Below are 56,976 nucleotides of genomic sequence, written 5' to 3'. Positions count from 1 at the left end.
GCGGACGAATTACCGTGCGTTCAATCAGCATGCCAATTAAAGCGCTGACCAGAAAGGCTGCCGGAATCGCCACGATCAGGTACCAGTCCAGATAACTGCCAAAATGGCTTTTAAACAGGCTTTGCACCACATAGGTGGTATACGCGCCAATCATGATCAGCTCGCCATGCGCCATATTGATGACTCCGAGCAGACCATAGGTGATGGCCAGACCTAACGCCGCCAGCAGCAAAATACTGGCGGTACTGAGCCCTGAAAATAGATGCCCGGCCCATTCACTGGCCTGTAAGCGGGTCTGAATGGCGCTTTTGGCCTCCAGCAACACGGCTTTCAGTTCCGGATTCAGATTCGGCTGTTGCAGCTCCTGCTCCACCATGGCCAGTACATCCGGGCGGTTGGAATCGGCCAGTACCTGGGCGGCCTGAATTTTCACCAGCACATCTGGCTGCTGATAATCCAGCCGTGCTTTGAGCTGGGCCAGACGCGCCTTCACCTTATTATTCTGTTCCTGTAAATACAGGCGATTGATCTGCGCCAGCTGTAATTCAGACAGATTGCTTTCATAAATATCGACAGCTTCAAGGCGCTCAGCCGCATCTTCTGACTGCATTTTTGAATGCGCCAGCGCAAAGGTCAGCGCTTTCTGCAAGGTATTCACCAGCGTGACCTGCGCCAGATCACTTGGCCAGTCGCTAACCGGCTCCAGCGCCGGATAACGCAGCAAACGCTCATCCGATTCCAGAATATAGGTTTGGCCATTGGCGCCGCTATAGAGCTGCTGCTGTTCAACATATTGTGCAAGCTGATCCAGCTGTTCGAGGCTGCCGGACCACTGGTTCAGTAAGGCACGGCGGCTGGCGAAATCACCTTGCACAAATTGCTGGATGGCATCGGCCTGTGTCACAGCAACGGCCGTCTGTGTTTGCGGCTGTGGCTGTTCAGCCTGAGCCAGCTGTATCGATAAAACCTGGGCAAAAATCAGAAAAATAGCGGCGATATTCACGCGAATATTCATTTTATATCCCCCTATTGTGTGTCCTCTTTTTTATAAAAAGGCAGAGAAATCGAAAAAAAACCTGCTGCCGAAGCAGCAGGCGTGATGTCAAACTTACTTCGGAAGATAAGGACTCCAAGGTTCTGCCTGCAGGGTTTGCGGGGTTTTATAGACAATATCAAACTGGCCATCGGCACGGATTTGCCCGATCATGACCGGCTTATGCAAGTGATGGTTTGACGCATCCATTTTTAAGGTATAACCAGACGGTGCTTTAAATTCCTGACCAGCCATCGCTTCACGGACTTGATCCACCTCGGTAGTGCCGGCTTTTTCTACCGCCTGCTTCCACATATTGATGCCGACATAGGTCGCCTCCATCGGGTCATTGGTCACCAGCTTGTTGGCATTCGGCAGTTTATAATCGACTGCGTACTGCTTCATTTTATTGGTGAACTCGGTATTGACCGGATTTTTTACCGACATAAAGTAGTTCCATGACGCCAAGTGGCCAACCAGTGGCTTGGTATCAATACCGCGTAATTCTTCTTCACCCACCGAGAACGCCATCACCGGAATATCAGAGGCTTTGATGCCCTGATTGCCCAGTTCACGGTAGAACGGCACATTGGAATCACCATTAATGGTGGAGATGACCGCCGTCTTTTTCCCGGCCGAGAATTTTTTAATATTGCTGACAATGGTCTGATAGTTACTGTGCCCAAACGGGGTGTACTCTTCCATAATGTCAGCATCGGAGATGCCTTTTGATTTCAGGAAAGCGCGCAGAATCTGGTTAGTGGTCCGTGGATAGACATAATCCGTTCCTAGCAGCACAAAACGCTCGGCCTGACCGCCCTCTTCACTCATCAGATATTCCACTGCCGGAATCGCCTGCTGGTTAGGTGCTGCGCCGGTATAGAAAATATTTTTCGACTGTTCCTGACCCTCATATTGCACCGGATAGAACAGCAGACCATTCAGCTCTTCCACCACCGGCAGTACCGATTTACGCGATACTGAAGTCCATGCACCAAAAATGACCGCGACCTTATCCTGAGTAATCAGCTGGCGCGCCTGTTCCGCAAATAGTGGCCAATCAGAGGCCGGATCAACCACCACCGGCTCCAGCTTTTTGCCCAGCACCCCGCCATTGGCATTAATTTCATTGATTGCCATTAGCGCGGTATCTTTTAGCGAAGTTTCTGAAATGGCCATGGTGCCGGACAGGGAATGCAGGATGCCGACTTTAATGGTCTCGCCGGTACTGGCTGCTGGCTGAGCCGTGCTGGCACTGTCGCTACTTTCGGTCGATTTTGAGCAGCCGCTGAACACCACAACCCCGGCCATGCTGGCCACTAATATACTTTTTGAAAACAGATTACGCTGGAACTTCATGAATTTCTCCACACTTATGCAGCACCTGAATACGGTGCCTGTTGTTCTATGACTGCAGCGGATAATTCAATTTCTATGCCAAACGCAAAACTGGCAGGCAGATTTAGACGAGACAAGCAAGATTTAAACCATAAAAATTAGCCACTTAGTTCAATATAAAAAAATGAAAGAACGCCCTTCAGCTACGCTGCACTGACCTGCACCACGCACATGCAAGCAAGGTGTGCTCTAGAGTTTTTAGAGATATTGAAAGATAAGGATATGCAAAAGTGAACAAAAAAAGGGCAACCCTATACAGCCGTATTGCCTCATTTTGGAGAAAAAATCAGCGACATAAAAAAACCTGCACCAAGACGGGCAGGTTTTCTAAAATGATGAAATTTTAGGGTTTTAAACCACCAGATCGGCCAGATTGCCTTTTTCCTCTAGCCACTGCTTCCGGTCTGCGGAGCGTTTTTTGGCCAGCAGTTTATCCAGCAAACCGGCGGTGACATGAATATCATCCAGATCCAGTTGCACCAGACGGCGTGTATCCGGGTCCATGGTAGTTTCACGCAGCTGGCTGGCATTCATTTCACCCAAGCCTTTAAAGCGGGTGATTTGCGGATTTTTGCTTTTGCATTTATTTAAAATACTATTGAGCTCATCTTCATCCAGTGCGTAATGTACATCTTTATTGTCATCAATCCGGAATAATGGCGGCATGGCCACAAATAAATGCCCTTCTTCTACCAAAGCCGGGAAATGTTTGACAAAAAGCGCACAGAGCAAGGTGGCAATATGCAGACCATCGGAGTCGGCATCGGCCAGAATACAGATTTTGCCATAACGCAGTTCAGACAAGTCATCTGAACCTGGATCAACCCCAATCGCAATGGCAATATCATGCACTTCCTGAGAGCCCAGCACCTCATCAGAAGACACTTCCCAGGTATTTAAAATTTTACCGCGAATCGGCATGATGGCCTGGAAATTCTTGTCACGTGCCTGCTTGGCCGAACCGCCCGCAGAATCCCCTTCGACAATAAACAGTTCCGATTCTTCACGGGTCAGACCGACACAGTCGGCCAGCTTGCCTGGCAGAGCCGGACCCGACACAATCTTTTTACGCTCGACTTTTTTGGCTGCTTTTAAACGGCGACCGGCCTTGGAGATGGCCATTTCTGCCAGTTGCAGCGCTATATCTGAATTCTGATGCAGCCATAAGGCAAAGGCATCTTTGGCAATATTCTGCACAATTCCGGACGCTTCACGGCTCGACAGACGCTCTTTGGTCTGACCGGAGAATTGTGGCTCCTGGAATTTTAGCGACAGGATATAGTTCACGCCATCCCAGACATCTTCGGCCGAGAGTTTCAAGTTACGCGGCAACAGGTTACGCAGCTCACAGAACTCGCGCATGGCATCGGTGATACCGGAACGCAAACCATTGACATGGGTACCGCCCTGCGCGGTCGGAATCAGGTTGACGTAAGATTCCTGAATGCTTTCACCGCCTTCAACATTCCAGCAAATCGCAAACTCTGCGCTGGCGCGTTCTGCATTGCCCGAAGAGACAAAGGCCGGCGCCGGAATAATCTCGCGGTCTTCCAGTTCATCCATTAAATAATCGACCAGGCCATTTTCAAACTGCCAGGTGATTTTTTCATCATTAATCTGGTCGATATAATTGATTTGCAGGCCAGCCGCCAAAACCGCTTTGGCTTTTAAATTATGTTTTAAGGCTTTTAAGGCAAATTTTGGTGAATCGAAATATTTGGCTTCCGGCCAGAAACGCACCAAGGTGCCTGACGCACGTTTTGGCGCTTTACCTTCCAGCACTTCTAGTGGTCCAGTGGCTTCGCCCTGCTCAAAAGCCATTTTGTAGAGATTGCCCTGACGCTGTACATCGACTTCTACCCGGGTCGACAAGGCATTCACCACAGAAATCCCGACCCCGTGCAGACCACCGGAAAACTGGTAGTTATCGGTACTGAACTTGCCACCGGCATGCAGCTTGGTCAGAATAATTTCAATTCCGCTCTGGCCATATTCCGGGTGAATATCCACCGGCATCCCGCGGCCATTGTCTTCTACTGCCAGCGAGCCATCTTTATACACGGTCACGCTAACTTTGGTGGCGTGTCCGGCCAGTGCCTCATCGACAGCATTATCAATCACTTCCTGCGCCAAATGGTTCGGACGCGAGGTGTCGGTATACATACCCGGACGGCGACGGACCGGATCGAGACCAGATAAAACTTCAAGAGATTGAGCCGTATATTGAGACACGTTGTACTGTTTCCTTATTTTAGGGAATCCGATAAAAACTGCAGCAGCATAGGTATTTTTAGCGCAAAGTTGTCCATCCCATGATTGCCGCGGGTTTCGGTCATGATCAGAGAGCTATGCTGGGCCTGGCTATAATAACGCTGTGCGTCACGATAATCCAAAACTTCATCGCCTTGCTGCAATAACACTAAAATTTTGTCTGCCTTTTCAACAAAAGGCACTGCCATCTGTTCCAGTTGCTGTAAATGTAGCCGCTCCAGCGTCCAGTGTTCATGCACTTTCAGCGGAATCTGCGCATCGCCAAACAGTTCCTGAAACAACTGCCATGGTCGCATAGCCGGATTAATCAGCACAGCCGGAACCGCATAGCGTGCGACCAGTTGTGTCGCATAGAAGCCGCCCAGACTGCTGCCGACCAGCGCCACCTGATCCAGCTGCTCAATCAGTGCAGATAAGTGCTGCATCACCTCGCATGGCGGCGCATTCAGATCGGGCAGATGCACCTGAATGTCACTCCGCTGTGCCAGCGCTTGCCGCAACAGCTGGCCTTTGGCAGAAAAGGGATTGCTCCTGAAACCATGCAAATAAATTAAATTCATTGTGCTAATCGGATGTTATCCATGTTCATTGTTGTATTTACTTTTTTGAGACTTTGATCACATTCATGTTTTAATTTGTATGTCACAAATAATTGTTAGACAAAAAAATTAAAACTGGGGCGTCATCCTCGCTATTGTAAAAGTTGTTCGGGATGAATGATATAAAATTAAGCTTAGAAATTTATACCGTGAAGCCAACGAAAAAGAAAGTAGCCGCGACACTATTGTTAGGGGGCAGTAGCACATGCCAAGTTTAACGCCATTGCATGAAACTTATTGTAAATGGGACACCACACCGCCCAGCCAGGCCGATTTACTGGAAGGTCTGGCGCAGCTTTTAAGTATGCCGGTGCATCAGGTGGTCAAAGAGCTGGTGCAGACCATTCAGCGTGAGGTCTTGCTGAGCCTGTTTGGCATGAGTGAACAGCACTCCCGAAAATTCCAGAATATGTCGCCCATTCGCAAGCTGTACAGCCTGTCCTTTGATACCTTGCAAAACTATAGCAACTACCTGCTGGCGCCCAGCCTGCGTCAGGTGATTGACCGTTTTCCACGTTTACATGACAAGCCGCTGACACCGTATATGCATGTGCTGGTTGGTATTTTAAATGGTGTACTGGGTGATTATTTGCTGAATCAGCAAAATCCGCTGGCATTGCCAATGACTATTTATGACCACTACGGCAGTGTGCAAAAAGGCGAGCTGACCGGACAGGTGATTCTGTTTGTGCATGGCCTGTGTATGAACCATCTGGACTGGTCACATCAGCAATATGGTGGTATTGGCGAAAAACTGCTGGCACAGCGCCAGCGCAACACCATGCTGTATTTAAATTACAACACCGGACGGCGTATTTCCGCCAATGGTCATAGTCTGGCCAATACCCTGGAAGATCTGATTCAGCGTAATCCGAATATCACCAGCATCAGCCTGATTGGACATAGCATGGGCGGACTGGTGTCACGCAGTGCCCTGTTTTATGGCAAACAGGATTTGCATGAGTGGATTCACATGGTCGATAACCTGGTCTGTCTGGGTTCGCCGCATCATGGTGCAGCGCTGGAGCGTTTCGGCTTTCACTTACAGGATAAACTGGGGCGTTTCCCGTTTATGAAAATTGTCGGGCATGTGGTGAATATCCGCAGTAACGGTATTCTGGATTTACGTTATGGCAGCGTGCGCGATGATGACTGGGAACACAATGAAGCGCGAATTGGTGAAATTGATGATAACCGTAAACCAGCGCCCTTCCCGTCCCATATTAATGCCTTTTTGGTGGCCGGCACCATTGAATATGAAAACAAGCGCAACCGCACCCGCAAAGTAATTGGCGATTATCTGGTCAGTGTCAAAAGTGCACTGGGTGAACATCCGAACCCGCGTTTTCAGCTAAAACTGCCGGAATCGCATAAGGCGGTGTTTTATGGTCTGAATCATATGGAAATTCAGTACCATTCCAGCGTGGCCGAGCAGATTGTGAAATGGTTTTATCCTGAAAATGATGACCGGGTCAATGAACAGGTGCGTGAATATATTGTCAATTTAGAGAGTATTGAAGGCATTGCCCTGACTTAAAATATTATGCGCTAAAATTAAAACAGGAGGGCCATGGCCCTCCTGTTTGTTATTGATATGGATGACAATATTATTTCTTTTTCACCGGCTTGGTTTTAGCCGCAGTATAGGGATAGGTACGGATTAACTGCCAGATACTAATAATCGTTAGCACAATAAAGAACACTAACGACCAGACCGGCAAGGATTGGCCCAGAAAAGTCCAGTCAATCACTGCACATTCACCAGACCCAGACAGCACCTGTTGCAGTACGGCTTTCATTGGCAAGGCATCAACCAGATAATCCAGTCCCGGGCCACAGCTTGGCACCTGATCTGGCGGCAGGTTTTGCAGCCAGACATGCCGTGCGGCAACACCGGCCGACCATAAAATGCTTAAGCTGCCCAAAAAGGCATACAGCCGTTTAAACGCCCCCGAAAGCGGGTTGTGGAGCAGCGCGATCAGGGAAATGATCCCCAGACCAATCAGGCCGACACGCTGGAAAACACATAATGGACACGGCGCCAGACCTTGCACATGCTCAAGATACAGGGCGAAGGCCATCCCCACCACACTGGCACAAAACAAAACACCACTCACGAAGCGATAACTCCATTGCATGGTCAATCCTCTTTCTATTTTTATCGGTACTGAGTCAGGAACTGCTCAAAACTCAAGGTCTGTTCCTGCTCAAGTTGCTGTTGTTGTTGCAATGATTGCTGGGCCATTTCTTCAAAATAGGCCAGCGTTTCCGGGCTTAATACATGCGCCTGATAGACGTCGGCATGTTGCTGCGCCATATGGCTGCCAAAGTTCCAGGTGCCGCCCTGATGTAAGGTATCTTCAATCACCTGCGCCGATAGAGTCGCATCAACTTCATCAATCCGGCAGAGCATGGTCGCCAGACCCTGACTGTACAACGTGGTGGTATAGGCCTGATCCAGCAGTTCAGCCAAAGGCTGCATGGCCTGAACATGACTACGGCTCCAGTCTTCAATCAGATAGGACTGGCCATCTGCCAAAATGGTGGCATTTGGCGCACGGCCACGATTCACGACTTCGGCCTGATTGCGCTCAATAATGTCCTGTTCATCATCCAATAACGCCGGACTGTCTTTCAGCAGACAGTACAGTGCCAGCACTTCCAGGAAGCCGGAGGTGTGTTCATCAATCCCGATCGGGCTATACGGATTGACATCGACCGCGCGTAATTCGACATAGCCAACACCCCGATTGGCCAGCGCCTGCGATGGCGTTTCACCCGCCTGCGGCACCTGTTTTGGACGCACCAGACTGTAGTATTCGTTTTCAATTTGCAGCACGTGATCATTGATCTGAATCGGCTCACCCTGTGCATCATTCAGGCCCAAACGGCTAAATGGCTGATACGGGGTTTTGACGGCTTTTTGCAGACCCTCTAAATAACCACTCAGGTTGTTATAGTGAATCCCGAGCTGTTTTTGCGCCGAATTCTGATAACCAAAACGGCCCATGCGCAAGGCGGTGGCATACGGCAGGAACAGCGTGCCGCGTACCAGTGGCAGCAAATGATGTTCACGGCCGGTCATAAAACACTGACACACCGATGGACTGGCACCGACCACCAGCATCACCAGTGGGGTCAGGCGAATAAAATTACGGATTAAACCGAAATAGCGATGGCTGCGATAATCCTGCAGGCTCAGATTTTTAAGTGCCTCATCACTTTCCTGCTGTTGCAGCGCTTCAAATAAGGCATCCGGGAAAGACAGATTATAATGCACCCCGGAAATGGTCTGCATCCGGCGTCCATAGCGTACCCCTAAACCATGACGGTATAAGGTCTTGAAACGGCCAATATTGGAACTGCCATATTGCGCCAGCGGAATGCGTTCTTCGACATCATCCAGCATACACGGCATTGATAGCGGCCAGAGTTTTTCTCCATGTTCCAGCTGACGGTGCACCACGGCATGAATATCACTTAAATAATTCAGTGCACCCGGAATACTGTCCTGCGGCGGAGTAATAAACTCCATTAATGCTTCGGAATAATCGGTGGTGATATGCGGATGAGTCAGTGCCGAACCCAAGCCCTGCGGATGGGCTGCCTGAGAGAGAAATCCATTGCTTTGCATACGCAGGCTTTCACGCTCAATACCACGCAACATGCCGCGCAGTAGCGAAGAATCCACCCAAGTCGTTAAAGTATCTTGAGAGGTCGATTCGGGTTGACTCATTACAATCTCGCTTATCGCAAAAAACTACTAAAGAAAATCATCGGTTTATATCAGTATAACGCGATTTAGTGCCGGCACATTACATCCTGTATAGTTTTCAAACAAACCCACAACTTTATTTTTGTCAATTTTTTATCACAAAGTTGCTCTATAAGACATGTGAAATTTGTGATTTTATTATCCTATACCGCAGCGACTTCATAAAACATATGAATTATCAAGATATTTTGGATTTCTGGTTTGATGCAGCCCACCGCCCGCAGTGGTTTGCCAAAAGTGATGACTTTGACCTGCTGATTGCGGAGCGCTTTCAGGCCACACATACGGCGGCCAGTCAAGCCGAGCTGTGGTCGTGGCGCAGCAGTGCCGAAGGACGGCTGGCCGAAATTATTGTACTGGATCAGTTTTCACGTAATTTATACCGCGATTCTCCGCGTGCATTTGCTCAGGATGCACTGGCATTGGCTTTGGCTCAGGAAGCCATCAGCCTGAAACTGGACCAACAGCTGAGTCCGGAGCAGCGCAGTTTTTTATACATGCCGTTTATGCACAGTGAATCGCAGATAATCCATGAATTTGCCCTGAAACTGTTTCAACGGCTGGGCAACCCTGAAAATCTGGATTTTGAAAAGAAACATAAAGTTATTATTGAGCGCTTTGGCCGTTATCCGCATCGCAATCAAATATTGGGACGCCAATCAAGCGCAGAAGAACTGGAGTTCCTGACCCAACCGAACAGCAGTTTTTAATTAAAACACGGTTCATTCTCCCCTTGCAGTATCTTCATAGGAGAACAGCATGAAACATCTAATTCTTGGTTTAGGCCTCGGACTCAGTCTGCTGCTGGGCGGCTGTGCCACCACACCATCCAAGCCACTGACCTTTGACCAGCTGGGTCAATATTCGGTGACACCATTGAACAGCCAGACCTATCGCATCAGTTTTCAGGCCCGTCCCAACATGAACTTTGGCACGGCCGAAGAAATTACCCTGGTCAAAGCGGCACAAACCACGCTGCAACAGGGCTATACCTTCTTTAAAGTGCTGGATGATCCGAGTAACCGCAGCCAGCAGCCACCGCGTCAGGCTGTGGTCTATCCGGCACCGAGCTTTTATCCGTATGGCTATTATCGTCGTCATCCGGCTTTCTGGCCTGACCCATTTTATGACTACCCGCAGGTCATTAATGTTGACCCGATTCAGGTTTCCTATACGATTCAATGTTATAAAGATCAAAAAAGCGCCCCAAGTGATGCCTTTGATGCTCGCCTGATCTTGCAGTCACTGGGTGGAAAATACGGGCTCAGTCCAGGCGGTCAGGTGTTACAGCCACCGGTAGCCACTTCAAACTAGGGAAACATGCATGCAGACAGCGCCAGCACTGACTTCTCCAAACCTGCAACGCAGCAAGCGTTTTGCCACCATGGCCCTGATCACGGCCGTGCTGGCCTGGATCTGTTTAATGGTGCTGGCCAAACTGCTTCCCGACTATATCTGGCTGATTCATATTCTGATGCTGTCAGCCGAAGCCGGTGTGGTCGGCGGACTGGCCGACTGGTATGCAATTACCGTGCTGTTTCGCAATCCCTTTGGCCGGCTGCCGATTCCCAAGTTTTTGCGGGACCATACCGAAATTATTCCGCGCAACAAAGACCGTATTGCCGAGTCGATGGGGCGTTTTGTTCAGGAAAATTTCCTGTCACCGCAAATTGTACAGCGCAGCCTGCACAATACCGATGTGTCGCTGGCCGTAGGTAAATGGCTGGCCAATCCGCAGAATAACCAGCAGGTCAGCCAGCTGATTCAGCAGACCGTACCGAAGATTTTTGAATTTGTCGGGCAGGAACAGATTGGCCGCTTTATCCAGAACAACAGCGTGCAATGGGTCAAAAATACTGACATTAATTATCTGGCTAGTGAAATGCTGCGCGCGGTGCTGGAAAATGATTTCCATCAGGATGTGCTGCAACGCGGGCTGGATCTGGCGCATGACTGGATGCTGCAACATCCGGAAGAAACCCGCGAGCTGACCCGCACCCTGTTTAAAGAACTGGGCGTGTGGCGTCTGGCCAGAGGTGCCAGCTGGATTGGTATTGATGTACAGCAGCGCACCATCGACTCTTTACTGGAACGGGTCGATTCGATGCTGGCCGATCCCGATCATCCGTGGCGACAAAAAGTGGAAGATATGGCGCATCAGCTGATGCAACAGCTGGCCGATCAGGACAGTGCCGCCAGTCAGCGTTTAAACCAGACCAAAAATGCTCTGCTGGACAGTCCGCAAGTGCTGAATTTTATTAGTGGTGCGGTGGTGATTCTGTGTGATGCAATCCGGGCAGATCTGGAAAAACCCGATTCCGGTATTGCGGAAAACCTGCGCGTGGCCATTCAGCAGGTCGGTGAGAACATTATCAGTAACGGCGCCGTACGCCAGTTGCTAAATGACAAAATGAGCGGCATCGCCGTCAATCTCTCTGACCAGTACAGTGAAAAAGTGATCCGTTTTATTAGTGAGCGGATTCATGAATGGGATTCACGCGAGATGATTGGCAAAATTGAAAACGAAGTCGGCGGCGACCTGCATATGATCCGGGTCAATGGCGTGGTGGTGGGGGCCTTTATTGGTCTGGCACTGGGGATTATCCGGGCGCTGGTCGAATTGATTTAATTCAGTTTTTTCGCCCACTGCTTCAATTGCTGGCGGATGGCGGCTTATCATGCGATGTGCATACACAATAACGGTAGTCAATGGTCATGCTTGAACTTCAATCTAAACTTCCTGCGCTTGGCGTGACCATTTTTAGTGTCATGACCACCCTGGCTCAGCGCCTGAATGCCCTGAATGTGTCACAGGGTTTCCCCGATTTTCCGGCCCCACCGGCCCTGTTGGAGGCCCTGTGTCAGGCGACACGAGAGGGCCAGAACCAGTATCCACCCGGCGATGGGCTGTTATTGCTCAGAGAACAGCTGGCCACGCAAAAGCAGCAACAGACCGGCCGTTCGTTTGATCCTCACACCGAAATCAGTATTACCGCCGGCGCGACCATTGCCATTTTCTGTGCCATTCAGGCAGTAGTGCAGGCCGGGGATGAAGTGATTATTTTTGATCCCAGCTATGACAGTTATGCACCCACCGTGCAACTGGCTGGCGGGAAAGCTATCCATCTGGCCTTGCAGCCGCCCCATTTTCAGGTCGACTGGAATCAGGTCAAAGATGCCATTCATGATCGTACCCGCATGATCATCGTCAATACCCCGCATAACCCGAGCGGTACGCTGTGGTCAGCCGAGGACTGGCAGACCCTGATTGAGCTGATTCAGGATCGCAATATTGTCGTACTGTCCGATGAGGTCTATGAACATCTGGTCTATGACGGCCAGCAGCATTATTCAGCGCTTGATTTTCCGGCCCTGCACGAGCGCAGTTTTGTGATTGGTTCTTTTGGTAAAACTTTTCATGTCACCGGCTGGAAAACCGGTTATTGCATGGCTTCACCGGCTTTGATGCAGCTGTTCCGGCAGGTTTATCAGTTTGCCAATTTCTGTGGTGTGACCCCGGTGCAAGTCGCGCTGGCACAATTTATGCAACAGCATCCGGAACATATTGCTGAACTGGCCGCGTTCTATCAGGCCAAACGCGACCGCTTTCAGGCCGGTATCCAGCACTCCCGTTTTCAGTGGATTCCCGCGCAAGGCACCTATTTCCAGAATCTGGACTATCGCGCCATCCGCCCGGATTTAAACGATCTGCAGATGTGCCAGTATCTGGCCGAGCAGCACAAGATTGTGGCGATTCCGATTTCTGCTTTTTATCAGACCCCGCCGGATGATTTACGCCTGATTCGGGTCTGTTTTGCCAAAAAAGATGAAACGCTGGATCGGGCCGCAGAAATTTTCTCGGCCTGTTAACACGAGTACGTAAGATCAGCTAAGTTACGCAATTGCTAAGGCTTTTTGCTACAGGCTCATGCTAGGGTAAAGCCATTCATGCACACGATCATAAACCGGTTACAGGATTGCTCATGCCGCAGCATCAACCTTTGGTGAATCAACACAAGCTCTGGAAAACCTTCCTGATTTTCCTGCTGCCGCTGATTGCCACCAATATTCTGCAAAACCTGTCTGGCACCATCAACACTGTCTTTGTTGGCCAGATGATGGGTGTCGATGCCATTGCAGCGGTGGCGGTATTCTTCCCGATTCTGTTCTGTTTAATGGCTTTTGTGATCGGGCTGTCAGCCGGTTCAACTGTGCTGGTCGGGCAGGCCTGGGGCGCGCAGAATATTGAAAAAGTGCGCTGTGTGGTCGGTTCGACCCTGTTTATGACCCTGATTGGCGGTACCATCATTGCAATTTTAGGCGTGATTTTCGCCAAATCCATTCTGCTGGCACTCGGCACCGATCCGCAGGTGATGCATCTGTCGTTGCCCTATGTACAATGGATGCTGGCCGGTAGCCCGCTGCTGTTTGTCTATATTATTTATACCTCTATTTTACGCGGCGTGGGCGATAGTATTACCCCCCTAATTGCCTTAGGCATGACCAGCCTGATCGGGCTGTTTATTACCCCGGTGCTGATTGCCGGCTATTTTGGTTTTCCACGTCTGGGGATTATTGCTCCGGCCATTGCAACCATTATTGGTTATCTGGCGGTGCTGATTTTTCTAGCGGTGTATCTGAACAAGAAAAACCATCCGCTGCGACCGGATTGGCAATTGCTGAAAAATATTCGCCATCAACCGATCTTGAGCAAGATTATTTTACGTCTGGGCATTCCGACCGGCATTCAGATGGTGACCACGTCGGTAGCGGGTCTGGTGATTGTTGGGCTGGTCAACCGTTATGGCGCTGAAGCCACAGCGGCCTATGGTGCGGTGAATCAGGTGCTGAACTATATTCAGTTCCCGGCGCTGTCGATTGCCATTGCTGCGTCTATTTTTGGTGCACAGGCGATTGGGGCCGGCAAATCCGATTTACTGGCCAAAGTCACACGTACTGCTTTGGGTATGAACCTGATGATTACCGGGATGCTGGTGGTACTGGCCTATTTATTCTCGAAATATTTAATGGCGCTGTTTATTACCGACCCGCAGGTGGTCGAGCTGGGCCAGCAGCTGCTGTTTATTGTGCTGTGGTCAATTCTGTTCTTTGGTGCCAGTGCCATTTTCGCTTCGATTATGCGCGCCAGCGGGACTGTCACGGTGCCAATGATTATTAATGTGCTGGCAATTTTACTGATTGAAGTACCGTGTGCCTATCTGTTCAGTCAGTGGTGGGGATTACAAGGCATCTGGTATGCCTATGCGCTGGCCTTTGTCAGTCTGTGTATTTTACAAGGCCTGTATTATCAGTTTGTCTGGAAGAAAAAGACCATTGAGGTGTTGATTTGACGGCAGGAGATAGCGCCTGATTAATTTCCTGAATCACCGCTTGCGCTAATTGCGAAGATAATTGAATACCCTGAATCTCAGCGCCAATACGGCCATTAATCGGTTTGACCTGAATATGTTGATAGTCATAGCTCATGTTAAATTTCCTTCATTTCTCTTTTGATGTTTTTAAAGGTTTCCACTCGGGATGAGCTGATGATGTCAAAACGGCTTAATGAACTACTCGGAGCTAAAGCAACCGAGTTTCCGTAGTGCAACCTAAGTTGCACACATCTCTTTTGACGCTTCTACGGTACTGCGAAAAGAAGTTTTGACACCTCTAGTCGTCTTACGAACACCTCCACGCCCACTAGATGATAAATAATTACCATCCAACTGTGTTCCACAGTCTAAAACTAATTTAATTGCTCTGTTCTTAATAACAATTGATGCATTGTGATCTGCATTATCAGCATGTCCACAACTCACGCACTTAAACCTGTCTTGGCTTTTGCGATTGTCGGGGTGAGTGTGACCGCATGAAGCGCACTCCTGACTTGTATAAGAAGCATGAACCGTAAATACAGCCTTACCTAATTTGACTGACTTATACTTTAAGAATTCTGAAATTCTGTGCCATCCAACATTAAGAATAGCTTTGTTTAACCCTGCTTTGGCTTTAGCCTTATTTGGAATAAAACGCCCGAATTCATCTTTCTTGGGATTAGGCTTTTTGGTCATCTGTTTGGTATTTAGTTTCTCAAAAATAAACACCTGACCGAATCCATTAGCCAAACTTCGACTTGTTTTATGAGCGAAATCCTTACGAATATTGGCTTTTTTTGCATGATGCACAGCAAGTCGATGTTTGATCTTGGCTCTACGATTTGAGCCTTTTACTTGTCGAGCAAGTCTTTTTTGCAATCGTTTAATATAACGATCTGCTTTACTTAAATGATTCTTTTGTTCTTTACTGAAATCGAATTGCTCATGTCCTGCATGAACAGGGATGGTGACACCACGATCTATACCAACAACCACCTTTTGTAGTTGTTCCTCATTCATGTCACGTAAGCGTTTGAGGTGCTTTTCTGAGTATTTATCAGCGTTGAATTTTTTACCGTCAAATTCCGCAATCTCCACATCATCTTTATAACAGAAGCCTATAAAATATTGACCATGTTCTTTGCTAATGTGGATGGATTTTGGCTCTTTAAACTCAGCATGAGCTTTAAAATTTAAAGCTCCGATATTGAATTTCTTACCGCCAATAAATAATTTACGCTTATTGTTTTCTACTCGAAACTCAAATAAATCAGACGTTAAATGGACAGAACCTTTATCAGATTTCTTTTTGCGTCTTGGTCGTCCACATACACCCTTAATGGATTTTTTAAGCGTATTAAACCAATTTACGGTTGAGTTCTTTTGAATGGTACTAGGACAGTTTGCAAGCCAAGAGCTTAATTCATTCGACTTAAAGTGAGAATATTTCTGATCTTGGGTTTCATAATAGTGATTGTATGGTGTGAATTTGCGAGCAAAACCACGATAGTATTTATCTTCATCGCATTTGGCATTCCAAATAAAACGAGCACAACCCATCCACTGACTTAAAATCAGTTTTTGATGTTCAGTTGGATACGCCCTTAATCTGATGCCTGTTAGCAATTAAAAAACCTCTAGTGAATACGCTTATTTTAGCTTAAAATAAGATCAATGTAAATCTAGTGTGTGGTTAATATGTACGAGTGGAGAACAGGTAGATCATGTGTTTTTAACAATATTGTTCATCTAGTATTTGTTACGAAATACCGAAGAGATGTATTAACAATGGAAATGCTTACTGCTTTAAATGAGATTATGAAAGAAACTTGCTTGCAAATGAATTGTGAACTTATTGAGTTTAATGGCGAGGATGATCATATTCACATGCTTGTAAATGTTCACCCTAAACATTCAGTGTCTAATTTGGTGGGTAAACTAAAGGGCAAAAGCTCTTATGTTTTAAGACGATCTTATTGGGATGAGATTAAGGAAAAATTATGGGGCAACCACTTTTGGTCGCCTAGTTATTGCATTGTATCTTGTGGTGGTGCAAGTTTAGAAGTTGTTAAGAAGTATATCGAAAACCAAAGAACACCAACTTCTGAAAAAAATGCAAAAAAATCCATGTCACTAAAAAAGAGCTAACCTGCCCTTAAAAGAGCGAGAATGCGCTCTTTATGCTTATTCAAATCTGTCAAAAACTTGACAGTTTTATTCTGAATTTCAGATAAATAAAAAATGAAATGTGCTGAACAGTCACAAAAAAGCCCGCTTAGCGCAGGCTTCTTTCAAATACAGTTTATTTACGGCCTTTGCCCAGCTGGGTTGCCACCGCCATCACCCGCTGATAGCCACTTGGGACAATCCGCTGAATTAAATCAATAGCTTTGGCATCATTGCCAATCAATAAACGGCGTTTATCTTTTAAAATCGCATCCAGAATATCGCGTGCCGCATGCTCTGCCGGATAACGCAATAATTTATTGAAGGAGCGTATCGACTTTTCTGAGTTCATACCCAGACTGCTCAGACTGTCATTCATTTTCGCGGCGTTGGCAATATTGGTCCGAATCCCACCCGGATGCACACACAGCGCACTCACGCCACAGTTCTGGATATCCAGTTCCTGACGTAACGATTCGGTATAGCCGCGTACCGCAAACTTGGTCGCGTTATAGGCCGATTGGGTCGGCTGCGCAGTAATCCCGAACAGGCTGGAAATATTGACAATATGGCCATCGCCAGTCTGTTTGATATACGGTAAAAATTCTTTGGTGCCATGCACCACGCCCCAGAAATTAATCCCGACAATCCACTCCAGGTCTTCATAAGAGGCACCTTCAACAGTCGATCCTAAGGCCACCCCGGCATTGTTAAAAATCATATTGACCGAGCCATGATCCTGTACGGTCTGTTCAGCCCAGTGCTTCATAGCCGCCCGATCTGCCACATCCACCTGCGCCGTGGTCACTCGCACGTTATAATCACTCAGCAAGGCTTTGGTTTTAGCCAAACCTTCTTCATTAACATCACTTAAAGACAGATGACAGCCCTGCTGGGCCAATAATACGGCCAGCTGCTGGCCAATGCCTGAACCTGCTCCGGTAATCGCCGCGACTTTATTTTTAAAATTTTTCATTCCGCTTCCTTTTTATGGATGGTCTTGCTGCGTCCCTCAGGCACGGCAGCGCACTTCAATTTCACCACTCAAATATAATTTTGACAATAATCATTGTCAACGCAAAAGCCTGCAGATTTCTGTCTGCTGCGTTCAAATCTGAGTGCCAAACTTCGCACTTAGCGCAAAATCTTGTTAATCTATAGGAATATAGGATGTGAACTGGCCTTTTTACTATGACCGAAGCACAACACCCCGCTCCCCAAAATGCGCAGAATACCCAAAATAAAGAGCGCCAATTTAAAGGATTATCGCTGAGCGAGCGCAAACAGCTACGCCGGGAAAAACTGATTGAAGCCGGCCTGCACGCCTATGGCACGCATGGTTTTTTTGCGGTCACGGTGAAAGATATTTGTACCGAGGCCAAACTCACCGAGCGCTATTTCTACGAATCCTTCAAAAAAAGTGAAGACCTGTTCCAGACCATTTTTTTACAGCTGATTGATGCACTGCAACACAATGTGATGCAGGCCATCATGCAGGCCTCGACCAATCCGCAAAAAATGATTGAAGCCGGTTTAACTGCCCTGCTGACTACGCTCAAAGACAACCCGCAGATGGCTCGGATTATTTATATTGATGCCATGCTGGTGCAGGAACTGCATAACCAGGCCACCATTCAGGAAAGCATGGCGCGCTTTGACCGCATGATTCAAGCCTTTGTCATGCTAATGATGCCAAACCTGCAGCATTCAGAACGCGAACTGTCATTAATTGCCAGCGGCCTGAACGGTTATGTCACCCAAATTGCCATCCGCTGGGTCATGAGCGGCTTTAAGCAGTCAATGGATGAAGTGCTTAGCGCCTGTAGCGTGGTGTTCATTTCCCTGCTCGAACATTTTTCCGAAGCAGAGCCAGAAAATACCAAAAAAGCCTGAATCCCTGTCATCAAACTGCAAGAAAAATTAAATATTTGAATCTTTTATTTAAATTTTTTTAAATGAATTCTGGATTCAGCGCATTCTGTACAAAAAATTGTCACAAAACATTGCGAAAATAGCGCTGTCTGCCCTTTCTGCAATGATACTGTCATAATTAATCTTTGTAATAAGCCTGTCATAAATATAAACGGTTCACCGTTCACTTATAGGGTATTGCGTTGTGAAAGATGACTACATTTTAATTGTCGATGATGAACTTCCAATCCGAGAGATGATCCATACCTCATTGGATATGGCCGGCTTTCATTGCTTACAGGCCGAAGATGCCAAACAGGCGCATCAGATGATCGTCGATCAACGCCCGGCACTGATTTTGCTGGACTGGATGATGCCTGGCGGTGTCAGCGGTGTTGATTTATGTCGTCGTTTAAAACGTGATGAAAACCTGGCGGAAATTCCGGTGATCATGCTGACTGCACGCGGTGAAGAAGACCACAAGGTTCAGGGTCTGGATGCCGGTGCCGACGACTACATGACCAAACCGTTTTCTACCCGTGAGCTGGTATCACGCATCAAAGCCGTACTGCGCCGTGCCAATGCCCTGAATGGTGAAAAAACCATTGATGCCAACGGCCTGATTCTAGATCCGGTCAGCCAGCGCGTCAGCTTTGGCGACAACATTCTGGACATGGGTCCAACCGAATATCGTCTTTTGGCCTTCTTTATGACGCATCCGGAACGTGCCTATACCCGTGCACAACTACTTGACCAGGTCTGGGGTGGCAACGTATATATTGAGGATCGTACCATTGATGTGCATATTCGTCGTTTACGCAAGGTGCTGGAGCCATTTGGCGCAGACCGCTTTGTACAAACGGTTCGTGGCACTGGATACCGTTTCTCAACCCGTGCGGATGTCGCCTTAGGTTAATCGCTTTTTATGTATGAACCATACCCTGTCCCCGAACTGGCCCGTGACCACAAGAATGTCCGTTACAGCAGTTTGTGGACTTTTGCCAAACAAGATCTCCGTTTACTGATCTTTTTTTTAGTAATTGCAGGTTTTATTGGTCTCGGAATCGAACAGTTCTGGATCTGTATTTTTATTGGCTTTCTGGCGTTTTTCGCCACCCAAATGCGCTCCCTCTATCTGGTCAATGACTGGATTGCCAACCGTCCCTATGATGTTCCCCCCAATTTGCATGGCATTTGGGGGGCTTTATTATTTAATGTCTACCGCTCGCAGCGTCAGGAACGTATTGTTCAGGCCGAAATGGTCGGGCTGATTGACCGTGCCCAGTCGTCACTAGTGGCCCTGGCCGAAGCGGTGGTGCTGATTGATGATAACCATCAGATCGAATGGTGGAACCCGGCAGCAGAGCGCCTGCTCGGCATTCAGCCACTGGACCGTGGTCGCAATATTTTAACCATTTTGCGCCAACCGGCATTTATTGAATATTTTCATCATATTGATCAGGCACCAGATGGCTTGAAAATCAAATCGACCGTGCTGGATGAACACTATGTGCAGGTCAAAATGACCCGCTTTGGTGGCGAAAGCCGCCTGCTGGTGGCACATGACATGACCCGGATGCACAATCTGGAACAGATGCGCAAAGACTTTGTCGACAATATCTCGCACGAATTACGCACCCCGCTGACCGTACTGAGTGGCTATATTGAAACCTTTACCGACCAGGAAGACATGAATCCGCGCTGGAAACGTGCCTTTGAACAGATGCAGTCGCAAACCCGGCGTATGAATGCGCTGGTCAATGACCTGCTGCTGCTGTCGCGTCTGGAAAATGAAAAGACCATTGCTAAAAACCAGATTATTGACATGCCAAGTCTGATGAACCAGCTGTTTGATGATGCGCATGCCTACAATATTGATTATGGCCATACCCTGAATCTGGATATCGACAGTCATTGCGACCTGATTGGCTCCGATATGGAACTGGCCAGTGCCTTTAGCAATTTAATTACCAACGCCATCAAATACACCCCGAAAGGCGGCACCATTACCATTGGCTGGCATGATGATGGCGAGCATGGCTATTTTAGCGTGCAGGACACCGGCATCGGCATTGATCCGAAACACCTGCCGCGTCTAACCGAACGTTTTTATCGGGTAGATAGCGCGCGTAGCCGTCAGACCGGCGGTACCGGTTTAGGGCTGGCCATCGTCAAGCATGTCTTGATGCAGCACAATGCCCATTTAGAAGTCGAGTCCAAAGAAAATAGCGGCTCAACCTTTAAGGCCGTCTTTCCCAAAGAACGGCTGTATAGCCTTTAAACCGAATACCCATAAAAATGCCCGGATTAATCCGGGCATTTTTCATTTCAATACAAACAGCTTAGAGGCGATGACCCATGGCTTTGCCCATTTCCACCAGAGAATTGGCCTGATACTGCGCATCCCACTGCATTTTATCCTGTTCAAATAAAATCACTGCGGTAGAACCGAGATAGAAACGGCCTAATTCGGCGCCTTTTTCCAGGAACAGGTCATGCTGGTTCAGCTCCAAACGGCCCGATGGTTTGACCTTGCCGGTGGCAACCGTTTCAATACCGGCCACAATCATGGCACCCACCAGCACCACCGCCATCCGGCCCATCTCGGTATCAAACAGGCAGACCATGCGTTCATTACGGGCAAACAGTCCCGGAATATGTTCTGCCGTGGTCTGGTTCACTGAAAACAGCTCGCCCGGTACATACAGAGTTTCAGTTAAGGTACCGGCAAATGGCATATGCACCCGGTGATAATCCCGCGGTGATAAATACACGGTGGCAAACTGACCATTTTTAAATGGCTCGGCCAGCTGCGGATCGGCAATCAGGTTTTCAACCGTAAAGTTCTGGCCTTTGGCCTGAAAAATTGCACCATCTTCAATTTTACCCAGCTGGGAAATCGCGCCATCAGCCGGAGAAACAATGCTGTTCGGATCGGCATCGACCACACGCACCCCATCTTTTAAGGCACGGGTAAAGAATTCATTAAAGGATTTGAATTTCAGGGCATTGCCTTGCTCGGCAATCGACATATCAATTCCGTACTGCATTTTAAATGCCTGAATTACTGCGTTTTTCACCATCGGGTGTTCACTGGCAGCAATTTTACCCACCACACGAGACAACTGGTGCTGGGGTACCACGCGCTGGGCCTGAATAAATAATTGTTTTTTTAAACGAGATGTGAGGCTCAAGACGGCAACTCTCCGGTAATGATAGGACTGTCGAGGCGATTGCCCCATTCACTCCACGCACCTGCATACGCCCGGATTGGCCAACCCAGTAAACGTCCCAGAATATAGGCCAGACCGGAACGATGATGAGACTGGCAGTACACCACCACCAGTTGGCTTAAATCAAAGCCAAGTTGTTCCAGACGTTGCTGCGTGCGTTCTAGCGGATGCAATTTTAAATGATTTTCGCGGTCAAGGGCAGTACTCCACTCGAAATGTCGGGCGCCCGGCATGTGACCGCCGCGTCGCGCCGCCAGTCGCTGTCCGCTATATTCTTCTGCAGTGCGGCAATCCCAGAGTTGCAGTTCAGCACTTTGTACCTGCTCTAATAACGCATCATATTGAATTTGATACTGACCATTCAGCTGTACCGGCACCAAATGCTCAACCGGCGCAAAGCTCGGCAGCTCCGACGAGGTCGGCAGACCGGCCGCCAGCCAGGCATGAATCCCGCCATTGAGCAGGCTAGTGTTTTCAAAACCTAAACAATGTAAATTCCACAGCAAACGCCCGGCCCAGGCTCCGCCTTCATCGTCATAGGCCACCACATGATGCTCAGGGGAAATATTTAAATAGCGGATCAGTTCTTCCAGGCCGTCCTGCTCCGGCAATAAACCCGAAGCATACTCTTCCTGACGCAGCAATAGTTTTGGCTTTACATGTAGCGCATGTGGAATATGCAGCTGTTCATAGACCGAGTTGCGGCTTAAATCGACAATACGTAATTTTTCACTGCCTAAATAGGGCACCATGTCTTCGGCTTCAATCAACAGACCGAAATTGATCGTGGCATCATTCATCGTGGTTGTATGTTTTATCACTATCCTTGTCCCTGATGTTAGCACAAGTCATTTTTAGGATTATCCTGAATTTCTGCATTCCTTGCGCAGAAAAATGGATAGAGGTCAACCCGCCATCAGGGAGAGGACGAGGTCCAGCCTTTGTACTGGACCTGGCCTGTATTTTTGCTTATTCCTGAATATCAAACACCTGACGCAAATAAGCGAGGAAGGTGTCGTTGTCGGTCATGGTTTTGCCCGGACTGTCGGAAATTTTGGCCACCGACTGACGGTTACATTCCACCAGCTTTAACACAATATTCAGCGGAGTTTGTCCCATATCATTGGTTAGGTTGGTGCCAATCCCGAAACTGACCTGAAAGCGGTCTTTAAAGTAGTTGTGTAGCGCCCAGGCTTTTTCCAGGGTCAGGCCATCACTAAAGGTCAGCATCTTGGTTTTGCTGTCAATTTTCAGCTTTTTATAATGGGCATAGGCTTTGTCGCCCCAGCTATACGGGTCACCACTGTCATGGCGCAGGCCATCAAACAGTTTGGCAAAATACAGGTCAAAATCACGCAGGAAGGCATCCATCCCGACCACATCGGTCAGGGCAATCCCCAAGTCACCCCGATATTCCTGTACCCAGGTTTCCAGCGCCGCTTTCTGGAAGTCACGTAAACGCACATCCAGCGCCTGAAAGGCCTGTAAAAATTCATGCGCCATGGTGCCAATTGGAGTAATGCCAAGCTGTTTGGCCAGCAGCACATTGCTGGTGCCGCGGAATACACCCGGCGCGGCGGCATTAATCTGCTGCACCACATGCTTTTGCCAGGCAAAGCTGTAACGGCGGCGTGTACCAAAATCCGAAACCAGAAATGGCGGATCTTCCGGATTCTGCTCGGCGGCATATTGCTGCACCAAGGCCACTTTGGCCTGTAGACGGCGTTCACCTTCGGCCAGCACCTCGTCACTGCGAATACGGCTGAAATACAGCTCATTGACAATGGCCAGCACAAAAATCTCGAACATCATGGCCTGAACCATCGGGCCTTCTACCACAATATCCAGACGCCCTTCACTGTCGATGCCGGCACGAATAAAACGGCGCTTGAGCTGGAACAGTTCCAGATAATCGACAAAGTCGCTTTTGATAAAGCGTAAACTGCGCAAATACTGCAGTTCATCTTCGCTAAATTTCAGGCGGCACAAATGATCCAGCTGTGCATTTAAATCATCCAGAATATCCGCCAGTGGATAGACCGTATCTTCCAGATTACGGCAGCGGAAATGATAGACACTGTGGGTTTGCGGGAATTTATGTAAGACCACCTGTAGCATGGTAAATTTGTACAAGTCGGTATCAAGCAAAGAGTGGATGATTGGTGCCATAAGAGTTCGTTTTTGCTGTACTCCTTGCATTAAAGCATAATTTTTACAGCGATATTTAACCTTTTGTATCGACCATTGGGTAAGAACCTGGCGCTCGGCTAGTCCTCACTCAGCTTCTGAAATTGCTGCTGTTGGCCAAATACCCGGGCAAATTCTTCGGCAGTCAGCTGGCCGGTCTGGACCGCGTGAGCATCACAATCGACCTGACGTAACTGCCGGGCAATACCCCACTCGGCTTTTACAATGGCTGCCATTAGCGCGGTATGACCTTTCTGGTCACGTGCACAGCGGTCGGCGCCATAGGCCAGCAAGGTGCTGACAATTGGCTGATGGCCATAATACGTCGCCATCATTAATGGCGTAAAACCGGCCGAATTACGGACATCGACCGGAAAACCGTGCTGTAAAAATTCCTGAATCACGTCATGCTGGCCACTGCGGGCAGCCGCAAAAAACAGATCAATCAGCTCTTGTGCGGCAGATGATGCTACGGTTTGGCTTGTGGCCGAGAATGAATCTGCTTGTGCCCAGGCTGGTGCTGCGCCTACTCCCAGGCTGAACAGTCCGGCACAGAGCATGGTGAAAATACGCATCTTGCTGCTCCTGTCTGAATAGGCAAAATAAAGAGGTGCCTGTAAAACTCCCCCTAGGGTGCAGGAAAGGTTTGGAGTTTTACAGGACTTTTCGGAGGTGATGCGCTATACCCTAGTCACCAGTTCCTCAAGACCAATCGAGATTAGTCTTTTAATTTTGCAGCTTTAGCTTTAACCGTCGCCAGGTTACCGTTCACCGCTTTGGTCATACGGGTACCGTAGTCTGCATCTGCCTTGTAGAAATAAGACAACATGATGTGCTTGGTTTCTGAATCTTTCACTGCACCTAAGTCAGCAGCCAAGTTCATGATCAGGTCATCTTTCTCTTTAGCTGTGTATGAACGGTACAGCTCACCTGCCTGCTTGAAGTTCTGCTCTTTCACGCCAATTTGCTGTACATGACCAGATAATGGTGTTTGTACCGCACGTGCTTTTTCAGTGGCAGCTTTTGGCTCTTTACGGCTTGGCTCATAGTTCACATCTGAGTCACGCTCAGATACATTCATGTAGCCATCCTGGTTATTGTTGTTCACATTTACCACTGGACGGTTGACCGGAATCTGCTGATGATTGACCCCTAAACGGTACAGCTGTGTATCTGAATAGGAGAAAATACGGCCTTGCAGCAAACGGTCTTCGGAGGGTTCAATTCCCGGAATCAGGTTGCCCGGTGCAAAGGCCGACTGTTCGGTTTCATTAAAGAAGTTTTTCGGCATCCGGTTTAAAGTTAATGTGCCGACTTTGGTTTCCGGAATTAACTCGTTTGGCCAGATTTTGGTGGCATCCAGCGGGTTAAAGTCAAAATTGTTCAGGTCTTTCGGATCAAGGACCTGAATATATAAATCCCATTTCGGATAGTTGCCAGCATAAATATTGTTATACAAATCATTGGTCAGGTGATTAAAGTCCTTGCCCTGCATGTCACGGGTCTGCTCCAGATTCATGCTCTTTACGCCCTGCTGGGTACGGAAGTTAAACTTCACATATTTATATTCGCCTTTGGCGTTATACAGCTTGAAGGCATGCACCCCAAAACCATCTAAATGCCGGTAACTCAGCGGTGTTCCTAGGTTGGAATAGACATAAGTCAGCATATTTACCGACCACGGCTGGCTTTGTAAAAAGTCAAAAATCCGGTTCGGGTCCTGCACATTGGTCACCGGACTTGGCTTCATGGCGTGAATGAAATCTGGAAACTTCATCGCATCACGAATAAAGAACACCGGCAGATTGTTGCCGACCAAATCCCAGTTGCCTTGCTCTGTATAAAATTTCAGACCAAAACCATGCGGGTCACGCAGGGTTTCCGGCGAACCTTTGGGATGAATGACCGTAGAAAAACGCAGGAACACCGGTGTTTTGGTACCGGCTTTAAACAGTGAGGCCACGGTTAAGTCAGATAAATCTTTGGTCGCCACAAATTCGCCATAAGCGCCCGTGCCACGGGCATGTACCACCCGCTCAGGAATACGCTCCCGCCCAAAACGCTGCAGTTTCTGCACCAGTTGTACATCTTGCAGTAACACGGCACCGTTTTCACCGGCAGTGATCGAGTTCTGGTTATCGCCTACGGCTGCGCCATTGTCTTTGGTGAGTACTGCTGCTTGTGTGCTCAATGTCATGGTTGCCAGCATCGCAACCCATAATGAATGTTTCACCATTCCATCACCTCTTGTTTATACTTTCCCTTTCCTGCAGGCAAAAAATAGCAATCATGACAAAATTGTGAAAACGGAATATTTTTATAACCAGAATCGTTTTATTAGATAAAACATCAATCCCATATTGGTTTTAAGAGATTAAATCAACAAAAAGCCGACGTTCTCTGTTTTGGATCGCAATTTGCTACAATCTCTCCCCATCAACACAGTCAGACAGTTCATTCGTATGCGCGCATTATTACAACGGGTTCTTGAAGCCAAAGTGGTGGTAGAGGGAGAAGTCACCGGCCAGATCCAGCACGGTATTCTGGTTTTTTTAGGTTTGGGCAAAGACGATAATCTGGACAAAGGCAAAAAGCTGATTGATAAAATCCTGAAATATCGCTTTTTTGATGATGAACAGGGCAAGATGGGCTGGAATGTCAGCCAGGCCGGCGGCGGTATTTTACTGGTATCGCAGTTTACCCTGATGGCCCAGACCCAGAAAGGTTTACGCCCTGACTTTGGCCCGGCGATGCCCCCCGCGCAAGCCAAAGAACTGTATGATCAGCTGGTGGACTATGCCAAAAGCCAGTTTGCACAGGTAGAAACCGGTATTTTTGCCGCCGATATGAAAGTGCATCTGGTCAATGACGGGCCGGTGACCTTTCAGCTGGAAATTGAATAAGCCAATGCTTGGTGCATAAAAAAGGTCTTCCACTGGAAGACCTTTTTCTTGGGCGTTTCGACGCAGCAATCAGATTGATTTACCAGTTTTCTGCTTAATAAACTGACGCGCCATTTTAATTTTTTCTTTGACCGGTTTCGGCAGCTTTGGTGGTACCAGTTTCGCCACCTGGTTAAACCAGACCAGCAGACCAAAATCACCTTCCATTTTAATGGTGCCATTTTGCATGCCGGTCATAAAGGCAGTCGGATCGCCTTTCATCAGGGTTTTCACGCCCTGCTCGCTGTCGGCGAACTGCAAAATAAAATCGGCTTTTTCAGCATCACCCGACACAGTATCAATGTCGCCATTATTGACAATAATCTGACGGGCAAAACCGGTATCGGTACCAATCTGGATGCGGAACTGACGCTCATGAACCAACTCAATAAATTTAGGGCTGGTACGGGCTAGCTGCTTCATACGCAAAGCCAAACCTGTCACGAGTAAATCAAGCGGATCCGTGCTGACATCAACCAGAGGAAGTTTCACGACAGGAATTGAGGAAAGTTTCATGACGTCCGAGCCTATTGTAATTGTTGGGTTAGATTGCTTTTCATCCTAACATAAACAGCTGATTTTTCAGCAAGGCTTTGTATAACAATCATTATCGAAAGTAAAAAAAAATGTACATGACTGTACATTTTTTGGACGTCTTATCTGTATAGACTTAACGGCTGGAATACTGCTGCTGGTCATCTTCATACACTGGGGTATGTTCGATATAACGTCTTTTGGCCAATGCACGCTCTGCACGACGGTCTTCGCGTAGCAAAAGCAATGTCACAACAATCATCGCCAGGGTTAATGCAGACAGATAGCTGTAGGTCACAGGCAGTTCAAAAACAGTTTGTACGCTAAAACGGACCGTTTCCAAAATACCCCAGAATGCCATACCGGCCAACATGAAGCTTAACCAACGACGATAAGGCGAAAAGAAAACAGCAATCAAAGCAGCCGCTACCAAGCTCAAGCCGACTATAGTTGCTAAATTCGCTGTTAACATAAAAACCTCCGTCCAAAAATGGATGTGGATCTTGTCGAGTCCCCATGCCATCTTCAATACTTGTAAATGAATGGCAAGGCCAATTTCAAATCTATGGAAGCATTATGAGTAGTTTTCTGGATAAAAAAAGACTTAAATTTTGACCACGCGACACAAATTGTCGCAATATTATATTGTCATTACACTTTTTTAATTTTAAAGATTTCTGAAGATAAGGCTACTCCTTCTTTCGCGTGTCATTACAAAAAAACAACCTGCAAAACTGCCCTGAAAAATATTTTTTTCGATGTTTTTAAAGCAGATTTCGATTCAGTCAAAAAATGAACATTTGCCCTTGTTCACTGATTTTGCATAAAAAAAGCGCAGCCCTTATGCTGCGCTTGATTCAACCTGTGATGTGCTTAAGCCCGGTTCAGGTCTTTATCATGGACACCTAATAGATACAAAACACCATCCAAGCCAACGCTGGAAATCGCCTGATTGGCATTTTCACGTACCAGCGGTTTGGCACGGAAAGCAACCCCCAGACCGGCAATGGATAGCATTGGCAGGTCATTGGCACCATCACCTACCGCAATGGCCTGCTCCAGAGAAATACCCATTTTCTCGGCCAGTTCACGCAGCAACAGGGCTTTACGCGCACCATCCACAATATGGCCTTTCACTTCCCCGGTTACCACGCCATGCTCGACATCCAGAATATTGGCATGTACTTCATCAATCCCCAGCTTGTCCTGCAGATATTCGGCAAAGTACTGGAATCCGCCCGATAGAATCGCAGTGCGATAGCCCAGGGCTTTTAAGGTCGAAATCAGACGCTCGGCGCCTTCGGTGACAGTTAGACGCTCGGCGATTTTTGGCAGAACCGACGCATCCAGACCTTTTAGCAAGGCCACACGGGCACGGAAACTTTGCTGGAAATCCAGCTCGCCCTGCATGGCACGCTCGGTAATTTCAGCCACTTGTGCACCGACACCGGCTTCAATCGCCAGTTCGTCAATCACTTCCTGCTCAATTAAGGTTGAGTCCATGTCAAAGCAGACCAAACGACGGTTACGGCGATAAGCATTGTCTTCCTGTACCGCGACATCGACGCTTAGCGCGTTGGACAGGCTTAAACAGGCGGCACGCATGGCTGCGGCATCGAGCATCTGACCGCTTAAACCAAACTGCACACAGGCACGTTTTGGCCCCTGGCTGGAACCATCTGCTGCCGGACGGCCAGACAGACGGGTCACGGTCTCAATATTGAAACCCTGGCTGGATACAATTTGTGTTACTGCCTGCAGATGAGAGGCATTGAGTTCTGGCGCCAAAGCCGTCACGATGTAACGAGTACGGCCACCTTCATTGACCCATTGTTCATACTCTGTTGCAGAGATCGGTTTAAAGCGCACAGTTAAGCCAATATCATGTGCTAAAATCAGGATCTCTTTCATGGCTAATGCGGTAGCCGTCTGGTCATCTGATGAGACGACAATACCTAAAGTCAACTGGTTATGAATGACCGCCTGACCGACATCTAAGATTTGTAAGGAATGAGCGGACAGAACCTGCATTAATCGAGTAAACTGATTCGGTTGGTCAGGTCCTAAAAATGATATAAGAATGATTTCTCGCATGAATTGACTCGGGTCTGAGCTACAACTATTGTTAGAATCATAATCGAAATTAAGTAGAATTACTTTGGAAGTTTACGTTGAATGCGCCTAGACAAGGGCTATTTGCTAGCCTACTGACCATAAGTTTTGCCTTGCATACCTTTTTACTGGTACTGGCAACGACTCACCAGCTCAATGAAAATCAGGCCAGTCAAGGCCAGCTGATCACCAGCCAGCTGATCACAGACAGCCTGTCCGAGCTGGAACCGGCCAATACCGTTTCACTGGCGCTTCTGGCCGATCGTTATGCCACCAACCCGAGTATTGCCTCAATTCGGATTCTGAATACCAACAATCAGGTGCTGGCCACCGGTGGCCTGGCCAAAACCCGTCAGGGTGAAGTCTTTGTACGCGATGCGCTGCAAAACGAAAAGAAAGTCGGCACCATTGAAGTGACCCTGGTCAAACCAAGTATTGGCGAAATTCTGCGTACCCAGTGGATGGCGATTCTCAGTTCGCTGTTTATTCATGCCCTGCTGTGGCTGGCCTATCGTGCGATTGCCCGTCCAAGCCGTTCAGAATATCTGGCGCGTATCAACAATGAATCGCGTCTGAAACACGAAATCCAGAATCTGACCCAGGCACTGGAGCAGGAAAAACACAATACCGCATTGGCGATTGCACAGGCGCAGCAACAGGCCAAAGCCGCACCAAAACTGAAAGAAAACAAACCGGCCCCGGTTGATCAGCATACAATTTCGTTAAACATCCAGTTCTATGATCCGAAACAGTTGATGGATACGGTCAACAAAACCGTTTCGGTGCCGTATTTTAATCTATGCCAGATTTTCCTGAACAAGAGCATCGAGCTGTGTGTGCAGCACTATAAACTTAGCCAGCAGGATATCACCACGGTACAACCATTCCATGAAGATGGCGCCACCTTAAGCATGTCGGCCGATAAACCGAATGCGGCACCGTGTCTGGCGATGATTGGCACCGTGTTCCAGCTGCTGTCTGAAGTGCTGTATAAACGCTACCGTGAAGAAAAACGCTTTGTGCTGCAAACCCGCAGTGCACTGTCCAGCCCGGTCGATGCCATGCAGCTGTCTTCGGTGCAGGCGGCAGAACGCTTGGTCAGCCAGCTGTCAGCTAAGGAAAATGCGGTGCATTTACCGCATGAATTACTGAAAACCCTGTCCGATCATTATGAACTGGTCAGTATGCCAAACCCGACCAATGTGCTGACCCGGCATGCCTATATGGTCAATGGCATGGACAGTGAAGCGGCCGAACTGGCCCAGCAGTTAAGAACTGAAATTTTACGTGGCAAGCACTCTAAAGCGTCTTAAGACGCAGCAGCTGCTGTCGTCTGATCAAAATCCTGACCCGTGTCAGGATTTTTTGATAGAGGCTTAGAGTTTGAGGAGCTTTTTTTGCAGTAAATAGGCCTGTGCACTGTGCAGGGGCTGTTCCGGTTCCGGCTGCACTTTCTGCCAGTGGCCATCGGACTGCAATTCCCAGGCATTCTGGTTGTCATTTAAATAGCTGCGTAAACCATCTTCGACAATACATTTCTTGATCTTGCTGTCCAGAATCGGGAAACAGGTTTCAACCCGTGAGAACAGGTTACGTCCCATCCAGTCAGCGCTGGCACAGAACAGTTTTTTCTCGCCGCCATGTTCAAAATAATAGACGCGGGTATGTTCCAGGAAACGACCGACAATCGAACGCACCCGGATATTGTCTGACATGCCCGGCACTTGGGGAATCAGGCAGCAAATCGAACGGATAATCAGATCAACCTGCACCCCGGCCTGCGAGGCACGGTATAGCGCCGCAATCAGTTGTGGCTCGGTCAGGGCATTGACTTTAATCATGATCTGCGCGGCTTTGCCGGCCTGGGCAAATTCAATTTCCTGTTCAATCAGTTTCAGCAGTTCAGTGTGCAGGGTGAACGGCGCATGCAGCAGGTTTTTCAGTTTGGCCATTTTGCCCATGCCGGTCAGTTCCTGGAACATGCGGTGCACATCTTCACAGATATCCGGCTGGGTGGTCATCAGGCCGTAGTCGGTGTACATGCGCGCATTGCCGGCATGGTAGTTACCGGTGCCCAAGTGCACATAACGCACCAGCTGGTCCTGCTCGCGGCGTACCACCAGAATCATTTTGGCATGGGTTTTATAGCCGACAATGCCATACACCACTACCGCACCGGCTTCCTGCAGCACGTTGGCAACCATGATATTGGATTCTTCGTCGAAGCGGGCACGTAGTTCAATGACCGCAGTGACTTCCTTGCCATTACGTGCCGCTTCAGCCAGTACCTGCACAATTTCCGAGTCCGGACCACTGCGATACAGGGTCTGTTTAATTGCCAGCACATGCGGATCTTTGGCCGCTTCTTTGAGCAGGCTGATCACCGGCTGAAAAGAATCAAACGGATGATGCAGCAATACATCCTGCTTTTTCAGCACCTCAAAAATTGGTTTCTGCTTGCGAAATACCGGCGGAATCACCGGGCTAAAAATCGGATATTTCAGTTCCGGACGGTCAAAACTGGTGGTGAGACGCGACAGGTTAATCGGGCCACTGGTCTGATACAGCTGCTGCTGATCCAGATCAAACTCATCTAGCAAGTAGTCAATAATACTCTGCGGGCAGTCATCTTCAATTTCCAGACGCACCGCACGGCCGAAACGGCGTGATGACAGCTCATCTTTTAAGGCCACCGCCAGATCATCGACATCTTCCGACAGAATCAGGTCGGCATTTCGGGTCACACGAAAAGCATAGCAGCCGGTGGCTTTCATGCCCGGGAACAGGTCATTGATATGCTGCTGGATAATTGCCGTCAGGAAAATCTGTTCCTCCCCTTCCCCGGCCACTTCAGGCGGCAAGGCAATTAAGCGCGGCAAGGAACGTGGGGCTGGCACAATCGCCATTTCAATTTCACGGCCAAAGGCATCCTTACCTTCCAGACTGACAATAAAGTTCAGGCTTTTATTGACCAGTCGCGGAAACGGATGTGATGGGTCCAGACTGATTGGGGTCAGTACCGGCTGGACCTGTTTGGCAAAATACTGGGCAATCCAGGGTTTATGCTTGTCCTGAATTTGCGGATATTGAATAAAACGAATCCCGGCCTGCTGCAACTGCGGCAGAATGTCCTGATTTAAGGTGCGATATTGCAGCTCGACCGCCGCATGAATTTCTTCAGATAACTGTGCCAGCACCAGTTCGGTCGGAATTGCATCCGGGGTGCGGGTCAGGGCATTTAAATCCAGCTGTTTCATTAAACCCGCCACGCGGATTTCAAAAAACTCATCCAGATTTCGGGAAAAAATAATCAGAAAGTTTAAGCGTTCCAGCAGCGGCAGACGCTCATCCAGCGCTTGGGCCAATACCCGTTGATGGAACTCGAATAATGCCAGTTCCCGATTGAAATAGGTCATGGATGAATGCTGAAAATCGCTCATATCTCACTCTATGCTGTCTTACAACAGTCTGTTTGTGCCGCCTCTGTGAGGGCATCTTAGAAATTGAATATGACAGTTGTGTTACAAAAATGACCAAATGATGAAAATTAGCCCAAATTTGTTCAAAATAAAAATCTGTTTTTTTATCATTTTTTTGTTTTTTATCTAAGTAAAAAGACAGCATATTCAATATGCTAAAGCCTCCTTGCCTTAATGACAGCCAGATGACAGCTGTCCTTTATTGGCGCTGCCGGCTGGCCCAATAGCTGGCCAGTGCCGGTCCAGAAATATTGTGCCATAAACTGAAGATAGCACTCGGTACCGCAGTCACCGGAGATGCGGCAAAATGCACCGCCGCCAAGGCCACACCTAAGCCAGAATTCTGCATTCCGACTTCAATCGACACCGCTTTGCTGTCGGCATAGGGCAATTTAAATAAACGCGCCGCCCAGAAACCGAGTAAATAGCCCAGGCCATTGTGCAGCATCACCACCGCTAAAATCAGCAAGCCGCTTTCCAGAATCTGTGCCCGGCTGCCGGCAATAATTGCCGCGACAATGGCAACAATCGCCACCACCGAAACCAGCGGCATCAGGGTAATGGAACGCTCCACCTGAGTTTTAAACAGCGTGCGCAGCAGCAGGCCCAGTACAATCGGGAACAGTACCACCTGTAAAATCGAGCTCAGCATGGACCAGGCATCAATTTCAATCCACTGGCTGGCCAGCACAAAGAAAATTGCCGGGGTCAGCAGCGGCGCCAGCAAGGTCGACACCGAAGTACAGGCCACCGACAAGGCGGTATTGCCTTTGGCCATATAGGTAATTACATTGGAAGCCGTACCACCCGGGCAGCAGCCAACCAGAATCACCCCAATGGCAATTTCCGCCGGTAACCGGAACAAGGCACATAACAGATAGGCCAACAGCGGCATCACCATAAACTGCGCAGCCACGCCAATCGCGACCGCTTTCGGACTTTGCAGCACACCTTTAAAATCCTGCAGCGACATGGTCATGCCCATACCAAACATGATGATGCCAAGCATCCAGGTGATATAGGCTTTTAACCAGACAAAAGCCTCTGGCTGATACATGGCAATCACGGCAAACAGCAGCACCCACAGGGCAAAAGTTTTCTGTACAAACTGGCTAAAACCTAACACCATAGACCTCGGCACGTTCTGAATGAATGATTCGGGCCAATCAGGCCAGGCTTGGCTGTGCAGCAGGCTGTAACAGGCCCAACACATCTTTGCTATAGACCCGTTTTACCCCATGCGCTAGCATCTCCTGCCAGGCATGTTGCAATGAACCTTTCAGGTCTATGCCTTTGCTGGCATCGGCAATGACAAAGGTATTAAAGCCCAGCTTGCAGGCATCTATGGCGGTCCAGGCCACGCAAAAATCGGTGGCAATGCCGGTAATAAACACCGTGTCGATACCACGCGCTTTTAAATAGCCAGCGAGACCGGTGGTGGTTTTCTGATCCGCTTCCATAAAGGCCGAATAGCTGTCAATTTGTGCATGAAAACCTTTACGGATAATCAGCTGCGCCTGCGGCAAGTCCAGTGCCGGATGCAGTTCGGCATCGGCTGTGCCCTGGACGCAATGTGCCGGCCACAGCACCTGCTCGCCATATTCCAGCATCACCACTTCATACGGCTGTTTGCCCGGATGATTGTCGGCAAAAGAAATATGATTCTGCGGATGCCAGTCCTGGGTCAGGACAATATTGTCGAAGACCTGTCCCAGCTGGTTAATGATCGGAATAATCTGATCGGCATCAGCGACGGCCAAATTACCGCCCGGCGTAAATCCATTTTGTACATCTACTACGATCAATGCCGTCTGCGCTTGCATAACACCTATCCATGTTTCGCTTATTGTCAGCGTCCTAGCATATACCAAATGGATGGTTTTGTTGCAGTGGAATCATTGGACTGCACGGTGAAAACAAAACAGCCCGCATATGCGGGCTGTCTGAAGGGGTCGTTACAATGCGTGTTTAGTTTTGAATACGACGCACCAGCAGTAACATAAAGATGGCAGAGATCACGATACATGGAATCGCGGCAGAGATCACCCCTGCTGCACCAAAGCCAGCCGTTAACAGTGAACCGGCAATCGCAGGCCCAAGCATCGCACCAACACGGCCCACGGCAGATGCCACACCAATACCAGTACCACGCACTTCAGTTGGATACACGATACCCCCGAAGGCATACAGTACGCCCTGACAACCAATGACGAATGCACCCACCAGCGCAGAGGCCAGATACATTTGGGTTAATGAGCCTGCAGCGTTCAGTGCCAGCAGACCGGCCAGAATACCGCCGTACATCAACAGAATGACATAGGCTTTTTTCCAGCGATCGGTCAGCATACCCAAAATCACCGTACCAATCGTCGCGCTGACCATAAAGTAGAACTGTGCAGTTGCGCCTTCTTTACGCGAGAAGCCCAGTTCCTGGAACAGCGACGGTAACCAGCTCAGCATGATGTACACCACCATCAGGGTGAAGAAATAGCTGACCCAGATGAACATGGTACGGAGCAGGTTGTTCGAGTTAAACAGATCCTTAAACGAACCTTGTGGCGTAGCTTCTGCTGTCGTATTCGCAGCCTGATCTTTGGCTTTTAAATATTCCTTCGATTCTGGCAATAACCACATCATCACTGGAATGATGATAATCGGTAATAAACCGCCCAGGTAGAAAATGTTTTTCCAGTTAGAACCGAAATCGGTACTGGCAATTAACGATAAAATCGCAGCACCGACTGGCATACCACAGTACATCAGACCTACGGCACGGCCACGGTTTTGTGGTGATACCGCTTCAGAGGCCAGCGTAATCAGAATTGGCATGGCAGCACCCAGACCGGCACCGGCCAAGAAACGTACCGCCAGCAATGAGTTAAAGCTATTGACCCATACGGTACATAAAGTAAAGACCGCAAACACGGCAGTTGACCAGATTAGCACCTGTTTACGGCCAATACGGTCTGCCACGCGTCCACCAACCAGTGCACCAGGCAATAAACCCAGAATCCCTGCACTAAAAAACACCCCCAATTGCGAGCTATCGAGGCCAAAATGCTCACGGATACCAGCTGCGGCAATACCTGCTGCCTGGATATCCAAGCCTTCAATGACCGCAATCAAGAAACAGATGGCTACTGTCACAATCGCATGTCGATTATCTGATCTTTCCATTGGAGAATCCTTGTTTCAATCAGTGTTTATAAAAGGTTAAGACCGCCATCATCTATGAGGATGTCCTCTGAATTAACTACCAATAAGTGGAATAAAGCCCCGGTCTGGCAAAAAATTAATAGACATTTCTTATTTTAAGACACGCAAACATATAGTTTTAGAAAGACTTAATTGAGGCATATCAATTTAAAAAAACAATAAAATTCATATAAATATCAAAGGATATAAATAAACAGACAGTCAAAACTATTATTTTTATTTAGATCTGAAAAAAATCATTCCGAGCTGGTTTAAGCAGGAAATGGCATTAAAAAAAAGGCTATTCAAATAATTTTCAGGTCTAGTTTAAGTGTTTTTTTATCTTAATTCTGACCCTTTTACCTGGTTTTCGTGGCTTTTTACTTTTTTACTGCATTTTCCAGGCAAAATTGCTGTCCGGACAGCTTCTATAGACCTATGCTTACTCGCCAGTTCATTCTAAAGTCGAAGATGAACCTGAACTGCTGTAAAAGCACCAACTTATGCCTTATACCGGACTGTTTTGAGCAGCGGATAAAGTTGATATTGGCTTTGACTTACGCATATTGTTCTGACACACTGAATCAGTCATAATTTGCATAAGCATTATTCAATCATGACTTATTGAATTCTGACTCAAATCAAAATACTGCAACCATCCACGTTTTCTGTTTCTACGAACTTTTGTGGATGGAAAAATAGGATATTTTTTCAAAATGACTCAGCAAGCACAGACCATTCAAGGCTCAATTGTCGCAATCGTCACCCCAATGTTAGAAGATGGCAGCGTAGATTGGAAAGGTCTCGAGAAGCTGGTTGAGTGGCACATAGAACAAGGCACGAACAGTATTGTGGCCGTGGGCACGACAGGTGAAGCCTCTACATTAAGCATGGCTGAACATACACGTGTGATTAAAGAAATCATTCGCGTGGCCAACAAACGTATCCCGGTGATTGCTGGTACTGGTGCAAACTCAACGCATGAAGCGATCGAACTGACCAGAGAAGCCAAAGAACTCGGCGCCGATGCCGCACTTCTCGTCACGCCATATTATAACAAGCCAACCCAGGAAGGGTTATATCAGCATTATAAGACTATTGCCGAAGCAGTGGATCTGCCACAAATCCTGTATAACGTTCCGGGCCGTACTGGCGTCGACATGTCCAACGAAACAGTGATTCGTCTGGCCGACATTCCACAAATTGTGGGCATTAAAGATGCCACTGGCGATGTACCACGTGGCCGTGAATTACTGGCCGGTCTGGCGGGTAAAGACATGACTGTCTATTCAGGTGATGATGCCACTGCCTATCAGTTAATGCTGGCTGGTGCCAAAGGCAATATCTCGGTTACGGCCAATGTGGCACCAAAAGTCATGAGCGAAGTTTGTGCCGCAGCCATTGCCGGCGACAATGACAGCGCTGAAGCACGTAACAATACAGTTGCAAATTTACACAATATTCTATTTTGTGAATCAAACCCAATTCCGGTGAAATGGGCACTTCATGAAATGGGCTTAATTGGTACCGGCATCCGCCTGCCATTAACGCCACTTGCAGAACAATATCGCGCACCGTTACGTGAAGCTTTACAGGCTTCGGGTGTCATTTAATAAGAGCACAATATTATGCAATTACGTTTTGGTTTAATCGCTGCACTTTCAGTGGTAAGTTTGGCAGGTTGTAGTTCTTTAGCCATCAGCAATGGCTCTCTGGATTATAAAGACACCACCACCCTTGCGCCCTTACAATATCCTGAAGGTGCTGTGGCCCGACCAGCAACGCCATTGTATCCTGCACCAACGGTTGACCCACTGGCCATTGAACATGCACCGAAGCTGGAAAACAGCCGTGGCAACCGTTTCGCACTTCCTCGTCCTCCAGCCGTAGAGCCGACTCAGGCCGCTGCTGTACAGGACAACACCGCGCCAGGTCGTCCACAACCGGTTGTAGATGGAAATCAAAATCCACTGCTCAAAATAGATGGAAATTCTGCTACAATTTGGCAGTATACGCTTGCCACACTCAGCAGCCTGAACCATAGCATTATTGGTCAGAGCAAAAACCGTTACGAAGTCACCATCTCGGTCGATCAACAGACCTACGTCTTAAGACTCACCTCTGTCGGTACAAGTAACAACCTGGCTGTGTTCAACGCCGACAACAGTTTTGCAGACAAAGAAAAAGCTGCAGACCTGTTGGCCCAGATTTACCAAAATTGGCCAGCCTAGACATTACTAGGCATTTTTTTCTGAAAAAGGTTCCCTCATGTTAAAACAAACCTTGCTCTATACTGGTAAAGCGAAATCTGTTTATACCACAGATAGTGAAGACCACTTGATTTTAGTCTTTCGTGACGATGCCTCTGCGTTCAATGGCGAAAAGATCGAACAACTAGATCGTAAAGGTAAGGTGAACAACCGTTTTAACGCCTTTATTATGGAAAAACTGGCTGAAGCCGGTATTGAAACGCATTTTGAAAAACTGCTAACCCCAAATGAAGTGCTAGTGAAAAAGCTGAGCATGATTCCGGTTGAATGCGTAATCCGTAACTATGCAGCTGGTTCTCTGTGCCGTCGCCTCGGTGTCGAAGAAGGCAAGGAACTGACCCCGCCAACATTTGAACTGTTCTTTAAAGATGATGCCTTAGGCGATCCAATGGTCAACGAATCTCAAGCAATTGCGCTGGGTTGGGCGACTGCTGAGCAGCTGGCACAAATGAAAGAACTGACTTACAAAGTTAACGATGTACTAAAAGCCCTGTTTGATGCCGGCAACATGATTCTGGTCGATTTCAAACTTGAATTTGGTGTGTTCCACGACCGTATCGTGCTGGGTGATGAATTCTCTCCAGACGGCTGCCGTCTATGGGACAAAGACACCAAGAAAAAACTCGACAAAGACCGTTTCCGTCAAGGTTTAGGCGGCGTGGTTGAAGCCTATGAAGAAGTTGCGGCACGTTTAGGCATCAACCTCGACAATATCTGATCATCTCCAAGATGAACGATAAAAAAACCGGATCAGCTGATCCGGTTTTTTATTGGCTGAGTTTTCTCACTCTCAATCGAAAAAACAAATTCAACTTATAAAAATGATCGTTTTTACATATTTTTAGTTTTGACCTATGCTTAAGCACATAGGCAAGACACGGTAAATTTTACAGTGACTGCCGATCAGTTTCGTTAATCCTCGCGGATGTTCTCTCCCAATCTAACATCCAGTTTGGCCCAATTCATCCCTCTGAATTGGGCTTTTTTTTATTGCTACTGTTGCTGCTGCATCCAGCGCCGCTGCTGTAAACGCTCGGCTTCAACTTCGCGTTTATTGCGCGCCGATTCATACAGCTTGGTGCCTTTTAATTCTGGCGGCAAATAATCCTGCAATACAAAATGCTCCGGATAATTGTGCGGATACAGATAATCCACCCCGTAGCCCTGCTCTTTCATCAGCTTGGTCGGCGCATTACGCAAATGTAACGGTACCGGCAAATTGGCGGTTTTTTCCGCCAAGTCCAGCGCCTTGTTAATGGCCAGATAGGTACTGTTACTTTTGGCACTGGTGGCCAGATAGACTGCACATTGGCCCAGAATAATCCGCGCTTCCGGCATACCAATCACCTGCACTGCGCGGAAACATTCACCGGCCAGCAACAAGGCATTTGGGTTGGAATTGCCAATATCTTCCGAGGCAGCAATTAGCATACGCCGCGCAATAAACAGCGGGTCTTCTCCACCCTTGAGCATGCGCGCCATCCAGTACAGAGTCGCATCCGGGTCACTGCCGCGAATCGACTTAATAAAGGCCGAGACCAGATCATAATGCTGCTCGCCAGATTTGTCGTAACGGGCAATATTCTGCTGCGCCACTTTCACGACCAGGGCATTGTTAATACTGTTTTCTGTGTCCGGCTCAAAGGTGCCAGCAATCAGCTCGAGTAAATTGAGTGCCTTACGTGCATCACCCGCCGCAAACTGCACCAGTGCTTCAAACTCTTCAATCTGGATATAACGTTCTTTTAAGAAGCTATCATTCTGGACGGCCTGGGTCAGCAGCTGCTGGATGGCCTCGGCACTCAGTGCATTTAAGGTATAGACCTGGCAGCGCGACAGCAAGGCACTGTTCACCTCAAAAGACGGGTTTTCCGTGGTGGCACCAATCAGGGTAATTTTGCCCTTCTCGACTGCATTTAATAAGGCATCCTGCTGGGATTTATTAAAGCGGTGAATCTCGTCAATAAACACCACCGGCGTTAGTAAATCGCCGCCATCGGCAATCACTTCACGTAATTCCTTAACCCCGGTATTGAGCGCAGACAGACTGACAAAAGGACGATCAACCGCCTGCGCCAGCAACAAGGCAATGGTGGTTTTTCCAACGCCAGGTGGCCCCCAGAAAATAATCGAGGGCAAATGGCCCTGATCAATCATTTGGCGTAACGGGGCCTGCTCCCCCAGAAGATGATCTTGACCGATAATCTGTGACAGATCGCGCGGGCGCAAACGTTCAGGAAGTGGAATATGGCTGTCTGACATAGAAGGTTTTCTGTACAAAGCTGCGGCTGAGTGTACTATGTTATGGCAAAATGAAGTATTTCAATAGCCGATTTTTTAGCGCTTGCTGCGGGAAACTCAGCCTGAGTGTCGGCAGTTGTTTTATCAGGTTTAAATCGCCAATTTTGCTCTTAAAGATACAGACGGCCTAAAAATTTAACGTACCCAGCGCACAATATAGTCTTCAATTTCTTCTTCATTGACTTCCGTTTCAGAAATACAGCGGCCAGCGGCCGATTTTTTGGCGCGAATCACACTCTGGCGTGAACCGGTATTTAAATAATGCCAGGACGGCAGGTTTTTACCTTCTTTTAAACGGCGATAGGCACAGCTTGGCGGTAGCCAGTGAATACTGTCCAGCTTTTCCGGCGTTAACTGGATACAGTCCGGTACCTGTTGCTGCCGGTTCGGATAGTCCGAACAGCGGGCGGTCGTACAATCCAGCAGCTTGCAGGCCACTTTGGTATAAGCCACTTCATGACTGTCTTCATCTTCCAGCTTGACCAGGCAGCATAAACCGCAGCCATCACACAGCGCTTCCCATTCTGCCTGGGTTAAGGCTGTTAACGGATAGTTTTTCCAGAATTGGGGACGAAGCTGATCAGACATGATGCACAACACTACAAAATAACCGGTCTATTATAACAGTCTTCTACAAAAGCATGTGCTATGTCATAGATACAATAGAATCATAGACTTAAATAAATAGTTGAACACTTAATAAACAAAAGCAAAACAATCAAATCAGCGACTTGCCCCTATACTTGATCAAGAAGTATAAAAACACATGGAGAAAAATTATGTTTCGTTGGGCCATTATCTTCGCTGTAATCGCACTTATTGCCAGTCTACTCGGTTTCGGTGGTGTCGCTGGTTTATCTAAAGATTTCGCGGTCATTCTGCTGGTTATTGCTGTTATTCTGGCAATTGTCGGCTTCCTGTCCCGCGGCAAGGTATAGTTTCTTATACCCTGACCCTCACAAAAAAGAAGGATGCAAATCCTTCTTTTTTTATGCCTGTGTTTAGACCGACAGCAGATACAGACAGATTATTCTTTGAAAAATAACTTAAAAATATTTTCTCACATTTGTTTAGGCCCATTGAAATGTTTTTCAAACCGCTGTCTCATTTTTATGTTTTAATCGAATTATTTCAAAAAACACAAGGATTGGACGCATGACTTTAGCAATCAAAACTCGCGAAATTCAGTATACGGCGGCAGATGGTAGCCAGTTGGTTGGTTATTTTGCTGCACCCGAAACCGATGCACCAGTCGCGGGTGTGATTGTGGCACCGGAATGGTGGGGCCGAAATGAATATATTGAACAGCGTACCCGCGAACTGGCAGAACATGGTTATGCCGCCTTGGCCATTGATATGTATGGCGACAAGAAAAATACCACCACGGCTGCCCAGGCCAATGAATGGATGAGCCAGACCTTTGAAGACCCGAATACAATTGTGACTCGTGCGTCTGCGGCTTTGGACACTTTAGCTGCCCAACCGGAAGTAAATCAGGCTAAACTGGCAGCCATTGGCTTCTGTTATGGCGGCAAAGTGGTGCTGGATTTGGCCCGTTCAGGCGCCAACCTGCAAGCCGTTGCGACTTTCCATGCCATTCTGGCGGCCAGAGAACCGGCGCAGGAAGGCAAGGTACAGGCAGAAATTCTGGTGCTGCATGGTGAACTGGACAGCATGGTAACGCTGGATGATGTGGCCAGCTTCCGTGAAGAAATGCACGCTGCCCAGGTAGAACATGACGTGATTGTGTTTGAAGATGCCAAGCACGGCTTTAGTAACCCGCTGGCCGATGAACGTGCCAAAGCCAATGGCGTCGACCTCGGCTATAGCCCGATAGCAGAACAGCAAAGCCTGGATGCCATGTACCAATTATTACAACGCCGTTTGGCCTGATTCTGGCATGAGGCCATATATATTGAAAAAGATTAATGAATTTGAATAGAGGATAGAAGAATGACCGAACAAGACTGCCCATATTGCAACTTTGATGAATATGATGTCATTGCCAAAAATGATTATGGCGTGATTCTACCTGAACCGAACGCATTGTCTAAAGGCCACTGTGTCATTATCCCTCTACGTCATGTCAGTTCTTTTTTTGATGTTACCGACAAAGAACGTAAAAGCCTGATGTCGCTGCTGGAACTGGCGCGGAATGAATTACAGCTGCGCCATCAACCGGCAGGCTTTCATGTCGGCTTTAACGATGGTGATGTGTTTGGCAGCCCATCGCAGCATTTGCATATCCACATTATTCCACGCTATGAAGGTCAAATCCTCAAGCTGGACCAACGCTGGGGTATGAGCGGCAGCATCTAAGCCTTGCCGCGACCAAAACAGAAGGTGATGCTATTGCATCACCTTTTTTATTGCCTGCTGCATCGGCAAGATTTGGGTATACTAGGCGCCTGCTTAACAGTTCCGGTTCTCATGTCTGCCTTTTCTTTTTCCCACGCCCTGCTTTCCTGGTTTGATGTACACGGTCGCCATGACCTGCCCTGGCAGGTGGCCGATGATCCGTATAAAGTCTGGGTATCGGAAATCATGCTGCAGCAGACCCAGGTCAAAACCGTGCTGCAATATTTCGAACGTTTTATTCAGCGTTTTCCCGATGTGGAAAGCTTAGGCCGTGCCTCCTGGGATGAAGTGGCGCCATACTGGGCCGGACTCGGTTACTATGCCCGGGCACGCAATCTGCATAAAGCAGCTGGCATAGTGGCCCAGCAAGGACATTTTCCGGAAAATCTGGAACAGTGGATGGCCCTGCCCGGCATTGGCCGCTCGACCGCAGGCGCACTGATGTCTTTGGGCCTCAGACAATACGGCGTGATTATGGATGGCAACGTCAAAAGGGTGCTGGCGCGCTTTTTTGCCATTGAAGATGATCTGTCCAAACCGGTACATGAACGGGCCTTGTGGCAGCTGGCAGAACAGCTGTGCCCGACCGAACGTAATCATGACTACACCCAGGCGATTATGGACCTCGGTGCCACCATCTGTACCCCGAAAAAACCCTTATGTCTGTACTGCCCGATGCAGCAGCACTGCAAGGCTCACCAGCAGGGCCTAGAAGCCGAATTACCATTTAAAAAACCGAAAAAAGCGGTGCCTGTGAGACAGGCCCAGGTATTGCTCTTACACAGTGATGGCCAGTGGCTATGGCAGCAGCGGCCAAATAGCGGCCTCTGGGGCGGATTATGGTGCCTGCCGATTATTGATGATCCAGCGCAGTTTCAGGTGCTCTGTCAGCGTCTGGGCCTGAAACAGCGACAACAGCAGCTGCAGATTTCACACAGCTTTACCCACTTTACCTGGCTGCTGGATGCCAGTGTAATTCCGGTCGAGCCGGACCAGCAGGAACATCTGGCGATTGAGCTGGACGCCGAATGGATGACGCCGGCACAGGCCACTGCACGTGGACTGCCGACCGCCATGAAAAAATTGATCTCGGCCGCCGATTTATGACATAGTCAAAGACTGGAATTCGAATACCATCGACATAATAATCATCAGGGAGATGCTGTGCTTCGCTCGATTTCACTCTGCTGTGTTTTCTTCAGTCTGATTCTGCTAGCGGCCTGTACCTCGGCACCGAAAAAATCTGCTGCACCCCTACCGCCGGCCATGGTTAAAAAACTGCAGCACATGCCGCTGAAAACCCGCTTGCCAGTGCCGGTACAGGGCGTCAAACGTCAACACTTGCAAGATACCTGGGGTGCGTCACGCAGTCGCGGTCGCCTACATGAAGGCATTGATATTCTAGCGCCACGCGGCAGCAAGGTGTACAGCGCCACCGAAGGCCTCATTGCCGACTTACGCAATAACAATTTGGGTGGTAAAGTGGTATGGATTCTGGGACCGGGCGGCAGCTGGCATTATTATGCCCATCTGGACCGGCATAAACGTGACCTGAAGGTCGGAGATTATGTCAAGAAAGGCGATCTCATTGGCTATGTCGGCAATAGCGGCAACGCCCGCCATACCGCGCCGCATCTGCATTATGGCCTGTATTTAAATGGCAAAGGTCGCGGTGCAGTCAATCCCTATCCCTATTTACGTTAGTTTGCTTTAGGAAGTGTACATGTCAGAAGCATTGATCAATCGACTGGTCGAATTTGCCGAATCCGGGAATCAACAGAAAATTATGTTGAACGGCCAGAGTCATCAGGGCTGGATCATGGAAATTACTGAAGATGCACTTCTGATCAGCACCGGCTATGCCGATAAATCCGGCAAGGATGTCTGGATTGCCTTTGCCGATCTGCCTCAGGCGGAATTGTCTTACTGGGATAACCGTCAGGATCAATGGGTTCATTTCCAGCTTTAAACCCGTACAGGAGCATCATCTATGGATCGAACACGCTGCGGCTGGTGCTCCGAAGATCCGCTCTATATCGCCTACCACGACCAGGAATGGGGCCGCCCGCTTCACGATGAAGCGCAGCTATTTGAAATGCTATGTCTGGAAGGCCAGCAGGCCGGTCTGGCCTGGATTACCGTGCTCAAAAAACGCGAATGTTACCGTCAGCATTTTTTTCAATATTCCATTGCCGATATTGCCGCGTTGTCTGATCAGGCCTTGCAGGACAAATTACAGGATCGCGGATTAATCCGGCATCCGGCCAAACTCGCAGCCATCCGCACCAATGCTCAGGCCTGGCTCCAGCTGCAGCAGCAAGGTATCAATCTGGTCGACTGGCTGTGGCAATTTGTCGATCATCAGCCCGAGCAGCATACCGTGCCCGATTATCGCAGCGCCCCGACCTATACTGCAGCCAGTGTGGCACTGTCTAAAGCTTTAAAAAAGCAGGGCTTTCAATTTGTTGGCCCCACCATCTGTTATGCCTTTATGCAGGCCGTCGGCATGGTCAACGACCATGAAGATCACTGCGCCTTTAAATCTCTTCCCCCTTTAGCCGAGGAGCACTCATCATGAGTAACACTACCATTCGTGCCTATGCCGCCATGCAACCCGGCGAAGCGCTGGTGCCATATCAGTTTGATGCTGGCGAACTGTTGCCGCATCAGGTCGAAGTTCAGGTGGAATATTGTGGCCTGTGCCATTCCGATTTATCGGTGATTAACAATGACTGGCGTTCTTCGGTCTATCCGGTGGTGGCCGGGCATGAAATTATTGGTACGATTGTCCAGTTAGGAAGTGAAGCCAAAGGATTATCTGTGGGCCAGCGCGTTGGCATTGGCTGGACGGCAGAAAGCTGCCAGCACTGTGATCCGTGCCTGTCCGGCCGGCAGGTGCAATGTACCGGCGATAGTGTCGCCACCATTGTCGGACATGCCGGCGGTTTTGCCGATAAGGTCCGCGCCGGCTGGCAATGGGTCATTCCCTTACCGGATGATCTGGATGCGGAAAGTGCCGGCCCGCTGCTCTGTGGCGGTATTACCGTATTTGATCCGATCATTAAGCACCAGATTCAGGCGGTGCATCATGTCGGGGTGATTGGAATTGGCGGCCTTGGGCATATTGCCATTAAACTGCTCAAAGCTTGGGGCTGTGAAATTACGGCCTTCAGTTCCAACCTGGAGAAAACCGCAGAGTTAAAAGCCATGGGCGCCGATCATGTGGTGAATAGCCGTGACAGCGCTGCCCTGAAAGCCCAGCGCGGCAAGTTTGACCTGATTTTAAGTACGGTGAATGTCAGCCTGGACTGGCCGGTATATCTGTCTGCCCTGGCACCAAATGGTACGCTGCATATGCTGGGCCTGACCTTAGAGCCGTTACAGGTCTCGGCTGGTGCGTTAATTGGTGGTGGCAAAGCGGTGACAGGTTCATCGACCGGTTCACCATCGACCTTGCGCCAGTTACTGAAATTTGCCGCCCGCAAACAGCTGGCGCCGCAGGTTGAAGTGTTCCCGATGTCGCAGATTAACGAGGCAATTGAACATTTACATGCGGGCCGGGCGCGTTACCGGGTGGTGCTGAAAGCAGATTTTTAATCTGCTTTGAAGCCAAATCTATAATAGATACAATTACTCACGAATAAATTGGGCCGCCTCTGCGGCTGGCCTCGATTGTATAAAAAATGTGTTAGATATTCAGTCTGTTATGGCATATGCTTAACGATGCGCATATATTAATTAGCCAAACCGAATGATTGATGTCAGCGGTTTGATTCAAAAAGTCTGCTAACATGAAAGCAGCTTTGACACGATAAAATGATTTGAGAAAACCTATGAGTAAAGCCTTACCCATTGCTGTTGCTGTAATTTTAGGCGGTGCTGCACTTGTTCCTGTTTATTATGCAACTCAACACCCTGCCACTGTATCCTCAAAAGCATCTGCAAATGCGTCTGCGGTTGAGAAAATCAGCTATGCATTAGGCTATGAAGTTGCCCATCAAACTCCACCAGAGCTGGACATTAACAGCTTTGTGACTGGTGTCCGTGAAGGTCATGCGCGTCAGCAGCCAGCCTATACTGAAGAAGAATTACAAAAGGCCTATGAACAGTTCCAGCAGGAACTGCAACAAAAACAGGCTGATCAGGCCCAGCAGGCACAAACGGCCAGCGATGCCTTCCTGACTGAAAATGCCAAACAGGCAGGGGTACAAACCACCGCGTCAGGTCTGCAATATAAAATTACCCAGCAAGGCAATGGCAAACAGCCAATGGCCAGCTCTGTGGTAAAAGTACACTACACCGGTAAACTGGTCGATGGCAAAGTATTTGACAGCTCGGTTGAGCGTGGTGAACCAATCGAGTTCCCGTTAAACCAGGTGATTCCAGGCTGGACCGAAGGTCTGCAACTGATGAAAGAAGGCTCGAAAGCCACGCTGTATATCCCGTCACAACTGGGTTATGGCGAACAGGGCGTGCCGGGCATGATTCCACCAAACAGCACCTTGATCTTTGATGTTGAGCTGATTGAAGTAAAATAAAAACAAGGAGAGCCTGGCTCTCCTTCGTTGTTTAGGGACCCATAATATGAAAAAAACGATCACCCTGCTCGGCCTCGCCCTGTGTAGCGCGGCCACACTGGCTCAACCGGTGACCACCAAAAGCTCCACTGAACAGCAGGTGGGCTACAGCTTTGGTTATTTAATGGGGCGCAGCAATGTCGACACCTTAAAAGGTATGGATCTGGATGCCTTTGTGGCCGGTTTAAAAGCCGCCTCACTGGGCCAGCAAGCCAGCCTGAGCGATGAAGACATGGCCCGTATTCTGACCCAGTTCAAAAAGCAGGCCGAAGCCAAACAGCTGATTGAACTGAAACAGCGCGCCGAAGCCAACGACATGATTGGCAAGGCCTTTCTGGCAGAAAACTCGCGTAAGGATGGGGTGAAAGTCACTTCATCGGGGCTGCAATATCTGGTTCTGCAAGCGGGTTCCGGAAAAAAACCGAAAGCCAGCTCCAAAGTACGCGTGCATTATGAAGGCCGCCTGATTGATGGCACCGTGTTTGATAGCTCGATGGCGCGTCAGCAACCGGCTGAATTTCAGGTCACACAAGTCATTCAGGGCTGGACCGAAGGGCTGCAACTGATGCGTGAAGGAGCCAAATACCGCTTCTTTATTCCAGCGAATCTGGGCTATGGCCAGATTGGTTCTGGCGATGCGATTGAACCGAACAGCACCCTGATTTTTGATGTCGAACTGCTGGAAGTGATCAATAAATAAAGATGCTTGTGCTGCTCATGCAGCCTCATCTTTCAATAAAAGCCCATAAAAAAACCCTTTGAGACTCAACGGCTCAAAGGGTTCTTTTATAGGAGCTGAACATCTTTCGCGCTCAGCTCTCAGTAATTAAGGTTTTAAATGACGCGGTCTAAAACCAGTGGCCAGCAGACCAAGAGCATAAGCTGCCACACCCACCACACACAGCAGTAGTACTTCCAGCACACGCATCCATTGCGATACATCACCGTTATACCAGCTCAAGGCGTACCATAAGGCAGCCACCATCACCGCATTGGCCGTGCCAAACTGGAACAGCAGTTTTTTCCAGTGCCCACCAAAACGGAAAATATCGCGTTTATGCAAATAGAAATACAGCATACCGGCATTGACCAGCGCGGAACCTGAAGATGCCAGTGCCAGCGCCATGTGCTCGGCTTCCCAGTCAATCAGTTTAAACAGCCCAATAAACACCACGTTTAAAATGGCATTGGCTGCCACCGCCATTAAACCGACCCGAACCGGGGTGCGGGTATCCTGCTGGGCATAAAAGCCCGGAGCAAAAACTTTAATCAGCATAAAGGCAATGACCCCGGCACTCATACATTGCAGGGCCAAGGCCGTCATCTGGGTATCTTCCCAGGTGAACTGGCCGCGCTGGAACAGGGCCTGAATAATTGGGGTCGACAGCATAAACAGTGCAATACTGGCAGGCACACCAGCCAGCACAATAATTTTCGCCGCCCAGTCCATCATGCCACGGAATTTTTCCTGATTCTGCTCGGCATGGCGCGCCGACAAGGATGGTAAAATCACCGTACCAATTGCCACCCCAATCAGGCCCAGCGGCAACTCGGTCATCCGTTCGGCACTGTACAGCCACGATACCGAACCATCCTGCATAAATGACGCCCAGATGGTGTTCAGCAACAGGTTAATCTGGGTCACCGATACCCCAAACAGGGCCGGCAGCATCAGCTTCATGATGCGCTCAACGCCTTCATGCTTGAAGTCGATTTTTGGCGGAATCAGCAGCTTTTTACGCCATAATTCCGGAATCTGGATCGCCAGCTGCAAGGCTCCGGCAATAATCACCGCCCAGCCCAAGGCCATAATCGGCTCGGCCATATACGGCGTTAGCCACAGGGCTCCGGCAATCATGGCCAGATTTAGTAGCACCGGTGCAAAGGCCGGCGTGGTAAAGGAGCCATAACTGTTTAAGATGCTGCTGGCAAAAGCGGTCAGCGACATAAACAGCAAATAGGGAATGGTCAGGCGGAACATGTCCGTGGCCAGCGCAAATTTTTCCGGATCGCTATGGAAACCTGGTGCGTAAACGTACATCACCGCCGGCGCTGCCACCATGGCAGCCAGCGTCAGCAGGCTCATCACCGAGGCCAGACAGCCAAACACCCGGCTAATCAGAATCTGCACTTCGGCATGGGTGCGGCTGGTTTTATATTCGGTCAGAACCGGAATAAAGGCCTGGGAAAATGCCCCTTCAGCAAACAGTCGCCTGAAAAAGTTCGGGATACGAAAGGCCACCACAAAGGTATCGAAATCCTTTCCCGCACCAAACACATTTAATAACACAATATCCCGCACCAGTCCCAACACCCGGGACAGCATGGTCATCGTACTGACAATAAAGGTCGATCGCCAAAGCGCCATCGGAACCACCCAAATAAAAATTTAGCCGCTATTGTAAAGAAACCTAAGCACAAGTTTCGTTATGAATTGATGAAGATGCTGCTTCTATCCTGCTGTTGCAGTCACGCAGTAAAGACCGGAACCGGCTCCAGTCAAAATAAGGTCCCGGATCGGTCTTGCGCCCCGGGGCAATATCGGAATGTCCAGCCAGATGACGCTGGATTTTCGGATAGGCCTGCTGCAAGGCCGACACCACTTCCGCCAGTACCTGATACTGGATCGCTTCAAAGGGCAGATCATCACTGCCTTCCAGTTCAATACCAATGGAATAATCATTACATTCCGGCTTGGCCAGATAACTGGAACGTCCGGCATGCCAGGCGCGGTCATTGAAATTGACACATTGCAGCACTTCGCCGCTACGCAAAATCAGCAGATGCGCCGAGACCTGCATCCCTTCAATGGTCTGAAAGTAAGGATGCGCCGACCAGTCCAGCCGGTTTTGAAAAAACTGTTCGATATAACCGCCGCCAAACTGTGATGGCGGCAAACTGATATTGTGAATCACCACCAGCTGAATTTCGGTCTGCTGCGGACGCTGGTTAAAATTCGGTGAAGGCACCTGCCGCGCACCTTTTAACTGTCCCTGGATGACCTGAAAAGAAGCCGCCTGCTGCATAGAATGATCCTGATATTTTTTTCAGTATAAAAATTTAGCCCATCCTAAAACTTTCAGCTGAAAATCTCAAATCAGACAAAAAAGCCGCGAAAAAGCGCATCGGGCCAGCCGAACAGTGCTAATATATCGCGCAATTTTCATGGGTAAAGAGATAAGGACAGGCAATGAGCATACCACAATCTTTATTGGAGCAATCTATCCAGATCAATATTCAGCAGGCCCTGCAGGAAGATATTGGCGAGGCAGATATTACCGCTTTACTTACCCCGGAAGATGAACAGGCCACCGCCACCATTATCAGCCGTGAAGACATGGTGCTGGCCGGTCAGCCTTGGGTGAATGCCTTAATCCAGCAGTACGATCCAAGCGTTCAGATTGAATGGCTGAAACAGGATGGTGATCGCGTGGCAGCCAATGAAGCCTTTTTAAAGCTGGCCGGTTCTGCGCGCAGTTTATTGACCGTAGAGCGCCCTGCCCTTAACTTTGTCCAGACCTTATCGGCCGTGGCCACCAAAACTGCCGAATATGTGAAACAGCTCGATGGCCTGCACACCAAACTGCTGGATACGCGTAAAACCTTGCCGGGTCTGCGTATTGCACAAAAATATGCGGTCACTGTAGGCGGCGGCCAAAACCATCGTCTGGGGCTGTTTGATGCCTTCCTGATTAAAGAAAACCATATTATGGCCGCTGGCGGTATTGCCCAGGCCATTGCCAAAGCCCATCAAATTGCACCAGGCAAACCGGTGGAAGTTGAAGTTGAAACCTGGGATGAGCTGAATCAGGCTCTGGACGCTCAGGCCGATATCGTGATGCTGGATAACTTTAGCCAGCAACAGATGATTGATGCAGTCAAGCATGTTGCCGGTCGCTGCAAACTGGAAGCATCGGGCAATATCACCATTGCCAACCTGCGTGAAGTGGCCAGCACTGGTGTCGATTATATTTCTATGGGCGCTCTGACCAAAGATGTCAAAGCGGTCGATTTATCCATGCGTTTTAATGCTTAATCGCAATTCGATATTTGTCGATAACGAAAAAAGGTGCCTCATGAGGCACCTTTTTTATTCATTTAGGGTGAGTCGATGGCCGCAAGACTTTAATCATCTGCACGGCCGTCGCCATCACGGTCCTGATTCAGCATGGTGCCATCACCATCACGGTCATTGGCCGTATCACACGCGCTTAAACCAAAGGCGCCCATCGCCAGTAAGATCATCAAGTATTTCATGGTACATCCCTCTTTTTTGCTGTTTTAAAAAAATCACTGCGAGTTTTAGTAAGCCATGAAGCTCGGTTTCAGCATGTTGGTTTTTGTTATGAAGATGAATCTGCGCACAGCCGCTGGTTACGTTTGCTTCAATCACAAAAAAACGCATCCGGAGATGCGTTTTATAAATATATTGTTCTGATCTTGCAGTGTTTACCAGCCCAAGGCCTGTTGCTGCTTTTTGATCAGTTCCTGAATGCCCTGCTCGGCCATTTCCAGCATGGCATTACATTGCAGACGGGTAAATGGTTTATCTTCAGCAGTGCCCTGAATTTCAATAAATTCACCGGCCTGGGTCATCACTACATTCAGGTCAGTCTGGCAGTTTGAATCTTCTTCATAGCACAGGTCCAGCAATACTTCGTCCTGATACATACCCACAGAAATAGCAGCGACCAGACCTTTTAACGGGTCCTGTTTAATTTTTTTGCTTTCCAGCAGTACATTCATGGCATCGACCAGCGCCACCGCTGCACCGGTGATCGCGGCAGTACGGGTACCGCCATCGGCCTGAATTACATCACAGTCAATGGTAATGGTATTTTCACCAAGTTTTTTCAGATCGACCATGGCACGCAGGCTGCGGCCAATTAAACGCTGGATTTCCTGAGTACGGCCGCTCTGTTTACCCCGTGCCGCTTCACGGTCACTACGCGTATGGGTAGAACGTGGCAACATGCCATATTCTGCAGTTACCCAGCCCTGGCCTTTGCCTTTTAAAAAGCGCGGTACCGAGTTATCAATACTGGCAGTACACAGCACTTTGGTATGACCAAATTCAACCAAGACAGAACCTTCCGCATAACGTGTGTAATTACGGGTAATTTTGACATCACGCAATTGATCTAGGGTACGTTGGTCGATACGCATAAGTTGTCCTTATTTTGACTCAAATAAATTGTCGGCCAGTATAGCAGATGCAAGCGCACAGGTTTTGTCCCCGGGTCGGCTTTTACACAATCTCGCCACAGAAAAGCGGGCCCTACACAGCCAATGCAACAGCATGGCTGCTGCCCGGGCCGATTCTGCTCTATAATAGCCACAGAGATGAATTTTTAAACAGTATCAGGGATGTGACATGTCGATTCGGGAAGAACGTAAGCAGCAAAGTCGTCAGGCCATTTTAGATGCGGCCCTGACCTTAAGTACTGCCGAGCGCTCTTTTAGCAGCATCAGCTTAAGGGAGATTTCCCGCCATGTCGGGCTGGTGCCAACGGCGTTCTACCGGCATTTTCAGGATATGGATGAACTCGGTGCAGAACTGGTCGATCAGGTGGCGCTGCATTTAAAAAGCATTCTGCATCAGCTGGGTCAGGCCTATTTATATCTGCCCAATGCCAAAACCCGGACCAGCGTCGAACTGTTTTTTCAGGCGGTGGATCAGCATCCGCAGCAATGGATTTTTTTAATTGCCGAGCGTTGGGGCGGCTCGGCCACGGTGCGTCAGGCCATTGCCCGGGAAATCGAGTTTTTAATTGATGATTTTGCCAATGATCTGAAACGGGTCGAAAGCGTGCAGCATTTTGAACATCCGGAAGATTTTAAAGTACTGGCCAATATTTTAATTAACCTGTCCTTTAACTGGGCCATGAGCTGGATTGGCCTCAGTCGCCAGTTTGAAGGCGAGGCCTTAAGCCAGCAGCAGCACCAGTTTACCGAGCAGACCATTATCCAGGTGCAATTGCTGTTTCGTGGTATTAGCCATTGGGAACGCCCAAGCATCACAATGCATGAAAACGCAGCACTAAAAAACCCGCTTTAAACAGCGGGTTTTTAACATCATGTTGGGCTTTTATTTGGCTTTACGTTCTTTATCGACCAGGTAATTCACCACCTGAATCACTTTGCCGTTATCGCCCGACACCACATATTTACCATTAACCACCACTGCCGGCACACCGGTCAGCTGGTATTGGCGCGCCAGTTTATTGGCCTGTGCCACTTTAGAGGTAATCGCAAAAGAGTTAAACATGCTGTTGAACTTGGCTTCAGGAATACCGTATTTGACAAAGAATTTGGCCTGGGATTTCTGGTCAAAAATCTGCTGGCCTTTGTCATGAATGGCATGGAATAACGGCAAGTGGGTACGTTTACGGACACCCAGTGCTTCCGACACATAATAGCCGCGCGCATTCATTTCCCAGACCTGGTTCATGGCAGCCGGAGTGCGCACAAAGTTCACATCTTTTGGCAGCTTACGCAGCCAGGCTTGCATATGCGGCTCCAAGGTAAAGCAGTGGCCACAGCCATACCAGAAGAATTCACGGACTTCAATTTTACCCGGCACATCGACTTTGCCCGGATTGGCCAGTACGCGATAGTCTTGGCCTTCAACAAAATTGGCCGCCCATGCGCCACTTGAAATTGCAAACATTGCGGTTGCAAGGCTACCCAAAAGAAACTTTTTCATTGAACTTATTGTCCTCATAAATCGTTATGATTAGCTTATGCAAACACTATAAATCAATTATGCCGTTTTCGTTTTGCTTCTGTGAACTTTTTTACGGCTTTTATCGCTTTTTCCAGAATAAACGCTACACTAAACAGCATAGACTTTTTGAAATCATAATAACTTGATTGAGGTGACACCAATGTCGCAACTGAATGTTGATCCGCAAGAAATTGCCAAATTTGAAGCATTCGCAGCTATATGGTGGGATCAGCATTCTGAGTTCCGCCCTTTGCATCAAATTAACCCGCTCCGTTTAAACTGGATTGATGAACATTCAGGCGGACTGGCTGGCAAAAAAGTGCTGGATGTCGGTTGTGGCGGCGGCATTCTTTCGGAAAGCATGGCGCGCCGTGGTGCCGATGTACTCGGGATTGATATGGGCGAGGCGCCGCTGAATGTGGCACGTTTACATGCCCAGCAGGAAGGCGTCGAAAATATTCAATATCGCCAGATTCCGGTTGAGCAACTGGCAGAAGAACAGGCTGGCCAGTACGATGTGGTGACCTGTATGGAAATGCTGGAGCATGTACCCGATCCAGCCTCAATTATTCAGGCCTGCCAGAAGCTGGTCAAACCGGGCGGCCATGTGTTCTTCTCGACCATTAACCGTAATCCGAAAGCCTATTTATTTGCGATTATTGGCGCGGAATATGTGCTGCGTATGCTGGCCAAAGGCACGCATGATTATCATAAATTTATCAAGCCGTCCGAACTGGCACACGATATTCGCAATGCCGGCCTGAAACTGAAAGATATGACCGGTTTGCACTATAACCCACTGACCAAACGCTACTGGCTGGCGCCCAATGTTGATGTCAACTATATGGTGCATACCCTGAATGAAGGTGGCCAATGAAAGCGGTTTTATTTGACCTCGACGGCACCTTAATTGATACCGCGGCCGACTTTATCCGTATTATTCAGGACATGTGCCGCGATAAAGGCTGTGACATTGTCGCCGCCGAGCAGATTCGCACCCAGGTCTCTGAAGGCGCACGCGCCATGGTCAAGCTGGTGTATCCGGAGCTGGAAGTGGAAGACCCGGTCTTTTTAGGCCATCGCCAGCGCTTTTTGGACCTTTACGGCGCCGATATTGCGGTAGAAACCGACCTGTTTGAAGGCATGTATCCACTGCTAGAGCAGCTGGAACAGCAGCAAATTCCCTGGGGTATTGTCACCAACAAGCCACGCTGGCTCAGTGAAGCGCTGTTAAAAGCCCTGAACCTGACCGAACGCTGTGCGGTACTGGTCTGCCCGGAAGATGTCAGCAAGACCAAACCCGATCCGGAACCGATGTATCTGGCCGCAGCACAGCTGGGACTGGAACCGCAGCAGTGTATTTATGTCGGCGATCATCCACGTGATATTGATGCCGGACGCAATGCCAGCATGTACACCATTTTAGCCGCCTATGGCTATTTACCCTTACAACACAAAGATGACTTAACAGCCTGGCAGGCAGACTGTATAGTGAATAATGTCACAGAATTACATCAGGTCTTGCACCAGATGCTGTCACAGCAACAACAACATTCAATCACTTCATAATTACAGCAAAAAAACGGAGGTCGATCATGAAATATTCAGAATATCAACCTCGCCCTGATCTGCTCAAAGATCGCGTGATCCTGATTACAGGTGCGGGCGACGGTATTGGACGTGCAGCCGCGATCAGCTTTGCACTGCACGGCGCAACCGTTGTCCTGCATGGTCGCACCCTGAATAAACTGGAAGTCATCTATGATGAAATTGAAGGTTTAGGCGCACCGCAGCCAGCCATTCTTCCGCTACAGCTGTCCAGTGCGTCATCGCGTGATTATGAATTGCTGGTCGATACGCTCGACAAGCAGTTTGGCCGTCTGGATGGCATTTTGCACAATGCCGGCATTCTGGGTGAACGGACCGAACTGGTGCATTATCCGGCTGATGTCTGGGATGATGTGATGGCCGTCAACCTGCGTGCACCCTTTGTTATGACCCAGGAACTGCTGCCTTTACTGGAAAAATCGGCACATGCTTCGGTGGTATTTGCCAGTTCGGGCGTCGGTCGTGAAGTACGTGAGCGTTGGGGCGCCTATTCGGTATCTAAAATTGCCATTGAAGCGGTCAGCAAACTGTTTGCCCAGGAAAATGTACATCCGAATATCCGTTATAACTGCATTAATCCGGGCGCGACCCGCACCGCCATGCGCGCCAAGGCCTATCCGGATGAAGACCCGAAAACCTTGCCGACACCGGAATCAATCATGCCAGCCTATTTATATTTAATGGGCGATGACAGTCTGCACATGAACGGCCAGAGTATTGATGCGCAGGATTAATGCCCTTGCTGTATCCATGAAGGAAGCCCTGTGCTCACTGCTGTCCCATAGTTTGCTTTAAATAAAAAAACCTGAGTCCTAACAGTTAAAATATGAGTGCAAACAAACACTTTAACGACCAGGATTCAGGTTTTGTCACATCAGAATACCGTATTTCATGAGCTAATTAAACCTGTTGTGCGACAGGATTT

General features: G+C 48.6%; 57 protein-coding genes (1 of these 57 only partly in view). 30 read left to right on the top strand and 27 right to left on the bottom strand.

The window, feature by feature from the left end; all coding sequences use genetic code 11:
• The 4 genes from urtB to FTT63_RS02665 form a co-directional block, all read right to left on the bottom strand.
• Window positions 1–1,015 carry the 5' portion of an urea ABC transporter permease subunit UrtB gene (gene urtB, locus FTT63_RS02680; RefSeq protein ID WP_163140835.1) on the bottom strand. The gene continues 620 nt to the left of window position 1, outside the view, so the window shows 1,015 of its 1,635 coding nt (coding positions 1–1,015); it begins with the start codon at window positions 1,013–1,015; its stop codon lies off the left edge, out of view.
• 93 nt (window positions 1,016–1,108) lie between these two features.
• Window positions 1,109–2,392 carry an urea ABC transporter substrate-binding protein gene (gene urtA / locus FTT63_RS02675; RefSeq protein ID WP_163140831.1) on the bottom strand — a complete coding sequence of 428 codons (1,284 nt, stop codon included), beginning with the start codon at window positions 2,390–2,392 and terminating at the stop codon, window positions 1,109–1,111.
• A 390-nt stretch (window positions 2,393–2,782) separates the two neighbouring features.
• Complete coding sequence (gene parE / locus FTT63_RS02670) at window positions 2,783–4,663, bottom strand: DNA topoisomerase IV subunit B (protein WP_163140828.1); 1,881 nt, start codon at window positions 4,661–4,663, stop codon at window positions 2,783–2,785.
• A 14-nt stretch (window positions 4,664–4,677) separates the two neighbouring features.
• The gene (locus FTT63_RS02665) at window positions 4,678–5,262 is read right to left on the bottom strand and encodes a YqiA/YcfP family alpha/beta fold hydrolase (RefSeq protein ID WP_104490445.1); all 585 of its coding nucleotides are present in this window, start codon (window positions 5,260–5,262) and stop codon (window positions 4,678–4,680) included.
• A gap of 244 nt (window positions 5,263–5,506) precedes the next feature.
• Between FTT63_RS02665 and FTT63_RS02660 the strand changes: the two genes are divergently transcribed.
• On the top strand, window positions 5,507–6,838 hold the full coding sequence (locus FTT63_RS02660; protein WP_075168204.1) for a hypothetical protein: 1,332 nt from the start codon (window positions 5,507–5,509) through the stop codon (window positions 6,836–6,838).
• 70 nt (window positions 6,839–6,908) lie between these two features.
• Here FTT63_RS02660 and FTT63_RS02655 read toward each other — a convergent pair whose 3' ends face one another.
• Both FTT63_RS02655 and gshA read right to left on the bottom strand, forming a co-directional pair.
• Window positions 6,909–7,439 carry a disulfide bond formation protein B gene (locus FTT63_RS02655; protein ID WP_016658712.1) on the bottom strand — a complete coding sequence of 177 codons (531 nt, stop codon included), beginning with the start codon at window positions 7,437–7,439 and terminating at the stop codon, window positions 6,909–6,911.
• Between the two features lie 20 nt (window positions 7,440–7,459).
• Window positions 7,460–9,037 (bottom strand): glutamate--cysteine ligase, encoded by a 1,578-nt coding sequence (gshA, locus tag FTT63_RS02650; protein ID WP_180191976.1) that lies wholly within the window; start codon window positions 9,035–9,037, stop codon window positions 7,460–7,462.
• 209 nt (window positions 9,038–9,246) lie between these two features.
• Here gshA and FTT63_RS02645 point away from each other — a divergent pair, with 209 nt between their 5' ends.
• The 5 genes from FTT63_RS02645 to FTT63_RS02625 all read left to right on the top strand — a co-directional run bounded on the left by FTT63_RS02645 (window position 9,247) and on the right by FTT63_RS02625 (window position 14,427).
• Window positions 9,247–9,786, top strand: a complete 540-nt coding sequence (locus FTT63_RS02645) for a DUF924 family protein (protein ID WP_104471954.1) — start codon at window positions 9,247–9,249, stop codon at window positions 9,784–9,786.
• 49 nt (window positions 9,787–9,835) lie between these two features.
• Window positions 9,836–10,390, top strand: coding sequence for a hypothetical protein (locus FTT63_RS02640; RefSeq protein WP_104471955.1), 555 nt, complete (start codon window positions 9,836–9,838; stop codon window positions 10,388–10,390).
• Window positions 10,391–10,400: 10 nt separating this feature from the next.
• Entirely contained in the window at window positions 10,401–11,705 is a 1,305-nt protein-coding gene (locus FTT63_RS02635) for a DUF445 domain-containing protein (RefSeq protein WP_180088001.1), read from the top strand.
• 86 nt (window positions 11,706–11,791) lie between these two features.
• Window positions 11,792–12,946 carry a methionine aminotransferase gene (locus FTT63_RS02630; RefSeq protein ID WP_168407544.1) on the top strand — a complete coding sequence of 385 codons (1,155 nt, stop codon included), beginning with the start codon at window positions 11,792–11,794 and terminating at the stop codon, window positions 12,944–12,946.
• A 113-nt stretch (window positions 12,947–13,059) separates the two neighbouring features.
• Complete coding sequence (locus tag FTT63_RS02625) at window positions 13,060–14,427, top strand: MATE family efflux transporter (protein WP_005180888.1); 1,368 nt, start codon at window positions 13,060–13,062, stop codon at window positions 14,425–14,427.
• 258 nt (window positions 14,428–14,685) lie between these two features.
• Here the strand turns inward: FTT63_RS02625 and FTT63_RS02620 are convergent, their stop codons facing one another.
• The gene (locus FTT63_RS02620) at window positions 14,686–16,077 is read right to left on the bottom strand and encodes an RNA-guided endonuclease TnpB family protein (RefSeq protein ID WP_180191975.1); all 1,392 of its coding nucleotides are present in this window, start codon (window positions 16,075–16,077) and stop codon (window positions 14,686–14,688) included.
• A 72-nt stretch (window positions 16,078–16,149) separates the two neighbouring features.
• Here FTT63_RS02620 and tnpA point away from each other — a divergent pair, with 72 nt between their 5' ends.
• Window positions 16,150–16,599 (top strand): IS200/IS605 family transposase, encoded by a 450-nt coding sequence (gene tnpA / locus FTT63_RS02615; protein WP_171499833.1) that lies wholly within the window; start codon window positions 16,150–16,152, stop codon window positions 16,597–16,599.
• A 154-nt stretch (window positions 16,600–16,753) separates the two neighbouring features.
• On the opposite strand, the gene FTT63_RS02610 is transcribed toward tnpA, so the two are convergent.
• Window positions 16,754–17,593: an SDR family oxidoreductase gene (locus FTT63_RS02610; RefSeq protein WP_180191974.1), complete on the bottom strand. Its 840-nt coding sequence runs from the start codon at window positions 17,591–17,593 to the stop codon at window positions 16,754–16,756.
• A gap of 215 nt (window positions 17,594–17,808) precedes the next feature.
• On the opposite strand from FTT63_RS02610, the gene FTT63_RS02605 reads away from it, so the two are divergent.
• The 3 genes from FTT63_RS02605 to phoR all read left to right on the top strand — a co-directional run bounded on the left by FTT63_RS02605 (window position 17,809) and on the right by phoR (window position 20,809).
• Entirely contained in the window at window positions 17,809–18,510 is a 702-nt protein-coding gene (locus FTT63_RS02605; protein WP_180191973.1) for a TetR/AcrR family transcriptional regulator, read from the top strand.
• A 223-nt stretch (window positions 18,511–18,733) separates the two neighbouring features.
• Window positions 18,734–19,444 (top strand): phosphate regulon transcriptional regulator PhoB, encoded by a 711-nt coding sequence (gene phoB / locus FTT63_RS02600; RefSeq protein ID WP_005180894.1) that lies wholly within the window; start codon window positions 18,734–18,736, stop codon window positions 19,442–19,444.
• A 9-nt stretch (window positions 19,445–19,453) separates the two neighbouring features.
• Window positions 19,454–20,809, top strand: coding sequence for a phosphate regulon sensor histidine kinase PhoR (gene phoR, locus FTT63_RS02595; RefSeq protein ID WP_016658705.1), 1,356 nt, complete (start codon window positions 19,454–19,456; stop codon window positions 20,807–20,809).
• A 61-nt stretch (window positions 20,810–20,870) separates the two neighbouring features.
• On the opposite strand, the gene asd is transcribed toward phoR, so the two are convergent.
• The 5 genes from asd to FTT63_RS02570 all read right to left on the bottom strand — a co-directional run bounded on the left by asd (window position 20,871) and on the right by FTT63_RS02570 (window position 26,184).
• Window positions 20,871–21,722, bottom strand: a complete 852-nt coding sequence (asd, locus tag FTT63_RS02590; RefSeq protein ID WP_005180897.1) for an archaetidylserine decarboxylase — start codon at window positions 21,720–21,722, stop codon at window positions 20,871–20,873.
• The gene (locus tag FTT63_RS02585; RefSeq protein WP_180191987.1) at window positions 21,719–22,561 is read right to left on the bottom strand and encodes a sulfurtransferase; all 843 of its coding nucleotides are present in this window, start codon (window positions 22,559–22,561) and stop codon (window positions 21,719–21,721) included. The genes asd and FTT63_RS02585 overlap by 4 nt, the downstream gene beginning before the upstream one ends.
• 169 nt (window positions 22,562–22,730) lie before the next feature.
• Window positions 22,731–23,930, bottom strand: a complete 1,200-nt coding sequence (gene pncB, locus FTT63_RS02580) for a nicotinate phosphoribosyltransferase (protein WP_087662325.1) — start codon at window positions 23,928–23,930, stop codon at window positions 22,731–22,733.
• 98 nt (window positions 23,931–24,028) lie between these two features.
• Window positions 24,029–24,523 (bottom strand): ankyrin repeat domain-containing protein, encoded by a 495-nt coding sequence (locus FTT63_RS02575; protein ID WP_171431540.1) that lies wholly within the window; start codon window positions 24,521–24,523, stop codon window positions 24,029–24,031.
• Window positions 24,524–24,666: 143 nt separating this feature from the next.
• Window positions 24,667–26,184: a catalase gene (locus FTT63_RS02570; protein WP_180191972.1), complete on the bottom strand. Its 1,518-nt coding sequence runs from the start codon at window positions 26,182–26,184 to the stop codon at window positions 24,667–24,669.
• A 226-nt stretch (window positions 26,185–26,410) separates the two neighbouring features.
• On the opposite strand from FTT63_RS02570, the gene dtd reads away from it, so the two are divergent.
• Window positions 26,411–26,851, top strand: a complete 441-nt coding sequence (gene dtd, locus FTT63_RS02565) for a D-aminoacyl-tRNA deacylase (protein WP_035363358.1) — start codon at window positions 26,411–26,413, stop codon at window positions 26,849–26,851.
• Window positions 26,852–26,920: 69 nt separating this feature from the next.
• On the opposite strand, the gene FTT63_RS02560 is transcribed toward dtd, so the two are convergent.
• The 3 genes from FTT63_RS02560 to serB form a co-directional block, all read right to left on the bottom strand.
• Window positions 26,921–27,406, bottom strand: coding sequence for a hypothetical protein (locus FTT63_RS02560; RefSeq protein ID WP_016658700.1), 486 nt, complete (start codon window positions 27,404–27,406; stop codon window positions 26,921–26,923).
• A gap of 154 nt (window positions 27,407–27,560) precedes the next feature.
• Window positions 27,561–27,896 (bottom strand): ciprofloxacin tolerance protein AciT, encoded by a 336-nt coding sequence (gene aciT / locus FTT63_RS02555; RefSeq protein WP_005180916.1) that lies wholly within the window; start codon window positions 27,894–27,896, stop codon window positions 27,561–27,563.
• A 401-nt stretch (window positions 27,897–28,297) separates the two neighbouring features.
• On the bottom strand, window positions 28,298–29,518 hold the full coding sequence (gene serB, locus FTT63_RS02550; RefSeq protein WP_005180917.1) for a phosphoserine phosphatase SerB: 1,221 nt from the start codon (window positions 29,516–29,518) through the stop codon (window positions 28,298–28,300).
• Window positions 29,519–29,595: 77 nt separating this feature from the next.
• Between serB and FTT63_RS02545 the strand changes: the two genes are divergently transcribed.
• Window positions 29,596–30,849: a hypothetical protein gene (locus tag FTT63_RS02545; protein WP_180191971.1), complete on the top strand. Its 1,254-nt coding sequence runs from the start codon at window positions 29,596–29,598 to the stop codon at window positions 30,847–30,849.
• A gap of 63 nt (window positions 30,850–30,912) precedes the next feature.
• On the opposite strand, the gene ppk1 is transcribed toward FTT63_RS02545, so the two are convergent.
• From ppk1 to mhpT, 4 genes are all read right to left on the bottom strand, one after another.
• Entirely contained in the window at window positions 30,913–32,976 is a 2,064-nt protein-coding gene (gene ppk1, locus FTT63_RS02540) for a polyphosphate kinase 1 (RefSeq protein ID WP_075175034.1), read from the bottom strand.
• 238 nt (window positions 32,977–33,214) lie between these two features.
• A complete protein-coding gene (locus tag FTT63_RS02535; protein ID WP_163145362.1) occupies window positions 33,215–34,144 on the bottom strand; it encodes a bile acid:sodium symporter family protein in 930 nt (309 codons plus the stop codon).
• 37 nt (window positions 34,145–34,181) lie between these two features.
• Window positions 34,182–34,838 (bottom strand): bifunctional nicotinamidase/pyrazinamidase, encoded by a 657-nt coding sequence (pncA, locus tag FTT63_RS02530; protein ID WP_163140786.1) that lies wholly within the window; start codon window positions 34,836–34,838, stop codon window positions 34,182–34,184.
• 145 nt (window positions 34,839–34,983) lie between these two features.
• Window positions 34,984–36,192 (bottom strand): 3-(3-hydroxy-phenyl)propionate transporter MhpT, encoded by a 1,209-nt coding sequence (mhpT, locus tag FTT63_RS02525; protein WP_180191970.1) that lies wholly within the window; start codon window positions 36,190–36,192, stop codon window positions 34,984–34,986.
• Between the two features lie 734 nt (window positions 36,193–36,926).
• Here mhpT and dapA point away from each other — a divergent pair.
• From dapA to purC, 3 genes are read left to right on the top strand one after another with little or no spacing between them, the layout of a single operon-like run.
• The gene (gene dapA / locus FTT63_RS02520) at window positions 36,927–37,823 is read left to right on the top strand and encodes a 4-hydroxy-tetrahydrodipicolinate synthase (RefSeq protein WP_005180931.1); all 897 of its coding nucleotides are present in this window, start codon (window positions 36,927–36,929) and stop codon (window positions 37,821–37,823) included.
• 15 nt (window positions 37,824–37,838) lie between these two features.
• Entirely contained in the window at window positions 37,839–38,441 is a 603-nt protein-coding gene (locus tag FTT63_RS02515) for a hypothetical protein (RefSeq protein WP_005180933.1), read from the top strand.
• A gap of 37 nt (window positions 38,442–38,478) precedes the next feature.
• On the top strand, window positions 38,479–39,198 hold the full coding sequence (gene purC, locus FTT63_RS02510; RefSeq protein ID WP_005180935.1) for a phosphoribosylaminoimidazolesuccinocarboxamide synthase: 720 nt from the start codon (window positions 38,479–38,481) through the stop codon (window positions 39,196–39,198).
• Window positions 39,199–39,473: 275 nt separating this feature from the next.
• On the opposite strand, the gene FTT63_RS02505 is transcribed toward purC, so the two are convergent.
• Both FTT63_RS02505 and FTT63_RS02500 read right to left on the bottom strand, forming a co-directional pair.
• Window positions 39,474–40,742, bottom strand: a complete 1,269-nt coding sequence (locus FTT63_RS02505) for a replication-associated recombination protein A (protein ID WP_016658696.1) — start codon at window positions 40,740–40,742, stop codon at window positions 39,474–39,476.
• Between the two features lie 174 nt (window positions 40,743–40,916).
• Window positions 40,917–41,369, bottom strand: a complete 453-nt coding sequence (locus tag FTT63_RS02500; protein WP_016658695.1) for a YcgN family cysteine cluster protein — start codon at window positions 41,367–41,369, stop codon at window positions 40,917–40,919.
• A gap of 191 nt (window positions 41,370–41,560) precedes the next feature.
• On the opposite strand from FTT63_RS02500, the gene FTT63_RS02495 reads away from it, so the two are divergent.
• From FTT63_RS02495 to FTT63_RS02450, 10 genes are all read left to right on the top strand, one after another.
• A complete protein-coding gene (locus tag FTT63_RS02495) occupies window positions 41,561–41,719 on the top strand; it encodes a DUF1328 domain-containing protein (protein WP_005006601.1) in 159 nt (52 codons plus the stop codon).
• Between the two features lie 217 nt (window positions 41,720–41,936).
• Window positions 41,937–42,674 carry a dienelactone hydrolase family protein gene (locus tag FTT63_RS02490; protein ID WP_005180941.1) on the top strand — a complete coding sequence of 246 codons (738 nt, stop codon included), beginning with the start codon at window positions 41,937–41,939 and terminating at the stop codon, window positions 42,672–42,674.
• Window positions 42,675–42,734: 60 nt separating this feature from the next.
• The gene (locus tag FTT63_RS02485; protein WP_005180943.1) at window positions 42,735–43,100 is read left to right on the top strand and encodes an HIT family protein; all 366 of its coding nucleotides are present in this window, start codon (window positions 42,735–42,737) and stop codon (window positions 43,098–43,100) included.
• 111 nt (window positions 43,101–43,211) lie between these two features.
• Window positions 43,212–44,246 (top strand): A/G-specific adenine glycosylase, encoded by a 1,035-nt coding sequence (mutY, locus tag FTT63_RS02480; protein ID WP_104472306.1) that lies wholly within the window; start codon window positions 43,212–43,214, stop codon window positions 44,244–44,246.
• 57 nt (window positions 44,247–44,303) lie between these two features.
• Window positions 44,304–44,843, top strand: coding sequence for a M23 family metallopeptidase (locus FTT63_RS02475; RefSeq protein WP_180191969.1), 540 nt, complete (start codon window positions 44,304–44,306; stop codon window positions 44,841–44,843).
• A 19-nt stretch (window positions 44,844–44,862) separates the two neighbouring features.
• Window positions 44,863–45,108 carry a hypothetical protein gene (locus tag FTT63_RS02470; protein WP_005180946.1) on the top strand — a complete coding sequence of 82 codons (246 nt, stop codon included), beginning with the start codon at window positions 44,863–44,865 and terminating at the stop codon, window positions 45,106–45,108.
• 21 nt (window positions 45,109–45,129) lie between these two features.
• Entirely contained in the window at window positions 45,130–45,717 is a 588-nt protein-coding gene (locus tag FTT63_RS02465; protein WP_016658692.1) for a DNA-3-methyladenine glycosylase I, read from the top strand.
• Complete coding sequence (locus FTT63_RS02460) at window positions 45,714–46,736, top strand: NAD(P)-dependent alcohol dehydrogenase (protein WP_005180948.1); 1,023 nt, start codon at window positions 45,714–45,716, stop codon at window positions 46,734–46,736. Before FTT63_RS02465 ends, FTT63_RS02460 begins: the two co-directional genes overlap by 4 nt.
• Before the next feature lie 236 nt (window positions 46,737–46,972).
• Window positions 46,973–47,677: an FKBP-type peptidyl-prolyl cis-trans isomerase gene (locus FTT63_RS02455; RefSeq protein ID WP_180191968.1), complete on the top strand. Its 705-nt coding sequence runs from the start codon at window positions 46,973–46,975 to the stop codon at window positions 47,675–47,677.
• Between the two features lie 46 nt (window positions 47,678–47,723).
• A complete protein-coding gene (locus FTT63_RS02450; RefSeq protein WP_075167944.1) occupies window positions 47,724–48,416 on the top strand; it encodes an FKBP-type peptidyl-prolyl cis-trans isomerase in 693 nt (230 codons plus the stop codon).
• Window positions 48,417–48,542: 126 nt separating this feature from the next.
• Here FTT63_RS02450 and murJ read toward each other — a convergent pair whose 3' ends face one another.
• Window positions 48,543–50,084: a murein biosynthesis integral membrane protein MurJ gene (gene murJ / locus FTT63_RS02445; protein WP_218949096.1), complete on the bottom strand. Its 1,542-nt coding sequence runs from the start codon at window positions 50,082–50,084 to the stop codon at window positions 48,543–48,545.
• 43 nt (window positions 50,085–50,127) lie between these two features.
• Window positions 50,128–50,742: a 1,6-anhydro-N-acetylmuramyl-L-alanine amidase AmpD gene (gene ampD / locus FTT63_RS02440; protein ID WP_016658689.1), complete on the bottom strand. Its 615-nt coding sequence runs from the start codon at window positions 50,740–50,742 to the stop codon at window positions 50,128–50,130.
• A 164-nt stretch (window positions 50,743–50,906) separates the two neighbouring features.
• On the opposite strand from ampD, the gene nadC reads away from it, so the two are divergent.
• Entirely contained in the window at window positions 50,907–51,752 is an 846-nt protein-coding gene (nadC, locus tag FTT63_RS02435) for a carboxylating nicotinate-nucleotide diphosphorylase (RefSeq protein ID WP_016658688.1), read from the top strand.
• A gap of 89 nt (window positions 51,753–51,841) precedes the next feature.
• On the opposite strand, the gene FTT63_RS15700 is transcribed toward nadC, so the two are convergent.
• On the bottom strand, window positions 51,842–51,973 hold the full coding sequence (locus FTT63_RS15700) for a hypothetical protein (RefSeq protein ID WP_005180959.1): 132 nt from the start codon (window positions 51,971–51,973) through the stop codon (window positions 51,842–51,844).
• A gap of 192 nt (window positions 51,974–52,165) precedes the next feature.
• Window positions 52,166–52,882: a ribonuclease PH gene (rph, locus tag FTT63_RS02430; RefSeq protein WP_005180961.1), complete on the bottom strand. Its 717-nt coding sequence runs from the start codon at window positions 52,880–52,882 to the stop codon at window positions 52,166–52,168.
• 208 nt (window positions 52,883–53,090) lie between these two features.
• On the opposite strand from rph, the gene FTT63_RS02425 reads away from it, so the two are divergent.
• Complete coding sequence (locus tag FTT63_RS02425; protein WP_127798561.1) at window positions 53,091–53,774, top strand: TetR family transcriptional regulator; 684 nt, start codon at window positions 53,091–53,093, stop codon at window positions 53,772–53,774.
• Window positions 53,775–53,804: 30 nt separating this feature from the next.
• Here the strand turns inward: FTT63_RS02425 and FTT63_RS02420 are convergent, their stop codons facing one another.
• Window positions 53,805–54,422 (bottom strand): thiol:disulfide interchange protein DsbA/DsbL, encoded by a 618-nt coding sequence (locus FTT63_RS02420; RefSeq protein WP_075175029.1) that lies wholly within the window; start codon window positions 54,420–54,422, stop codon window positions 53,805–53,807.
• A gap of 181 nt (window positions 54,423–54,603) precedes the next feature.
• Between FTT63_RS02420 and ubiG the strand changes: the two genes are divergently transcribed.
• The 3 genes from ubiG to FTT63_RS02405 are packed head-to-tail and all read left to right on the top strand — an operon-like array spanning window position 54,604 to window position 56,785.
• Window positions 54,604–55,320 (top strand): bifunctional 2-polyprenyl-6-hydroxyphenol methylase/3-demethylubiquinol 3-O-methyltransferase UbiG, encoded by a 717-nt coding sequence (gene ubiG / locus FTT63_RS02415; RefSeq protein ID WP_016658684.1) that lies wholly within the window; start codon window positions 54,604–54,606, stop codon window positions 55,318–55,320.
• Window positions 55,317–56,012 (top strand): HAD family hydrolase, encoded by a 696-nt coding sequence (locus tag FTT63_RS02410; protein WP_075167943.1) that lies wholly within the window; start codon window positions 55,317–55,319, stop codon window positions 56,010–56,012. The genes ubiG and FTT63_RS02410 overlap by 4 nt, the downstream gene beginning before the upstream one ends.
• 26 nt (window positions 56,013–56,038) lie before the next feature.
• Complete coding sequence (locus FTT63_RS02405) at window positions 56,039–56,785, top strand: YciK family oxidoreductase (protein ID WP_005180975.1); 747 nt, start codon at window positions 56,039–56,041, stop codon at window positions 56,783–56,785.
• Window positions 56,786–56,976: the final 191 nt, after the last annotated feature.

The organism is Acinetobacter sp. C15 (assembly GCF_013420645.1).
Lineage (GTDB): Bacteria > Pseudomonadota > Gammaproteobacteria > Pseudomonadales > Moraxellaceae > Acinetobacter > Acinetobacter indicus.
The sequence above is the reverse complement of the archived record's forward strand: the minus strand, read 5'-3'. Positions and strand labels throughout refer to the sequence as shown.

What these genes read in the sequence shown, in the direction of transcription:
- urtA (WP_163140831.1), bottom strand. Translation starts at nt 2,392, where the DNA reads ATGAAGTTCCAGCGTAATCTGTTTTCAAAAAGTATATTAGTGGCCAGC.
- FTT63_RS02665 (WP_104490445.1), bottom strand. Translation starts at nt 5,262, where the DNA reads ATGAATTTAATTTATTTGCATGGTTTCAGGAGCAATCCCTTTTCTGCC.
- FTT63_RS02660 (WP_075168204.1), top strand. Translation starts at nt 5,507, where the DNA reads ATGCCAAGTTTAACGCCATTGCATGAAACTTATTGTAAATGGGACACC.
- FTT63_RS02655 (WP_016658712.1), bottom strand. Translation starts at nt 7,439, where the DNA reads ATGCAATGGAGTTATCGCTTCGTGAGTGGTGTTTTGTTTTGTGCCAGT.
- gshA (WP_180191976.1), bottom strand. Translation starts at nt 9,037, where the DNA reads ATGAGTCAACCCGAATCGACCTCTCAAGATACTTTAACGACTTGGGTG.
- FTT63_RS02645 (WP_104471954.1), top strand. Translation starts at nt 9,247, where the DNA reads ATGAATTATCAAGATATTTTGGATTTCTGGTTTGATGCAGCCCACCGC.
- FTT63_RS02640 (WP_104471955.1), top strand. Translation starts at nt 9,836, where the DNA reads ATGAAACATCTAATTCTTGGTTTAGGCCTCGGACTCAGTCTGCTGCTG.
- FTT63_RS02635 (WP_180088001.1), top strand. Translation starts at nt 10,401, where the DNA reads ATGCAGACAGCGCCAGCACTGACTTCTCCAAACCTGCAACGCAGCAAG.
- FTT63_RS02630 (WP_168407544.1), top strand. Translation starts at nt 11,792, where the DNA reads ATGCTTGAACTTCAATCTAAACTTCCTGCGCTTGGCGTGACCATTTTT.
- FTT63_RS02625 (WP_005180888.1), top strand. Translation starts at nt 13,060, where the DNA reads ATGCCGCAGCATCAACCTTTGGTGAATCAACACAAGCTCTGGAAAACC.
- tnpA (WP_171499833.1), top strand. Translation starts at nt 16,150, where the DNA reads ATGTACGAGTGGAGAACAGGTAGATCATGTGTTTTTAACAATATTGTT.
- FTT63_RS02610 (WP_180191974.1), bottom strand. Translation starts at nt 17,593, where the DNA reads ATGAAAAATTTTAAAAATAAAGTCGCGGCGATTACCGGAGCAGGTTCA.
- FTT63_RS02605 (WP_180191973.1), top strand. Translation starts at nt 17,809, where the DNA reads ATGACCGAAGCACAACACCCCGCTCCCCAAAATGCGCAGAATACCCAA.
- phoR (WP_016658705.1), top strand. Translation starts at nt 19,454, where the DNA reads ATGTATGAACCATACCCTGTCCCCGAACTGGCCCGTGACCACAAGAAT.
- FTT63_RS02585 (WP_180191987.1), bottom strand. Translation starts at nt 22,561, where the DNA reads ATGAATGATGCCACGATCAATTTCGGTCTGTTGATTGAAGCCGAAGAC.
- pncB (WP_087662325.1), bottom strand. Translation starts at nt 23,930, where the DNA reads ATGGCACCAATCATCCACTCTTTGCTTGATACCGACTTGTACAAATTT.
- FTT63_RS02575 (WP_171431540.1), bottom strand. Translation starts at nt 24,523, where the DNA reads ATGCGTATTTTCACCATGCTCTGTGCCGGACTGTTCAGCCTGGGAGTA.
- FTT63_RS02570 (WP_180191972.1), bottom strand. Translation starts at nt 26,184, where the DNA reads ATGGTGAAACATTCATTATGGGTTGCGATGCTGGCAACCATGACATTG.
- dtd (WP_035363358.1), top strand. Translation starts at nt 26,411, where the DNA reads ATGCGCGCATTATTACAACGGGTTCTTGAAGCCAAAGTGGTGGTAGAG.
- FTT63_RS02560 (WP_016658700.1), bottom strand. Translation starts at nt 27,406, where the DNA reads ATGAAACTTTCCTCAATTCCTGTCGTGAAACTTCCTCTGGTTGATGTC.
- aciT (WP_005180916.1), bottom strand. Translation starts at nt 27,896, where the DNA reads ATGTTAACAGCGAATTTAGCAACTATAGTCGGCTTGAGCTTGGTAGCG.
- serB (WP_005180917.1), bottom strand. Translation starts at nt 29,518, where the DNA reads ATGCGAGAAATCATTCTTATATCATTTTTAGGACCTGACCAACCGAAT.
- ppk1 (WP_075175034.1), bottom strand. Translation starts at nt 32,976, where the DNA reads ATGAGCGATTTTCAGCATTCATCCATGACCTATTTCAATCGGGAACTG.
- FTT63_RS02535 (WP_163145362.1), bottom strand. Translation starts at nt 34,144, where the DNA reads ATGGTGTTAGGTTTTAGCCAGTTTGTACAGAAAACTTTTGCCCTGTGG.
- pncA (WP_163140786.1), bottom strand. Translation starts at nt 34,838, where the DNA reads ATGCAAGCGCAGACGGCATTGATCGTAGTAGATGTACAAAATGGATTT.
- mhpT (WP_180191970.1), bottom strand. Translation starts at nt 36,192, where the DNA reads ATGGAAAGATCAGATAATCGACATGCGATTGTGACAGTAGCCATCTGT.
- dapA (WP_005180931.1), top strand. Translation starts at nt 36,927, where the DNA reads ATGACTCAGCAAGCACAGACCATTCAAGGCTCAATTGTCGCAATCGTC.
- FTT63_RS02515 (WP_005180933.1), top strand. Translation starts at nt 37,839, where the DNA reads ATGCAATTACGTTTTGGTTTAATCGCTGCACTTTCAGTGGTAAGTTTG.
- purC (WP_005180935.1), top strand. Translation starts at nt 38,479, where the DNA reads ATGTTAAAACAAACCTTGCTCTATACTGGTAAAGCGAAATCTGTTTAT.
- FTT63_RS02505 (WP_016658696.1), bottom strand. Translation starts at nt 40,742, where the DNA reads ATGTCAGACAGCCATATTCCACTTCCTGAACGTTTGCGCCCGCGCGAT.
- FTT63_RS02500 (WP_016658695.1), bottom strand. Translation starts at nt 41,369, where the DNA reads ATGTCTGATCAGCTTCGTCCCCAATTCTGGAAAAACTATCCGTTAACA.
- FTT63_RS02495 (WP_005006601.1), top strand. Translation starts at nt 41,561, where the DNA reads ATGTTTCGTTGGGCCATTATCTTCGCTGTAATCGCACTTATTGCCAGT.
- FTT63_RS02490 (WP_005180941.1), top strand. Translation starts at nt 41,937, where the DNA reads ATGACTTTAGCAATCAAAACTCGCGAAATTCAGTATACGGCGGCAGAT.
- FTT63_RS02485 (WP_005180943.1), top strand. Translation starts at nt 42,735, where the DNA reads ATGACCGAACAAGACTGCCCATATTGCAACTTTGATGAATATGATGTC.
- mutY (WP_104472306.1), top strand. Translation starts at nt 43,212, where the DNA reads ATGTCTGCCTTTTCTTTTTCCCACGCCCTGCTTTCCTGGTTTGATGTA.
- FTT63_RS02470 (WP_005180946.1), top strand. Translation starts at nt 44,863, where the DNA reads ATGTCAGAAGCATTGATCAATCGACTGGTCGAATTTGCCGAATCCGGG.
- FTT63_RS02465 (WP_016658692.1), top strand. Translation starts at nt 45,130, where the DNA reads ATGGATCGAACACGCTGCGGCTGGTGCTCCGAAGATCCGCTCTATATC.
- FTT63_RS02460 (WP_005180948.1), top strand. Translation starts at nt 45,714, where the DNA reads ATGAGTAACACTACCATTCGTGCCTATGCCGCCATGCAACCCGGCGAA.
- FTT63_RS02455 (WP_180191968.1), top strand. Translation starts at nt 46,973, where the DNA reads ATGAGTAAAGCCTTACCCATTGCTGTTGCTGTAATTTTAGGCGGTGCT.
- FTT63_RS02450 (WP_075167944.1), top strand. Translation starts at nt 47,724, where the DNA reads ATGAAAAAAACGATCACCCTGCTCGGCCTCGCCCTGTGTAGCGCGGCC.
- murJ (WP_218949096.1), bottom strand. Translation starts at nt 50,084, where the DNA reads ATGGCGCTTTGGCGATCGACCTTTATTGTCAGTACGATGACCATGCTG.
- ampD (WP_016658689.1), bottom strand. Translation starts at nt 50,742, where the DNA reads ATGCAGCAGGCGGCTTCTTTTCAGGTCATCCAGGGACAGTTAAAAGGT.
- nadC (WP_016658688.1), top strand. Translation starts at nt 50,907, where the DNA reads ATGAGCATACCACAATCTTTATTGGAGCAATCTATCCAGATCAATATT.
- FTT63_RS15700 (WP_005180959.1), bottom strand. Translation starts at nt 51,973, where the DNA reads ATGAAATACTTGATGATCTTACTGGCGATGGGCGCCTTTGGTTTAAGC.
- rph (WP_005180961.1), bottom strand. Translation starts at nt 52,882, where the DNA reads ATGCGTATCGACCAACGTACCCTAGATCAATTGCGTGATGTCAAAATT.
- FTT63_RS02425 (WP_127798561.1), top strand. Translation starts at nt 53,091, where the DNA reads ATGTCGATTCGGGAAGAACGTAAGCAGCAAAGTCGTCAGGCCATTTTA.
- FTT63_RS02420 (WP_075175029.1), bottom strand. Translation starts at nt 54,422, where the DNA reads ATGAAAAAGTTTCTTTTGGGTAGCCTTGCAACCGCAATGTTTGCAATT.
- ubiG (WP_016658684.1), top strand. Translation starts at nt 54,604, where the DNA reads ATGTCGCAACTGAATGTTGATCCGCAAGAAATTGCCAAATTTGAAGCA.
- FTT63_RS02410 (WP_075167943.1), top strand. Translation starts at nt 55,317, where the DNA reads ATGAAAGCGGTTTTATTTGACCTCGACGGCACCTTAATTGATACCGCG.
- FTT63_RS02405 (WP_005180975.1), top strand. Translation starts at nt 56,039, where the DNA reads ATGAAATATTCAGAATATCAACCTCGCCCTGATCTGCTCAAAGATCGC.